Genomic DNA, 55,905 nt, shown 5'->3' with positions numbered 1-55,905 from the left:
GTTCCACGCCGAAGATCTCGAAAAAGCGTTTGGGTCGGCCGGTTTGTTTGTCGAAAAACTGATCGTAGCGGGCCTTCGCTTCCTGTAGGCGACATTCCGGTGCGCGAAAACCGTCGAATTCGATATTCTCGAATTTCCATTCGGTGAACGGCGCAAAGCTAGTAATGCGGGCCTGGTAGTCACGCGAGATTTTGGACATGTGCCACCTCCTCGTGACGAGCCAACCTCTGCGCGGCGGACACTGCGCGTGTGACTCATGAGGAATCGGTATCGCACGTGTAGCCGACTTCGACTTCGTTTTATCCGCCTCGAGACTATCCGGGTCTGACTGCGCCTTCTCGGCGAGCCCGCGAACGGCGCCTCCTATGGCGGTGAGCAATGCCAAGAGTGCAATGGCCGCTTCTTCGAGGCGGGAGCGACGTGTCGGTGCCATTATTCATTTCCCTCTAGTTCTTGAGACTTCTTGCGAAGCACATCGATTAAATCCGCAAAGCGATCATCGGGAGCGGCGCCTGGCTCACGTAGCCATTTTCGAATCACCGGCTTGCGATGGAAGCCCGGGGCTTGCATTTCGAGATATAGGAAATTTGCGAGTACCTCTTCTCGCCTGAGCCCCAAACGCCTAGCTTCGCTGTATGCACGGACAAGCTTGTCGAGCAATGCCGGATCGTTAGCGAGCCTCCTGTCAGCGCCACCAATGCTGTTTTGAACGGCCATCACGAACTTGCGTTCGTCCTCGGTCAAAAGGGCTGTTTGATGCTCGTGCATGTCATCGGATATGAAGTTAAATGGGAACCCTTGCCGGATGGAATCGATATGGAGACGGCACCCGAGCCAAAACGCGGACCGCTTCTTCCAACAACGCCAGTAGCTGCTGCGCTCCATACGGGTGTTGCGGCTCCGGTTATTTTGACTGGGTCGCACGGTTGAACCCTGCCATCGCGGAAAAATCGGACTAACGGAAGTGCATTGGACGAATCAATCGTCGATCTCGCGGCGTCACTCCTTGAAGCCACAAGGTTCGAGCTTCGAGCAGAGAAGTGCCGCATGCAGGGCTGGACCCGAAGCATGAAAACGGAGAGTGACGAATGATCTTCCGACCAATCATGAGCAGGAGCAGGGTAAGCGCGAATTTAAACGCACCTAGAATCGAACGCTGAACGCGTGCAGGCTTGCGTCCGCAATTACCACTTGCGGACGCAACCGATGACACAGAACAAAGTTGATTTCATTCTGCTGCCGGTGACCGGCGTGACTGCAGCGGGCAAGCGGAGGTTTGACGCCGAGGTTAAGCGTGTATCCGTCCGAGAGCCCTCGTTATTTAGCGAACGTCGTTGATAGCTGACGATTCTGCCATTGCGATGACGAGAGGATATTCATGCGGAAACGGAGAAGTTCGCTGGGGACGCGGCGGGTGTAAGTTCGCCGCCAGCGAGAAGGTGGCGCAATCTTGGCACACGCCCTTGGCGAGAGGGCCATGAGATTCGATGGGCAGCAGCAGTCGTTCAACGTTGAAGCTTCGTTATGAGTGGCGAAACGGTAACTACGCTCGAGGACCATAGGCGCCGGAGTATCGTGATCCGGAGGCTGGCTGGCGCAACGTGGAGCGGTCGTGGCCGCGCGTCGGCGTGGCTGGTAGGCGTTGAGGACCGAGCGTTATTCCTGCTCGAAAGAAAGACAGACGCAGCGCCTGCGGATTTCGTTCCATCCATACAACATCGCGATCTCGACAACGTGGATCGGAGGACCCGAGTTGAGTAAGAGGGAATAGGCCAACGTGTTCCATTCTGTTCCGACTTTTCTCCGGGGTAACTCTGGGGGTAACCACACTCATCGAATCCGAAATTCCTTGCCGGGTGGCCCTGAGCGGCCCGAATGCGAATCCCACCCGGCCCACCATTCGAAGAGTTCCAGTAAAGTCCAGAGTGTTCCGTTTGGGGCATCCTTGTGCCTGTACGGCGCGTATTGACGGGCTTCTCGGAGATTCCGAGGCGTGCTGTTCCATTCCGTTGACTTCCGCCGATTCGTGGGGGTAGTTTCTGGGGTAGGTCGCAGGCGGCGATGGGAGATACCCCCCGTGACACTCTCCGATACATTGATTCGCAAAGTGAAGCCAGGCGCAAAGCCGGTCAAGCTGTTCGATGGCGGCGGTCTCTATCTCCTTTTGACTCCGACCGGCTCGCGCTTGTGGCGGATGAAGTATCGCTTTGGCGGCAAGGAAAAGCTGCTCGCGCTCGGCGTGTATCCGGCGGTGTCGCTGAAGGGCGCGCGCGAGCTACGCGATGACGCCCGGCGTGAACTTGTTAAGGGCAACGACCCAGGGGAAATTCGGCGCGCCCGGAAGGCAGCCGCGAGAATGCAGGATGGGACCACCTCCGAGGTTGTGGCTCGCGAGTGGTTCGAACTGATGAGGGGCAAGTGGGAAGCAGAATACGCCGACCTCATCTTGCATCGGCTTGAACGCGATATGTTTTCGTCTCTAGGCAGGCGTCCGATTGCGGAAATCACGCCGCTGGAGTTACTGACTGCCTTGCGGAGGATCGAGCGACGAGGAGCGATCGACACGGCCCATCGCTCCCTGCAGAAGCCGTTTTGAAGGAGCTCCATTCGGTAACGGGGCATGGACGGTACGTCTTTCCCCGTGCCCAGTGTCAGGACCAGTGCTCGACCGATGAGCGAAAACACGGTCAACGCGGCACTGCGGAGACGTTGTTCAATGAACAGGGGTGGCCAGCCGATGCAATCGAGCGGCAGCTATCTCACGGCGAGCGGGATGAGGTGAGGGGGTAATCCCCCCGACGGACTGCAATCTATCTGTTGATGGCTTCCTGGAGCACCGCGATCTTCGCAAGTAGTTTGTCGAACGAAGGCGGGTTCTCGTCGAACATCATAGGCGCCATAGCCCGATAATCTGCGCGCAAGTCCTTGATCCGCGCTTCGTCCGGCATCAGCCGCAGGCTACCCGGTTTGGCGGTGTCATAGCTCGCCCAACCGGAGCGAAAGAACGCCGTCTTGTGCTGGGCCACCTGGGCGAGCAGATCAAAATCCGTCGCCGCGGCGTTGCCTTCGTCGGTGTCGAGCAGCATCGCGAGATCGTAGTAGTGTCGCGAAAAATATTGCGGTGTTTGCGACTCGGCCGGGCGATGCGCTTCCGCATGGAGCGCGGTTGCCTTCTCCCAAAAGGTGCGCCGCGCTGACAGGACGATCACGCTGGTGTCGGGATCCTCGAAGAAATCGGGATAGTCGTCGGCCGCGTAAGGGCGGATGATCTTCACCTCGGTTGGTCATGGATCTCCCCGCGCGCCCAGTATCTCCCCGCGCGCCCAGTTCGAGCTTCACGCGCGGCGTAATGTAAGCCATGCCCTCATATTCGGCTGCGGGCAGCGCCGTGGGATAGTGGAAGTTGACTGTCTGGGCGTCGCTAGCGTCGATCTCCAGCGACCACTCGCCGTTGACCGGCTCGCCGAGCTGTTCGACGATCGCGGCGCGCAGCGCCGGGACAAGCTTCTCAGCGATGTGGCGCGTGACGTCGCCGACCAACTCATCGATCAGGCGAGCCGCCTGCTTCTTGCTGATTGCTTCCTTCTCGGGATCGCGATCACCGGTATAGCCGAGTTCCGCGCGGTCGAACGAAAGGTCGATGTCCTCGGAGAAGCGGCGGATGGCACCGAACGCCTTGGAGAGTGATGTGCCGCCTTTGAAGACAAGGGTTGCAGTCGGCCCCTTCGGCAGACCGAAAAGGCGCTTCAGGCACCAACAGACCCAGAAGTCCTTTTCAATGATCGTGTCGGCGACACCCCGGCCGGCGCCTGTCTCTCCGAACAGGGCGGCGCGATCACCGGCGGGGAGGCGGGCAACCTTATCCATCGATATCCGCTACCGCTGCATTGGCGATCGAGACGAGTGTCGGCCTCATCCAGGCAGGAGCCTGAACGGCGGACGAGGCCAGGGTTTTCTTGTCGGTGGCCGAAAGCCGACGTGCGGCAACCTGCACGACGTCGGCCGCCCGCACGGGGCCGACATGGCGGAGAGCCTGCACGACCGTACCGGCGGCACTGCCGGGCGCGATCAAGTGCTTGGGCGAGGCGTGGCGAAGATCGACGACGCGCTTTCCCAACACAACGCGACGCGATGGGCCATCGGTCAGATAGGTACTTCTTGCGGGTACCTGCGTCGTGAGTCCGAGGGCGTTTGCGGCGCGAGCGCCGGAAATCTGAACGTGCGACCCGGTCTCACGCGCCAACGCCTGCGCGACGTCGTCTGGCGTCGGCGAAAGCGGGCCGAGCTTCGGATGGACCTTGGGGAAATCGTAAAGACCGTGAGCCAGACGGCGAAGCTTGCCGTTTTTGACCAGCCTGGAAAGCGCCTGATCGACCGCAGCACGGGCTGCCACGTCCAGGAAATCACGGGGCGTGAAGACGCCGCCGCGCCCGGCGCCGCGGGCGCGCCTCATGATTCGATCGGGGACAGATGGGATGGTCATCTTCATGTGTCAGAAAATAACACATGTTTTTCTGACGTTCAAGAGTCGGATGAGCGCCGGGCGCGGGGCGCTCAGAATGGTCCACTCGCACGAAACTTGGTGCGTTTCGAGCCGGCATCTCGTTTAGGTGACAGGCCTGTTACTGGGAGATAAAAATGCATTTCCGTCGGCGCTCGATACGGTGTGAACTGTTGAGCGAATCCGGTTGCGATGATCACCTGTTCGGCATTGGGGAGCCGGGGCGACCGGCCCTGGAACTCATCCGCGAGGCGGCGGATGCCGAAGCTGCAGTGCATAGCGCGCTGGGCGGAAGCCGAGCGGTGCCGTCGGCGCTGCTAATCGAGATGACGCCGGATCTGGCATTCGAGCGGCGACGACTAAGGGTCCCGTCGCCGCGGCCTGGTCTCCCAGATGTAGCTCGCTGAAGAATCACATCGCTTGTCGTACCGAAGCGGGGCGAATAGCGGCAGTAATCCGCGGCAAAAAAGCTAGCAATGCTAAACCACGTGCTCCCATGAAAATGAGCAGCGCGAGCCAGAGACCATGATTCCCCCAAATATCGACGAGCACCCAGGAGGCGCAGAGAAAAACCGCCCAGGAGATTGCCATGGTCTGCATGAGTTCGCGTGTCCGCGTGGCGCCTATGAATACGCCGTCCAGTAAAAATCCTCCCACCGAAGCGAGCGGCAAGATCGCCACCCAGGGCAAGAACGTATGTGCGGCGGCGCGCACGGCCGGTTGATCGGTCAGCGCGCTAATGATCCACGTACCTGCCCGTGCGCAAAAAAATGTCGCGGTTCATCCCCACGAGCTTCTTCAGCGCCATGGTGTCCGACACCGTGCGCCATGCCAGCGGAGGAAGCCCGCGCGGTCGCACATGCCAAAGCACCGCCATGCCGAATGCAAAGCCGATAGCATCGGCGGTGGCGGTTGCCGCGCCGATTCCCGCGAGACCCCAGCCAAACGCATAGACGTAGGTGACGACAGCCACTGCGTTGACGGCATTGATCAACACCTGAGTGAGCAGCGCGATGCGCGGGCGTTGCGCACCGAGGAGGTAGCCGAGCACGACGTAGTTCCCGAGAGCGAACGGCGCGGAAAGAATGCGCGCATGGCAATAGACACGTGCATTGTCTTGCACGGCATCACTGCCGCCGATGAGCTGGATCACATGCCGAATCAATGGCGCTTGTACGACGAGAATCACGCTGCCGATCGCAACTGCCAGCAGTAGTGCGCGTACGACATCGGCGCGCAACGCGTCCATGTTACGAGCGCCAAACGCTTGGGCGACAAGTCCTGTCGTTCCCATGCGCAAGAAGCCGAAACCCCAGAACACGAAATTGAAGAAGAGACCACCGAGGGCGACACCGCCTAGGTCGGCGGCGCTGCCCAAATGGCCTGCAACCGCCGTATCGACGGCGCCGAGGATGGGTTGGGTGAGATTCGCTAGAACGATCGGAATCGCCAGCATCAGCACGCGTCGATGCCAGCCGCCTTCAGGCGGAAGCGCTGATTCAATGCTCAACGTTGCTCCCTAGGACGCACCAGCTTTCGGATCGTCACACCGATCTCCTCATCATTTGTTCAACAAACGGCAAACGTCGCCATCGATGCACGATACCTGAGCCGTGGCATGTTAAAAAGATCCACGAAACTCGAAAACGATGGCGCCATACGTGGCGTGGGCGGACCGGACAGCTGCGCCGTAGCGTAGCCGTCGAACCGCTCCATGGATGGGACGTCGCGGGGTGTCCCTCTGCCGCGGAAGTTCACGGCACCGCGCTGCCGATGCCAAAGGTTGCGCCGGTGACGTCAAGGCGACCGCCAAGTTCGAACGTGCCTGCGCGATCTTGTTGGAGAAATCGTCGAGGTTTGGCCAGGCAGCCGTGACAGTTGATTGAGAGGTCGAATACGACGCTGTAGATTTGCCCTGGGTTGTCCAGTTGATACGGCGCAGGCAGGTCGATCTCGATGAATTGAAGCTGATAACTCGCGTTACCCGCTTGAGGGGGGATTGAGAACGACACCTGTGTCGGCGTACGTGTGATCTGATCGCCAGGGAGTTCAACAGTCTGCTCTTCCGGTTCCAGGCACGGCAGCATGAGAAACCCGCAACGGCTCCAGTGAGCCGTAACGCCTGGAATATTGCTCGACGGATAGTATGAGGCGCGCACACGCACTTTGGGCGAGCGCAACATCTCGCCCAATTGAACTGGCGTCAGGTCACCACCGATGTGCGTAACGTTTACCGTCACGTCGACGTTTTCTGTACGACCGGTTACCGCGCAGGACGTGAACAGAAGCGTCAGGATGGCGAGCACACCCTTTTTCAGCAATTGTCCATTTGGCCAGATGTCCATACATTTGCGAAATGTTTGGGAGTGCACTTTTCGAGGGTGTTAGGGACAACTTCCTTCAGCGCTGCTATATTGTCGTGCCGCGCGACAGTATAGCAGCGCTCTGTTCCGTATCGTCTCCTATACGTCGAGACACCTTGATTTTGGCTTGATTTTTCCATATGTCTTAGGCACCATTTCTGTCGCCTATGAGATGGGAAAAAGCGAAGAAAAGCGCATCCCGTTGCCCTTAAGCTGCCGGGCGCCGGTTGTCGGGGCCGGATAAAAGTAAATAGTCCGGTAGTGGTTCGCAACGGAATGTGGAAGATAGACGGGTGGGCGCTCGAATCAATCGATTTTCTTGTTGTTATTTGGCACTTCTCGTGGTGCTCACATCAGAACGGAAAATCAGAAAAATGAAAACTGGTCGCTCAAATGGGTCGCTTGGTGTGCTTTTGCTCGGTACGTTTTTGATCGCGGCCGCGACCAACGCGTTTCCGGCGGGACTAAATTGCGCTCGCGCTCAGCACTTGCCCGATACGGCGATCTGCGCGAATCGGGATCTTCTCGATCGGGATATCCGCATGTCCGCGGACTATCGCAGATTGCAGGCAGCATCGCCTGGCAAGCATGACGCGATCCGGCAGGCTCAAATGCAGTGGTTGCAGGCCCGTGATCACTGCGGTGCCGATGTCGATTGCCTGATGTCGGCGTACGACCAGCGCATTGCGGCGCTGCAATCGCAATTCCATGATCGGGTTGCCTATCAGCCCGACGATGTCGACCGGCAGGCGCTGGAAGATCTGCGGGAACGGGTGGATACGATGCGCAAGACCGATCCGGTGTTTCCGCTCGAGAAGGTCATCGATCGCTTGCGGATCAAGACGGGAATGACGACGTTCTCGAACGTGAAGGACGGAGACGGTCCGGAGGACATCGCGCATTTCCCGACCAAGCGGCCGTCGGGGGTGACAGCGGACGAATGGCGTGCGTTGCGGGCTTCGAATATCGAAGGGGGCGGCGATGAAGGGCACGCCTCTTACACATTGATGAAGATGGACGGGGATGCGCAGCGCGAGCTTGTCATCGACTCCTACATGGGTGGCACCGGGGACTTCACGTACACGAGCGTGTTGCGTCGACAAGGCGGCAAATTCGTTGGCCCCTACACGTCATTGCAGACTCCAGGGGACGTGCCGGCGTCTGAGATATCTACAGCCGCGGACGGCGATCCGGCCCAGTCGTACCTCTACTCGATCAACGGCCGCGGCGCCAACCAGTCCGGCGACTGGATCCAGTTGCGTGGGCGCGTGTACGCTGCATATCGTGTCAGCTATTACGGAGAGGACAACGTTTATCTGCTGAGGCCGTTGTCGATCGTGGGGCAGGCGCCCAAACTGACGGTTCGATATCGCTATCAGCTTTCCGTGCCCAAGACTCAGAAGAGCGACGACAGCGGTACGGACGAGGCGCTCGATCCGGCGATGCGTTCGGGCATCATGCAGGCGCTGGACAAGGTCGGCAGCGAGCCCACGAATGACACCGGGAACGAAACGAAGCCGCTATGTCCGATCCCCGATACGGTGAAGGGTGACGATCGGCAGGAGTATTACGCCATGGGCCCGGCGCAATACGTTGTTGAGGTCGTCGCGAACGTACCGGTCTGGGCTGGGCATCAATGCTATGTCGGGCAAGTGACGGATTCGTTCGGCGCATACGACTCCAAAGATGGGCTCTACGCTCAGATCAGGCTTCACAAGCCCGGTGCGCCAGAGATTCACCAACCTGGCGTGCCCGAGAACGGCGACCAGACGTATTCGATCGACGGAACCCGCACCGCCGTCGGGACCGAAACCACGATCTCGAAAGTCGAGGGAGACAACGGTGCATAGCCGCGCCTCCCTGATTCACCCAATTAGCCGGAACCGATCGAATGAATTCAAACAGGCTGCGCAACTGGTGGATGGTACTTGTTGGATGCGCCATGATCGGGTGTACCCAGCCGACAAAAGCGGAACTCACGCTTGACCTTTCGCTGGATCAACTGAGCGGTGATATCACAGCAGAGCAGCGAGCACAGCTGCTTCGATCACCCAAGACGCACGTTGAGGCCACTTACTGGCCCAAGGTGCAGATACCCGGAATCAACGCACATTTCGGCAAATGCGGTCTCCTGGCGATGCCGTGCGTAGAGCCCACGGAAGAAGTTGTGGTGACGCATCCCGCGCACATCGATGCGAATAAAGGAGACGTGTCGTTTTCCATCCCGTTGCGTTCACCGGAGCGGAAATTCCCTCTGCGGGCATTGAAGATCGTTTTGCCGTTTGACGAATTGTCAGATGCGCCGCGCGGCGAACAGGCCGGCGAATTTGGCTTGTCCGCGGTCGACTCGAAAGAGGCTCGACGCATCATGCCGGTCTGGCTGTCCTCGCCCTATCGGGCGCTGGGAGGCACGCTGGCTTTGAATGATGCCGGCGAGTTCGCGCCGAATGATGGATTACCCAATGAGCTGGCCAGCAACCGCTGGGATCCGCCCTATCTTTTCTACCCGCGAAACCGCTTTGCGGGTTATGGAGATCAAGCGGCTACGCCATTCCCCGTGTTGCAGACGCTACGGGCGCCGTATCCTCCCGAGCTGAATGGCATGAAAGAGGTTTATCACGCGGAAATCCGGGGTGGGTGGGTAGACGGGCACTGGCTGGAGAAAGTGGATGTGAGCGCTGAACGAAGAAAGGACGAGACATGCCCTGTTTCAGATCTCGAATATCAGATCCTCTGGGCCGACGGGAAGCTCATCCGTTACGCGGAGCACAATTCCGATCCTCGCGACGGTCAATGCCAGGGCTGGTACCGTCAGTTAGCGGTGGACGACGCTGGAAACGTGATTGCTTTCGATGATTCAATTGTTAATGTCGTGAACATGGGTACCAGCGTTACGGATCGAGCGTGGAACAGCACGTGTTCTACTGCCCCGCAACAGCCCGCATCCAACTGCTCCATCGCCGCGCCGGCCGCGGATCAGGTTTCCAGACTGCTTCAGACGGCGGGTAACGTACGTCAATGGTTCGATGCGTCGAAGCGGCTGCAGCAAGAGGCTAAACGTTCGATGCCGGCAGGAGAGCATGGCTGAATTCAATTCCGACGCTGAAGGGCTACCGATTAGGCCGCGATCTGCGCGCCGTTCGCCGTCGTTCGCCGTCACGCTACCCTGATCACTACTGCTCATGCGACTGATACTACCCGGCAGATTCTACTACTGGCCCCGCGCGGTTCTGTTTCTTGCCGTCGGGATCGGCGTGTTTTCGATGTCCATGCTCGGTCTTGATACGGCGATGATAAATCGCGTTGCCGAACGCTCCAGTCATCCGCGAAGCGTCGTGGCGAGTACTTACGAATGGAAAGGGGTGACCGGCGGCAAGACCAGTCCCCGTCGGACCTATATCGGAACGGGACTCATGTTTGCCAATGAGGACAATAGCGGCATCGAACGCGTACCCAACCCCGGTCACGGCCCCGGTCGCATTGCGACCTGTTTCGTTGATCACGTGGGCTGGCTTGGTGGTCACTGGATAAGTGACGTACACGACTGCGATGAACCGGTGGAACAAGCCCGGTAGGTATCGGGTGTATAAGGGCGGTACTTCATGTCGTCTCGTCGCGGGCGTCTTTCTCCTCGGCATGCGGTGCAAGTGTGCTTCTAATGTCCGGCCCCCACTTGAGCGTATGCTCCAGGTGGGAACGCGGAACCTGGAACCTATCCACCGAGACCAGCGGATCGCGGTCGGCGACTGCGATCATGTCCTCGATTCGGGCTCGCTGCGGCGGGACGTTCACTTTCCGGCCGATGCCGGTGAGCGATTGGTCATCCATGGAGTACAGCGCCCAGAATGCGTCTGTACGTATCTTGTAGAGCATGTTTTCGCGCCGGTCGAAAATCATCGTTCCATCGCCGTACCTGATGACCGATACGATATAGCGTCCCTCCGGAGACACCAGCAACCGGGACGAGGCGGAACAGCCGGGTAGCAGGATCCGATTGTCGATCAGGTAATCGATGTCCCTCGGTGGGCCGAAGCGCTCCTCGACGACATCGATAACCTTGACGCGTATGTGCCCGCCAAGGGTGAATCGATCCCCAGGTTGCAGGGCGGGCGTGTTGTATGACCGTTTGAGCATAGGTAGCGCCTCCAAAGGGAAGTCGTACTTGCTCTCGTTATTCACGGCATTTTTATCGTTAGGTTCTTCGGAGGACTTCTTCTGTGAGCGGGGCATGCCCAGCGTCTTTCTGAGCCATTCATTCAACGCGAAGGCTGCAATCAAGGCAGCGGCCACACCTGGCCAGCGAAACCCGCTATCGGGCAGGACGCGCGCGGCTGCAATCGCGATCGACAGGTTGGCGGCGAACATCCACATATCCGTGAAGGTGATCTTGCCACGCCGGGAAAATTCGATTCTCTGGGATATCAGAGAGAGCAGCCAATACAGCGGTGAGGCCCAGGGAGGAAGGAGGACGGCCAGCATAAGGGGCACGGCGATTTGGAGCCCGGCCGTTAGAATCCCGCCGAGTAGTTTCCAGAACGTGAGGGTGAGAAACACGCGCCAGTTGATTCGATCAGACATGTTGTCGGCAGGTTTATGATGAAACAAACGCACGCTATCGCATTCCCGCCAAAAGTTACAGTGTTGACGGGGCACGTTGAGAATCTGCGCAGGGGTGTCCCTGCGAAAGACCATCTTGCACGGTTCCGAATCGCCGGTACGACAGTGCAGGTGCGACTCGACGAGCTTCCCGGGAGCTTCGATGCGTTGAGCGAAGCAATGAAAACAGGTGAAGAGGTGGCGGTCGAAATGGTGCTCGCGCGGGACCGAGGCGCGCAGTTCTATTGGTTGCTAAGCCCTCGTCGCGAAATTATGTCGCATTCCTGGCACGACCGGATTCGTGATGTATTACGGCCGCTACGGGTTTGGTCGGGCGCGGGTTCGGTGGCAGCGCTGGTTGCGATCACAACGATGTTCAAGACGATTCATGCCGGTGCCCCTGCTGGCTGGATCGTCGCATCGATAGCCGCGCTCATCGTCGCGAGCCTGATGCTCTGCATATTTTCATTCCATCTCGTGGGTGCCGTGGTCGTTCTTCGCCAAAGAGCGTCGTCATTGCAGTTGGAGCGACTGATGACGCAGCAGCGACAGGCCCTCGGGAACGAGTCCCCGTTACAGGGAGGGTAGTCATGCATACGGATGACGGAGTACCGGAAGTCGAGGTTTTGACCGGGCAACTGCATCAATTGCGCATGGATACGTCACAGAACACGGAAGGCAATCGTACACGGATTTTCCGTTTTACTACGGGTGGGCGCCATTGCGTTTTCTATGCGGCAACGTTTCTCGGCAGCCGAAATGCATTCCTAGCGGAGGGCGACCGTGTCGAACTCGCTGTACAAAGTCCGGTCGACGGCAAACAGGAGGAGATTCCTGTCTACGCGATTCGCAATCTGGAGGATGGTGATGTCTATGTCAGCCACTCGATGTCGCAGTGGCGCCCGGACCGCAAGGGCTTACCACGACTATCATTGCGCCAGCAACGGAGCCTGCTGATGCAGTTCGGCGCCGTGGTAGTGATAGTCTGGTTGATCTTCGGCGTAGCGTGGCGTGCATTCGACGCCGACGGCGCCGTCGGGCGCCAGATTTTCTATGTCGCATCGGCGGTCTTGCCGGCGGCGTGGCTCACGCCGGCCGTGACAATGTGCGGGTACCGGTTGCGCTGGAGTCTCGGAATGCCGACTGACCGTCAGTGCCTTCAGGAAAAGGTTTATGCGGCACTTTCGCTGAGTTCGCCGCTAAGTGTGCCTTCCCGTGTTTACGACGTGTAGCGCAAGTGACCGCGCCTGCTCTATGAGTGCATTGACCCGCGCGCGCGGTATTCCTGCAGATACCGCTCCACCAGCCTCGCCCAGAACGCAGCGCCGACGATCAGGTTCTCGTCATTGAAGTCATACGTTGCGCTATGGAGCGACCGTCCGCCTTCATGCGGACCATTGCCGATTCGCAAGAATGTGCCGGGGCAAGCCTGCAGCATGTAAGCGAAGTCCTCGCTGCCCATCAATTGCTCCATGTTTTCGGTGACATTCGCGTCGCCCACCAGTTCCTTCGCGACCTGTATCGCAAGATCGGTTTCCGCGGCCGCGTTCGTCACGACCGGATAGCCCTCCGCGTAGTCGATGTGCGCGGTCACGCCAAAGCTGTCTGCCTGCGCATGAACAAGTTTCGTGATCCGCTCTTTCAGCAGGCGCCGAACGTCTTCATCGAAGGAGCGCACGCTGATGCTCAATTCGACTTCGCCGGGGATGATGTTGGGTGCGGTGCCGCCCGCGATTTTGCCGATCGTGACGACCGCGGGCTTGGCAGGATCGACGTTGCGGGAGACAACGGTCTGCAATGCCATCACGATGCTGCTTGCCGCCACGATCGGATCGCAGGTCAAGTGCGGGCGGGCTGCATGTCCGCCCTTTCCGATGATCCTGATGAATACCCGGTCGCCTGCGGCGAGGAATGGGCCCTTGCGAAACATGAAAGTACCCGCGGGGCGGCCAGGGTGGTTATGCATCGCGAACACCGCATCGCACGGGAAGCGCGTGAATAGCCCTTGTTCGACCATTCGCTTCGCACCGCTGTCGAAGCCCTTTTCCTCGGCAGGCTGGAAAATCAGATGCAATGTGCCGTCGAAGCGCCGTCGTTCCGCAAGATGGCGAGCCGCGCCGAGCAGCATGGCGGTATGGCCGTCATGACCGCATGCGTGCATCCTTCCGGAAAACCGGCTCTTGTGGTCGAATGTGTTGAGTTCGTCGATCGGCAGCCCATCCATGTCTGCACGAATGCCGATGCGACGCGCACCGCTGCCGAGCCGCAACGTTCCGACCACGCCTGTCCCGGCGATGCCCGTTTCGACGACGTAGCCATACTCCCTTAACCGGCTTGCCACCATCGCCGCGGTCTGGGTCTCTTCGAATGCAAGCTCGGGACAGCAGTGCAGCGCATAGCGCAACTGGCGAAGATCGCTTTCGAGCGGCGCGATGTCGGCGATGGAACTCAGATCGGGAAGTAGCATGGCAGCATGAGAAAAGATGCAAGAAAGATCGGTTAAAAGGGGCCCCAGTGGATCGCAACTCCGATCGCAATGGCGACGACGCAGATCACGAACCACACGAGCAAAAGCGGCGCCACGAAGCGCACCCAGCGCGAGTAGGGGATACCGGCGGTTGCGAGAACGGCCATCAAGACGCCGGAGGTCGGGTTAAAGCAATTGACGAAGCCTTCGCCGAGCAAAACAGCTTGGACCGAGACTTGCCGGGTCAGGTGCAATGCGTCGCCGAGTGGTGCGAAGATGGGGACCAGTACGGCGGACTCGCCGGATCCCGATGAAATCCCGACGTGCATCAATGCGGCGCTGACAAACATGCCGATCGCAGCGAACGTCGGGCTGAGCGGGGCGAGCATTCCGGCGAGCGCATTGATGACGGGGTCGATGATCTTGCCGCTGCTAAGGACGATCGAAACGGCCTGTGCTGCGCCCACGATCAGCGCGCCGTGAATCAACCGCGCGCAGCCCGACAAGAACGTATCCGCCAGCTTGCTGGGTGCAATCCCTCCGACGATGCCGGAAGCGACTGCAACAACCAGAAACGTTGCGATCATTTCCGTCTCGGCCCAATGACTCGACGACGCTCCATAGACGAAAACCGACAAGCAAACAAGCAGGATGCCGACGACCAGCAGGTGACGAACGCTAAGCCGCTCGGACGAGGACGGCGCTGCCTCGTCAATCCGATGTCGGCCGATCTGTGCTTCGCCGGACACGCGGTATGCCCGCGTTCGGATGGCAAGGAACACCGCTGTCGCGAGCGCGAAGACGAGATATACCGCGATCCGAAATGACATCCCCGAGAACATCGGAAGGCCCGCCAGACGCTGCGAGAGGCCGGTCGTCACCGGATTGAGGATTGCCGTGTTGAAGCCGGAATACGTGCCCAGATAGATCACGCCTGCGCCGATCTCCCGTGACAGCCCCATCGATTCGGCAAGCAGCAGCCCGATGGGAACGAAGGCGACGACGGAGTTGTTCACCACGCCAAGCGTGCCGAGAAACGAGAATACCGCGCAGACGATGACGATCGTGGTGATTCTGCTGGAAAGGTCGCGCTTGACGATCGCGTTCAGTGTGCACCGGATTGCGCCGGTTGCCTCGATGACCGCGAGCGCTCCGCCCGTGAACAGGATGAGAAAGATGATCGGCGCTGATTTGATCATGCCCCGAGCGAGGGCGACGAACACGAAGCCCGGCAACACGCCGCGCTGCGGCATCCCTTTCAGGCTGTTGGGGACGACAAAGCTGACGCCGTTCGCGATGGTGCGAGTGAACTCGCCGGCCGGCGCCAACCACGTTGCCACGGCCGCCGCGATCAGCATGAAAAAGAGCAGGACATACGGATTGATCGAGTCTCTCGTGGTGCTCGCTGGTGTCGATCGGTGCTCTCCGATCGAGCCTGGCTCGGCTTTTGCCGCTGCCAACTTCTGGTCATTCATGTCCGCTCCTCACACCGTGTTCACGGTTTGTCTCCACGCTGTCTGGCTTAGGTCGTCCGCCGGCCGTATCCAGTATGGGGCGCAGTATCGGCGAATTTCCCGATGGAAAGTTGCTACCTGAATGACGAAAATGTTGCATCAAAGGCAACGATGGAAGATTCGCGATGAAACCGGTCGAGCGAGAGTTGTCGGAGCGCGTACTTCAATATCTCGTCGCCATCTCGACGTATGGTGGTATGCGACAGGCGGCGGTGGGTCTTGGCGTCAACGTCTCTACGATCAGCCGTCAGGTTTCCCATGCGGAGCGCGAGTTGCGGTTGTCGCTCGTGTCACGGCGGGGCCGCAAGATGGAGCTGACCGAAGCCGGTCAGATGGCAGTCGAGTATTTCCGAGAGCGGGACCGGCAGGCGCGGCGATTTCGCGCTCAACTGGACGAGTACCGCAGTCTGCGCCGAGGTCAGGTCACGCTTGCCGTTGGGGAAGGCATCGTGACCAACCTGGTCTCCGTGGTCCTCAAGCAATTCCACGACAAATATCCGAATATCGTGGTGGAGTTGCGCACTGGCCGCTTGCCCGAACTGCTCTCGATGGTACGCGAGGACGAGGTCGACATCGGCGTATCCATCGGTGCCGCGAACGATCCCACGCTGAATTCGAGGCTATTCCAGAGCGAGCCGCTGTGCGCGATCGTCTCCGTCGATCATCGAATGTCGGGGCGCAAATCCGTGTCGATGGAAGAGTTGCGCGACGAGCGTCTGGTGTTCATGCCGCCGGACTTTGGACTGCAGACGTACATCGACGCGATCCTTGCCGATCTCGCACTCACGTATGTGCCGGCGTTCCGGTGCGATCTGTTCTCGACTGCGTCGGCGTTGGCGGCGCAGAACCTGGCGGTGGCGTTCATGACACGCCGAGCAGCGCAGGAACGCATTACGGCGGGGCAGGTCAAGGCCGTGCCGATCGATCATCCCATCGCCCGCACTTTCGATCGCTACGTCACGACACGGGTCGGCAGGCGACTCGGACCGGCTGCGAACTATCTTCTTCGTGAGATCGTTAGGCTGATGTCGACGCAGCGGTGAGGGGCGGCCGTCGTTGTAGCAGTGCGTGCGCCAGCGGGTGCGTCGGGCGTGTTTCAAGCAGGGTGTTGGGCACGACGCCGCTGTGCGACGCGCGACTACGCGAAAAAGTCCTTTGAAGTTAGCCCCTTTGGTGCTAATCTGCCTCCCAGAGGTAGCGCACTCTGCGCAGCCCGCACCCGCAAGGAAGATCGAAATGGACAAAACCTTGGACATCGTCAAAACGGAAGCGGAAATCGCCAAGTTGATGGCCGAGACTGCGAAGCTGAATTTGGAGTCGCGATGGATGCCCTTCGTGTGGGCCAGCGGTTTGATCCTAGCGGTTATGACGATAACGAAATTTTTCTTCGAGTAGTTCCAAGGGCCGCCACTTGGCGGCTTTCTTATATGAAATATACGGCCCCCACAGCCGAAGACTTCCAGCGCCTCAAGAACGAACTCGGCCACACCGGCGAGCAGATGGCCGAGCTTTTTGCCGTCGCCGGCGGCCAGCAGTGGCGCAAATACACCGGAGGCGTCACCCCGCGCGAGATGAGCCCGCAGATGCTTTTCTTCGGCGCGGCGCGGCTCGTGTTGTCGGATGATGAGCTCAAGCGAGTGCTCGCGAAGATGCGTGAGATCGGCGCGCAGATCGAGATCGATTGAAGGTCGACGTGCTCTTTCAAGCGGCCTCCGCGGAGGGGGTGGACCGCACGCTGTTACCCGCCACATACTTCGACGCGTTGAACTCCATCAACATGCTCGCCTCCGCTACCGAGGTAAAAGGTCTTGGTCTGCCAACCGGATTTCGATCGCGTTGGCGATCTTCACGTGATCCGGATTCTCAACAGAGAAAACGCGATCGAAGACGCTGACGATGATGGTTCCTTTCTGTCTATCGTCCGCCATGACAGGCACGAGTTCCGCCGCCTCGGGTAACTCCTTGCTTGAGATTACCGTCGGAAGATAGAGCATCCAGCCGGCGCCTGGTCGCCTCGGGAAGACCTGATGTGTGGTGCAGTACCTGAACGGGCCGACTTGGATGTCGGCGGCGAGAGGGCATATGTCTAGCAAGCCGAGCATGAACTGCTGCATGTTCCGAGTGTCTGGATCTCTAGCGTCGCGGTGGGTCGCACGGCTGATTCGCTCGCCACGAAAAATAAGACCAACGGAAGTCCATTGGATGGGAAGAAGGAAACGTCGGACTTCGTCTGAAAAAAAACGGGCATGGCCGGAAGACGGCATTCCAACGCTAGTATCGGCCGATCATTGTCTACCGCTACCGCAGGAGATCACTCAATGGTTTGCAGCATACCCATGACTGAAATGATGGCGATTCCAGATATTCGCCACCGACTGAGAGGTGCCGACGCCGAGCTACCGCGTCCGCCGTTTGACAACAAGGGTGGCGGCGATGATGGCGGCATGGAAGCCAGAATCTCTGTGCTCGAGGCCGCCAACATCGAAACGCGCGATAGACTCGCGCGGATCGAAACGCGTCTGGATTCCGTTGCGACCAAGGCTGATTTGCTGAACGTGAGGGCGGCGCTTCATCAGGAAATGAACGCCCAGACCTGGAAGCTCGTCACGTTCGTATGCGGCTTCGGTACCGCGCTGGTCGCTGCCACTTACTTCGTGGCCAAGCACGTTTACTAAATCTGCCTTTCTCACGGCACTAGCATCTTCGCGCTAAGCGCCGCGTCGTTGACGCTCGGTGAGCAGGCGCACAGCTTGGCATGCACGGTCGAGCCGTTCAAGCTGCGCGCCGGTCAATTCCCTATCAGGGCTTGACCGACGCGCGGTCGACAGACGTTACTTGGTTACGAGCGCGCCTTCCATCGCGCTCGAGCTTTCCACCGACTGCCTGACAATGGCCGCGATCATATCGGCAGTCACCGCCGACAGTGTCCAACCCAAGTGTCCATGTCCGGTGTTATAGAAAACGTTGGCCGCGTGTCCGCGTCCGACGCGCGGCATCATGTTCGGCATCATAGGGCGCAAACCTGCCCACGGCACGACGCTGCGTGTACTGACACCGGGGAAGCATTGGCGGACCCAGTCGACCAACGGCCGAATGCGATCGGCCCGGATATCGCGATCGATGCCATTGAACTCCGCCGTGCCGGCTACTCGGAATCGGTCGATGCCCAGACGACTCGTCACTAGCTTGGTTTCATCATCGAGCAGGCTAACCGTCGGCGCGGATGCCTGACTTTCCTCATCAAGCAGATTGACGGTGATCGAATAGCCCTTTACCGGATAGATGTTCACACGGTCACCAAGCTGGCTTGCGAAGTGTCGGCTGGCCACTCCGGCACATACGACGATGCCGTCGAACTCCTGCGTCGAGCGCTGCCCATCCTCATTCGCGGTGATCGTCACCGAGCGCCCGTTTGTCGATACCGACTTTACGTCTTGGTTGTAGAGCGTTTTTACGCCTAGTCGCGGCAATGCCGCGGCCAACCCCGAGGTGAACTTGTGAATATCGCCGGTCGCATCGCTCTCCGTGTAGTACCCGCCGTAGTACCGGCCGGCCAATGTCGGTTCGATCGCGCGCATTTCTGCCGGCGTCACGGCATGACGTTCGAGGCCGCCTTCGGCAAGCAGCGCCGATACGCGCCCCGCATGATCGAAGCCCGCCTTGTCGCGATAGATGTGAAGGATGCCGCGGCGCTTGAGGTCGAAGTCGATACCCTCGGCATTCGCCCAGGCAAAAAGGTGCTGGCGTGCCGCGATGGCAAGCCGCGTCGTCTCCACCGTGTTGCGCCGATAGTGCGGAATCGACGCAATGAATTCCGCGAACCAGCTTAGCTTGTGCCATGTCGGGCTAGGGCTCACGAGCAGCGGGGCATCATTGCGCAGCATCCACTTCATGCCTTTTATCAGCGTGGACCAGTGCGTCCAAACTTCGGCATTCGATGCTGAAAGCTGTCCGCCATTCGCGAACGATGTTTCCATGGCCGCATAGCGGTGCCGCTCGAAGAGCGTGACCGAGAAACCACGTTTGGCCAACGCATAGGCCGTTGTAACGCCGGTAATACCGCCGCCGATTACTGCGATGGATCTCATGAGAAGGTCTTCCAGGACGTCAAGGGGAATGGCAGCCCGATGCACACCATGTGCAAAGCGGACGCCCCCTCTGTCCTCGACCTGAGAGATTCGCCGCGCACGGTAACAGCGCGCGGCTTGCTCCTTCGGTACCGCCGGCGGACGTATGCGCCGCGGTTCTTCAGAGTGCAAACGAGATATCGGTCCTTCTGCCTGAGAGTTTCCGGGGCGGTTGCTCCTTCGGCGCTGTGGCTGCCGGGCGGCGGGCACAGGCTCTCCCGATATCGCGGAGATATAACGGTGACAACTATGCCACAGAAGTTGACGGCTGCGCCACCCATGAGAACGTATGCACGTCGCGCTATCGGCCTTGCTCCGTGGAAATATTCGCGGGAGCCCTACCTGTATCGCTTCTCGGATCCCGCGCCCTACAGCGTCAACTCGCTGATTTCGCACTTGCCGCCCACGACGCCGGCGGCGGGGTGCCGGCGTGGCCTCGATATAACGGACAGACCTGCTATACGGAGTTCCCTTCAAGCCCGGCAAGAAGTGCATCGACCGCCTTATAAACTTGGTCTACGACACCCTGCCCGACTTGAGATTCGAGTTCCGCGTATCGTGCTTCGAGGTCACCGCTCAATGTGGCGACGAGTTCGGTGCTCGTCGGTGTCAGCGACACGAGCACCCGGCGCTGATCGTCGGGAAATCTTTCTTTGGTGATGAATTCCAATGCTTCCATCCGTGCCAGCACGCCTGCCATGCTGGGGCTGGAAATCGTACATAGGTCCGAGATCTGGCGGGGCTCCATCGGCCCGTGTTCGTGAAGCGCCCGGATCACGCGCCATTGCTGTTCCGTTAGTCCATGCGCGGTAATGAGAGGGCGGAAACGCTCCATCATTTTCTCCCGTGCCCGGAGCAGCAGCATCGGCAGATTGCGGCGCGACACCGCCTGTTTCGTGTTGGCCTTCATAGATGTGAAAAAAACAATCTTCCGATTGAGGCGATTGGGGGAAACCCTCAATCAGCATGTGCGTCCTTGACGACAGATCATAGCAAGCGAAATAATACTAACATGTGAGTGAATGTAGGAGGCAAGGCCGATGTATGCACCCGCCGATCACCTGCTGCATCTGCAGTGGGAACCGTTCGCGCGTGACGTCGACGTGCGCGAGGCGCGAGAACTGCTCGCGGATGGCGCGGCGTGTCGTCCGCCCGTGTCCGGAACCGTCTATGGCACGCTGCTGAACGATGCCGCGGCGTTGGAGGCGATGGGCGACGCGGTTCACGCCGCGCCTTACAAGGCGCCGCCGAAGGCCCCGATTCTCTATGTCAAGCCGCGCAATACGCTCGCTGGGCATCGTGCGCAGGTTGCCGTGCCCGATGACGACGCGGGCATTGAGGCCGGTGGCTCGCTCGGTGTCGTGATTGGCCGCACGGCTTCGCGGGTGACGTCGGATCGGGCGCTCGAGTTCGTCGCAGGCTATACGATCGTCGCGGACCTCTGCGTTCCGCACCAGAGCGTCTACCGGCCTTCGGTCCGCTTTCGTGCACGTGACGGGTTCTGCGTGATCGGACCGACGGTCGTGGCGCGCCGCCATGTTGCCGATCCCGATGCGTTGCCCATTGCGATCGATATAGAGGGAAAGGGGACGTTCCGTGCGAGCACAGGAACGACGATACGCAAGGTTGCACAACTGATCGCGGATGTGACCGACTTCATGACACTTTCCGCGGGAGACGTGCTGACATTAGGGGTGCCGCACGGCGCACCGATCGCTCGTGCGGGCGACAACGTGCGGATTGCCATCGGCGATTGGCCGCCGCTGAGTTTTTCGACGATTGCACAAGGAGGCGCGCGATGATGCGAGGCCGTGTTGCCTATGCGGGAGCGATTCATGAAGCCTATCCCCACGAGCGGGGCGTAGCGCTTGCGGATGGCCGAATCTGCCGAGAGGACGAAGTCGTATGGCTCGCGCCGATCGAGCCGGGTACGATCTTCGCGCTCGGGCTGAATTACGCGGAACATGCGAAGGAGCTGCAATTCTCGAAGCAGGAGGAGCCGCTCGTCTTCTTGAAGGGACCGGGCTCGGTCATCGGCCATCGCGGCGCGACGCGTCGCCCGTCCGGTGTCACGTTCATGCATTACGAGTGCGAGCTTGCCGTCGTGATCGGTAGGCCGTGCAAGGAAGCGAAGCGTGATGTGGCAATGGGCTATGTTGCCGGCTACATGATCGCCAACGACTATGCGATCCGAGATTACTTGGAGAACTACTACCGTCCCAATCTGCGCGTGAAGAACCGCGATGGGGGGACCGTGCTGGGCCCATGGTTCGTCGACGCGGCCGACGTTGCCGATGTAAAGCAACTGGAATTGCGTACCTATGTGAACGGCACGCTGCAACAGAAGGGCAGCACGCGTGACCTCGTGACCGATGTTCCCGCATTGATCGAGTACTTGAGCGGCTTCATGACCCTCGCGCCGGGCGACATCATTCTGACCGGCACGCCGGACGGCGTCGTCAATGTGAACGCCGGTGATGAAGTCGCCTGCGAAATCGACGGGCTCGGCCGTCTCGTCAATGTCATCGCTTCCGATGCGGACTTCAACCGCAATTGATCGATCAAGCGCCCGTTTACCCATGGAATGCATATGCGAATCGAACATCTGATCAACGGCAAATCCACGCCGGCACGCGACTACTTCGAAACCGTCAACCCCGCCACGCAGGAGGTGTTGGCCGAGGTCGCGAGCGGCACGGCGCAGGACGTCGACGCGGCCGTTAGCGCCGCGAAGGACGCTTTCCCGGCGTGGGCCGCGAAGCCCGCGACCGAGCGCGCAAAGCTCATTCGTAAGCTTGGCGAATTGATCACTAAGAACGTGCCCGAGCTTTCGGAAACGGAGACGCGCGATACCGGGCAGACGATTTCGCAAACGCGAAAACAGCTTGTCCCGCGCGCGGCCGACAACTTTACGTACTTCGCCGAGATGTGCACGCGCGTGGACGGTCACACCTATCCGACCGATTCGCACCTGAACTACACGCTGTTTCATCCGGTTGGCGTATGCGCGCTGATCTCGCCGTGGAATGTGCCGTTCATGACGGCGACATGGAAGATCGCACCCTGTCTCGCGTTCGGCAACACGGCCGTGCTGAAGATGAGCGAGCTTTCCCCGTTGACCGCGTCGATGCTTGGACAGCTTGCGCTCGAAGCGGGCATTCCCGCCGGCGTACTGAACGTTGTGCACGGTTATGGCAAGGATGCGGGCGAGCCGCTCGTTGCACATCCCGACGTGCGAGCCGTTTCGTTTACCGGATCGACTGCGACAGGCAATCGAATCGTGCAGGCGGCCGGGCTCAAGAAGTTCTCGATGGAGCTAGGTGGTAAGTCGCCGTTCGTGATCTTCGACGATGCGGATTTCGAGCGCGCACTGGATGCCGCCGTCTTCATGATCTTCTCGAACAACGGGGAGCGTTGCACCGCGGGTTCGCGAATTCTCGTGCAGAAGTCGATCTACGCGAAATTCGCCGAGCGGTTCGTCGAGCGCGCAAAGCGGCTGACGGTGGGCGATCCGCTCAGCGAGAGCACGATCGTAGGCCCGATGATCAGCCAGGGCCATTTGGCGAAGGTGCGCAGCTACATCGAACTCGGGCCGAAGGAAGGGGCGACGCTCGCTTGCGGGGGGCTCGATGCCCCATCGTTGCCCGATGCGGTGAAGAACGGCAACTTCGTGACGCCGACGGTTTTTGTCGATGTCGACAATCGCATGCGTATTGCGCAGGAGGAAATCTTCGGGCCTGTCGCGTGCCTGATCCCCTTCGACGACGAAGCCGAGGCGATCCGCCTTGTCAACGACATTTCCTATGGTCTCTCCAGCTACGTATGGACCGAAAATGCCGGGCGCGCGCATCGCGTGGCCGCTGCCGTCGAGGCAGGCATGTGCTTCGTGAACAGCCAGAATGTGCGTGACTTACGGCAGCCCTTCGGCGGCACGAAGGCGTCGGGCGTGGGCCGTGAAGGCGGAACGTGGAGTTACGAGGTATTTCTCGAGCCTAAGAATGTGTGCGTGTCGCTCGGTTCGCATCATATTCCGCGGTGGGGCGTTTGAACGGGCGGAAAGCATCATGACCCCTCTCCAAGACTCAACACTGATCCACTGACCAGGTAAACCGCCATGGGCAAACTCGCACTGGCTGCCAAGATCACCCACGTTCCGTCGCTGTACTTGTCGGAGCTCGACGGTCCCCATAAAGGCTGTCGTCAGGCCGCGATCGACGGGCACCATGAAATCGGCCGGCGCTGCCGCGAGCTGGGCGTCGATACGGTCGTCGTATTCGACGTGCATTGGCTCGTCAACAGCGAATATCACATCAATTGCGCGCCGCGGTTCGAGGGCATCTATACGAGCAACGAGCTACCGCATTTCATCAACAACATGCGGTACGCGTATCCCGGCAATGTCGAACTCGGCAAATTGATCGCCGACGTTGCCAACGAGATGGGCGTCAAGACGCGAGCACACAGCGAAACGTCGCTCGACCTCGAGTATGGAACGCTGGTTCCGATGCGCTACATGAATTCGGATCAGCATTTCAAGACCGTATCGATCTCGGGATGGTGTATGTGGCACGACTTGCAGACGAGCGCGCGCTTCGGCCTCGCGGTCCGCAAGGCCATCGAAGGGCGATACGACGGCACGGTTGCGATCCTCGCCAGCGGCTCGCTCAGCCACCACTTCGCGAACAACGGCACGGCCGAGCAGTTCATGCATAAGGTCTGGGATCCGTTTCTCGAGCAGGTCGACCGATCGGTCGTCGCGCTCTGGGAAAAAGGCGATTGGAAGACGTTCTGCGCGATGCTGCCGATGTACAACGAAAAATGCTGGGGCGAGGGTGGCATGCATGACACGGCCATGCTGCTCGGCGCGCTTGGGTGGGATCGATACGAAGGCAAGGCCGAGGTCATCACGCCGTATTTCGGTAGTTCGGGCACAGGGCAGATCAACGCTGTGCTGCCCGTGACGCCGTTGCCTGCCTGAGATCGTTCGAGGAGCGATATCGATGCCACATCTAACGCTTGAATATAGCGCGGGCCTGGCCGACGAAGGCAGCATGGACAGCCTTTGCCGCAAGCTCGCCCGCTGCCTGCAGGAACAGAAGGAGGGCGACCGGCCCGTCTATCCGCTCGGCGGCATTCGCGTTCGCGCGTTGCGGTGCGAAACCTATTGCATTGCGGATGGCGCGCCGGACGCCGCATTTCTGCATGGCAGCTTGAAGATCGGCGCCGGGCGGTCCGAACCGGTCAAGCAAGCAACGGGCGATGCATTGTTCGAGATCATCAAGCAGCATTTCGCCGAAATCTTCGACAAGCAGGGACTCGCGCTTTCGTTGGAGATCAGCGAATTCAGCGAAGCGGGCACCTGGAAGCACAACAATCTGCACGCGCGTCTCAAGCGCTGAATACGACGGGAACGTTAATCATGCTAGACCAGACGACGATCCGGGAACTCGCGGCGAAACTCGATCATGCCGAGAAAACGCGAACGCAGCTACGCCACTTTTCGGCCGCTTATCCGTCGATGACGATCGAGGATGGTTACGCGATCCAGCGTGAATGGGTCAAGATCAAGCTGTCCGAGGGGCATGTCATCAAGGGCCGCAAGATTGGTCTGACTTCGCGCGCCATGCAGCGCTCGTCGCAGATCACCGAGCCCGACTACGCGCCGCTGCTCGACAGCATGTTCATCGAGAGCGGGCAAGACATCCCCGTGAATCGCTTTATCGCGCCGCGCGTAGAGGTGGAACTTGCCTTCATTCTCAGCAAGCCGTTGAAAGGGCCGGGGGTGACGCTGTTCGACGTCCTCGATGCGACGGCCTACGTGACGCCGGCAGTCGAGATCATCGACGCGCGCATCGAGCAGTTCGATCGGGAAACGAAGGCGCCACGCAAGGTGTTCGATACGATTTCGGATTTTGCGGCAAATGCCGCAATCGTGATGGGTGGGCGCCCTGTGCGGCCGATGGATGTCGATTTGCGTTGGGTCGGCGCACTGCTGTACAAGAACGGCGCGGTGGAAGAGAGCGGGCTTGCGGCCGCGGTGCTCAATCACCCTGCGACGGGTGTCGCGTGGCTCGCCAACAAGATCGCCCCCTATGACGAAGCATTGAACGCGAACGACGTGATACTGAGCGGCTCGTTCACTGCGCCGATTTCTGCTCGCGCGGGCGATACATTCCATGTCGATTACGGCCCCTTGGGCGGCATCGCACTCAATTTCGTTTGACTCATCCAATGAATCCGATCGAGAACCGTTTCAAACGCGACCTCGCTAAAGGCGAGCCGCAATTCGGTTTATGGGCGGCGCTCGCCGACGCTTACGTCACGGAAGTGTTGGCCACCGCGGGCTTCGACTGGCTCCTCATCGACAACGAGCATGCGCCGAACGACGTGCGCAGTACCTTGGCGCAGTTGCAGGCCATGTCCGCCTATGCGTCGCATCCCGTCGTGCGCCCAGTCAAAAGCGATACGGCAATCATCAAGCAGTTGCTCGACATTGGCGTGCAGACCTTGCTGCTGCCGATGATCGATACCGCGGAGGATGCGCGCGAAGCCGTCGCGGCGACACGTTATCCGCCGGAAGGCGTGCGCGGCGTCGGCAGCGCGCTTGCGCGCGCCTCGCGGTGGAATCGCGTGCCTGGCTATCTGAACACCGCCGCGAACGAGCTATGCGTGCTGGTGCAAGTGGAGACGGTCAAAGGCTTGGCCAACCTTCGGTCTATTGCCGACGTCGACGGCGTGGATGGGGTGTTTTTCGGGCCGGCGGATCTGAGCGCGTCGATGGGATTGCTCGGCAAGCCGGGCGCGCCTGAAGTGCGTGAGGCTATCCGCAAAGGTATCCAGATCGTTCGTCAACGCGGCAAGGCCGCGGGCGTGCTCGCCGCCGATCGAGAATTCGCTCAGGAGTACATCGAGGCGGGAGCGACCTTCGTTGCTGTCGGGACCGATACCGGACTCCTGAGTGCGGCTGCGTCGCAACTCGCTGCCTCATACAAAGGTTCGGACACTGTCGCCAATTCGGAGCGCGGTGGCTATTGATTCGGGGCTAGCGCAATGGCCCGCAGCGGATAGCGGATGTATTCAGCGCAGCCCGATCGCTCTGACGCGTAGCAGCGCAACGATGCTGGCTGCCGCCGCCACCATGATGTAGAAGCTTGGCGCCAACGTGCTGCCGCTCGCACTGATGAGCCAGGTGATGATAAACGGCGAAAATCCTCCGAATACGGTCACCGACAAGTTGTAGGCAATTGACATGCCGGTCGTGCGGGTTTGCGTTGGGAAAAGCTCGCTGAGCAATGCGGGCAACGGGCCGAAGTACGCGATCATAATTACCCCAATGAACAGCTGGATGCCGATCATCGCGCCAAACGTTGGATGCGCCGCCAAATATGCGAAAGCGGGCCACGCCAGCAACAGGAACAGCACCGCCGCACCGAGCATTATCCTTGTGCGTCCATGCAGGTCGGACCAATGGCCCGCCAGTGGTGCACCGATCATCTGCACCACGCCAGTCACGACGATCGCGGAAAACGCGGAAGACGACGGAATACCCAGTTGCTTGACCGCATAGGTCGGCATAAACAGAATCAGGTAGGACGAGACCGTTCCGAGCACGACGACGCTCATCGCGAGCAGAAGGCGCTCCTTCTGGTTTGCTAGCGTGTCGGTGAGGGGGCGCTCGGCGCGCTCCGTGGCGGTGAATTCCGGCGTTTCGTCAATCTGTGTGCGAATGTAGTAGGCGACCGGACCGATCAGTAGGCCGAACAGGAACGGAATCCGCCAGCCCCAGCTCTGCATCTGAGCGTCGCTCAGCGTGCTGCTCAGAATTGAGCCGAAGCCGGCTGCGATCAGGGTCGTAAGCCCCTGGCTCGCTGCCTGCCAGCTCGCGAAGAAGCCGCGCCGTGTCGGCGCGTACTCGGCAAGGAACGCCGTGGCGCTGCCGAATTCTCCTCCAGCCGAGAAGCCTTGTATCATGCGCGCGAGCACCATTCCGACCGGTGCGACGAGTCCAATCGATGTGTAGGTCGGCATCACGGCGATCAGCAGCGTACCCGTCATCATCAGCAAGATCGAGAGCGTCAGCGCTGCCTTGCGGCCCGCCTTGTCTGCGTACACGCCCAGCACGACCGCGCCGAGCGGTCGCATGAAGAACGACACGCCGAAGGTGCCGAGCGTGAGCATCAGGGATACCGACGCGCTCCCGGCCGGGAAAAAGAGCCGGGAAATCGTGATCGCGAAAAAGCCGTACGCGACAAGGTCAAACCATTCGAGCGCATTGCCGATCGACGCGGATGCGATGATGCGCCAAGACGATGCGGTGACGGGTCGGTCGATTGGAAGGGCGGCGGATATGTCGTTCATTGGTCTCCTCGTCGAATAGTGCCGCTACCCGGGCCGATGCAGGCTGCGTGTGCCAAACCCAGCAAACTATCGATGTAGCGTTGCATGGGCAGGCATCGTACCTAGGCCGTCATATACGCAAAAGATACGATTTTCGAGCGAGATATCAATTTTTCTTATCGCGTGCTCGCATCGCGAAGGCATTCGATGAAGCAGCGTGCCGCAGGCGTTGGGCGCCCGTTGTCGCGGGTGACGAGCGAGACTCGTGCAGCCGGCAACGGCTCGGCGGTCGTAATTGCGCTGAACGCACCGGTTCTACGCAGAGTACCTAAGATGGCCTCCGAGAACATCCCAAGCGCGTCCGAATTCTCGACGATGCTGAGCGCGGTCACTAGCGACGAGCATGCGATCACGTCCTGCGGCGCCGTGTAGCCGTTCTCGCGAAACATGCGCTCGAGAAAATCCGTCGATGCATAGCCGAAGCCCGGCATCAGCCATAGCGTGTCACGCAATTCTGCGATCGATACTGCGTGACGCAGTGGGTGGCCCTTCCGGCCCACAATGATCAGTTGTGTCGAAAACAGGATCTGTCGGTTGAAGCCGTCTGCGGGATGGTCGTCGAGCTCATTCACGATCGCGAAATCGAGCTGCCCTGATGCAAGCTGGTCCTGCGTGCTCGGCGGCGACGATTCGGCAATCGACAGCTCGACCCTCGGCATCCGTTGCCGGAAGGTCCTCAACGCACGCGGGAATATCGACAGAGCGGCTGTCGACGAAATAGCGATGTCGAGCGTGCCACCCGCACCGTCCTGCATCTGGTCCAGTTCGTCCTGCGCGCTGCGCACCTCTTCGAGGATCAGGTGTGCGCGCTTCAGCAGCGCGTGGCCGAACTCGGTCAATTCGATGCCCTGACTGCTGCGATGGAGTAGCACGGCGCCGACGCTCTTCTCGAGTTCGCGCATCAAGCGTGTGACCGCCGGCTGGGATAGTCCAAGAATCGGTGCCGCTCCGCGGATGCTCTGCTGTTGAGCGACCACGGAGAATGCTCGGAGTTGCTGCAGATTCATGCTCATGTCGTAACCCTGCAAGTGGTGGTCACGGACGAGCAACTGCGATTTCGCAACCCGTCATGGCCCGATATCAGCAAATGATATCGCGGGCTGCCGATGTAACCGCCAACCGCGTCACTCAAGATCTTCGCGGGTAATGTCGCGCTCGCCAGGACTTCACTTGCCAAAAAGCTGCACAAACAACCCGCGCAACCAAACTCCCGCTGGGTCACCGTGGAAGCGCCGGTGCCATACCATAGAGACACCAAAGCTGGGAAAGCGCACGGGTGGCGCGATAAGCTGAAGCCCCACATGTTCCGAGACGAGCGCCGCGAGATTGCTCGGCACGACTGCCACGAGGTCGCTGCTGGCGACGATCGGCGCAATACTCAAGAAGCTTCCGACTCTCATCGCAACGACTGCGCGCACTCTCGGCCCCATTAGCACCTTTTCGACCGCTGCCGCGTGGCGCGTGCCATGTGGACTTCCGACGACATGGGGCAGCTCGCGCAGTTGGCTCACAGTCAACTGACCGTCGACGCGCGGATGACCTAGGCGCGCGATGTAGACGAACCTCTCCTCGAACAGACGCTTTTCGTGTACCTGCTTGCCGAGCCCCGGCAAAAAGCCGACCGCAAGGTCGATCTCGCCAGCATCTAGCCCGGCCAGCAGTTCAGCGCGCGACACCGACACGGTATCGATGCTGACGTTCGGCGCCTGTTCCGCGAGCCATAAGGCCAGGCGGGGGAAGAAGTAGCGCTCGCCAATGTCGCTCAGCGCGATACGGAACCGCCGGCTGTCTTCCTCCGGTGAGAAGTGCGGCTTTTCGATTGTTCTACGCACGATCGTCAGCGCGGTCGCTATCGGGTCGGCCAGGGTTTGCGCGAACGCGGTTGGCTCCACTCCGCGTCGATGCCGTACGAATAGTTCATCGTCGTACGTTTCCCGCAAGCGAGCCAGACCACGACTGACTGCCGGTTGCGAGAGGCCCAGCCGTTCGCCCGCAGCCGTCAGGTTGCGCGTGCGCCAAATGCATTCGAACAATTCGAGCAGATTGAGATCCAGATGCGGTGCACTTCGCCCGCTGTCATCACGCATTCGCATATCACAATTCCAGTTTGTTCATTTCACGGATATCACGCACAAGCCTACATTATCGACATCTCAGCATGACTTCGTTTTTAAGGGCTGCCCTGTGATCGACCTTCACGACATCCGCTACGTCAGGCTAGGCACGCGAAACCTCGCTGCCGCCGACGAGTATGCGCTCAAAATCCTCGGCCTCGAACTAGGTCGGGCCGATGCAGGTGCGCACTATTACCGCAGCGACAATCGCGATCACACGCTCGTGTACTTCGAGGGCGATCCGCGCGAGCACGTCGTTGGATTCGAGTTGCGGACAGCCGACGAACTCGACCGGGCCGCGTCTGAACTGAGCAATTCTGGCATCGACGTGCGGGCTGGAAGCGCGGAGCAGTGCGAGCAGCGCCATGTCGAGGTGTTCGTCAATTTCCGCGATCCGAGCGGCAACAGCATCGATCTCGTCGTGAGGCCGCATCACAGCGGGCGCCGCTATTTTCCGTCGCGCGACGCCGGCATCACTGGATTCAGTCACGTTGGCCTATGCACGACCAACGCCGCGCGCGATGAAAGATTCTGGACTCAGATCCTCGGTGCGCAAGTGAGCGACCGTATCGGAGACGCACCGCTGCTGCGCATCGACGAAATCCACCACAAGGTCGCACTGTTCCCCGCGGCGCACCATGGCGTGCAACACATCAATCATCAGGTGGAAACGATCGACGATCTGATGCGCGCTTGGTATCTGCTGCAGCGCCATGGCGTACGCATCGTCTTCGGACCTGGCCGGCATCCGACGTCCGGTGCGGTTTTTCTGTACTTCGAAGGGCCGGATGGAATGGTCTATGAGTATTCCACGGGCGTGCGCCACATAACGGCCGCCGACGAACCGTTTTATCAGCCACGTCAATTTCCGAGAGCGACGAGTTCCTACTGCATGTGGGGTGCCGTGCCGGACATCGCCGAATTTAGGACGTAAAGATGGATGCACAAACCGTGCTTCGAGTTGCCGCGCGTGCACTCGCTCGCCATGGGCTCGTCCATGCGTATGGGCACGTGAGCATGCGCCTCGATTCCGAACGCTTCCTCGTGTGCGCCGCGCGGCCGATGGCGTTGATCGGTTTGGGCGACGACGGAACCGTGGTTCCTGTGACCGGCGCACTTCCGGATGGTGTGCTCGGGGAGGTCAAGATTCACCAGCAGATTTACGCACTCCGCCCCGATGTGAACGCGGTGGCTCGAACGATGCCCCCGGCGCTGATGACATTGGGCACGGCGCGCCTGACTCCGCTGCCTCGCCACGGCTTTGGTGCGTACTTCGGGCGAGGTGTGCCGCTGTGGGATGACCCGCAATTGCTGCGAGACGACACGGCAGCGAAAGCGTTAGCCGAAACGCTCGGCGATGAACCGGCCGTCGTCATGCGAGGCAACGGAACGGTGGTCGCGGCCGATTCGCTGATGAAGGCCGTGGTGCTCACTTGGTACTTGGAGGACGCGGCCAGGCTGGAGCTCGCGATTCTCAGCGCCGGTCTAGCACAGGAGTCGGCGATCCTCACCGATGCCGAATGCAGCCGCCGCGCGACTTCCGCTGGCCAGATCTTTGAACGCATGTGGGACTACCTGACGGCAGGCGACCCAGAACGCTAAAAGGAAGACGTAATGATCCTGAATTTCATCAACGGTACCTATCGCGAAGGACGGGGCAGTAAGTGCTTCCCCGACGTTGACCCCTGTACGGGGCAACTCATCGCGCAGGTGAGCGAGGCGAGCAAGCAAGACGTCGACGACGCGGTGCAAGCGGCTCGCGCCGCACTCGACGGGCCGTGGAGCAAGCTCACGCTCGCGCAGCGCTGCGATTTGCTGTACGCCGTCGCTGACGAGATCGACCGCCGCAAGGACGATTTCGTTGCCGCGGAAGTGGCCGATACCGGCAAGCCTCGCGCCCTCGCATCACACCTCGACATCCCGCGCGGTGCAGCGAATTTTCGTGTCTTCGCGGATGCCGTGCGCAACGTCCATACCGAATGCTTCACGGGCACTGCGCCCGACGGCAAGCCCGCGCTGAACTATGCGCTGCGCCGGCCGAAGGGCGTGATCGCCGTGGTATGCCCGTGGAATCTGCCTCTATTGTTGATGACGTGGAAGGTCGGGCCCGCGCTCGCGTGCGGCAATACGGTTGTGGTCAAGCCTTCCGAAGAGACGCCTGCCACCGCGGCGTTGCTCGGCGAGGTGATGAACGAGGTCGGGGTGCCGGCGGGTGTCTACAACGTCGTGCACGGGTTTGGTCCTGGTTCGGCGGGCGAGTTTCTGACGTGCCATTCCGATGTCGATGCGATCACCTTCACAGGCGAGACGCGCACGGGCGCCGCGATCATGAAGGCTAGCGCCGACGGTATCAAACCTGTTTCGATGGAATTGGGCGGCAAGAATCCGGCGCTCGTGTTTGCCGATGCCGATATCGATGCGGTAATAGCCGGTCTAAAGCGGTCGGTATTCGAAAACACCGGACAGGTTTGCTTGGGCACCGAGCGCGTTTATGTCGAGCGGCCCCTGTTCGATAAGGTCGTGGAGGCGCTGACCGGCGTCGCGCGCTCGCTTCGGCCGGGTGTTCCCGAAGATGCGAACGCCAACTTCGGTCCGCTCATTTCCGAAGAGCATCAGCGCAAGGTTCTGAGCTACTACGCCCTTGCTCGCGATGAGGGCGCGACCGTGCACCACGGCGGCGGCGTGCCCGAGATGCCGGCCCACTTGCGCGAAGGCGCATGGATCGAGCCGACGATTTGGACGGGCTTGTCGCGTGACTCGCGCGTGCTGACCGAGGAAATCTTCGGGCCCTGTTGCCATATCGAACCTTTCGATTCCGAGGAGGAAGCCGTTCGCCTGGCCAACTCGACGCCGTATGGCTTGGCGGCATCGGTCTACACACGCGACGTCAACCGGGCGCATCGAGTAAGCGCGAAGCTCAAGGTCGGCATCGTGTGGGTCAATACCTGGTTCCTTCGCGATTTGCGTACCGCGTTCGGCGGCTCGGGGAAATCGGGTATCGGCCGTGAAGGGGGCGTGCATTCGCTCGAGTTCTACACGGAACTGTCCAACGTCTGCCTCAAGCTGGAGCCGCAAGCATGAATGTGCAACACCAATTGGCCGCAGCCGACGCGTTGCTGCAGGCGGCCCGTACCGGTCAGCCGGTTGCGCCGCTGCGTGAAACGTATCCGGATTTCGGCGGCGACGATGCCTATGCGGTGCAAGAGATCAATACGCAGCGTCAACTCGAGAGCGGGGCGCGGCTCATCGGCAGGAAGATCGGTTTGACCGCGCGCGCCGTGCAACAGCAGCTCGGTGTGGATCAACCCGACTTCGGCATGCTGTTCGACCATATGGCCTTCCAAGATGGCGAGCCGATCGGCTGGTCGCATCTGATGCAGCCGAAAGTCGAGGCCGAAGTGGCGCTCGTGCTCGAGCGCGATTTGCTCGAGCCCGGCGTCACTGTCGCCGAAATGCTGCGAGCAACGGCTTTCGCATTGCCGGCCATCGAAATCGTCGGCAGCCGCATTGCCGATTGGAATATTCGCTTCGTCGATACGGTAGCCGACAACGCATCGAGTTCGGCGTTCGTGCTCGGCAACACGCCGGTTTCGCTGACGGGACTCGATTTGCGGCTGGCCGGCATGGTCATGGAGCGCCGTGGCGAGCAGGTATCGCTCGGTGCCGGCGCGGCTTGCCTTGGTCATCCGATGAACGCCGCCGTATGGCTTGCCAACACAATGGCGTTGCGCGGGCATTCGTTGAAGGCCGGGGACGTCGTCCTCACGGGTGCGCTGGGACCCATGGTTGCCGTTCGCCCCGGTGACGTATTCGAAGCGCGCATCGAAGGCCTGGGCGCCGTGCGCGCCGTGTTTGGAGAGAAGGAATGAACGATCGCTTCGCAATGCTTGCGCAACGCGTAGACGACGCGGCGTGCAAAGCCCGCGCCATCGCGCAGTTTGGCGAGGCCGAGCAGCTCACGACATCGGACGCGTATGCGATCCAGGCTGCTTCGATAGCTCGGCGGCTCGAACGCGGTGAACGCCGCAGCGGTGTCAAGATGGGTTTCACGAGCCGAGCCAAGATGGTCCAGATGGGCGTACACGACGTGATCTGGGGGCGCTTGACGGAGGAGATGGCACTTGAAGAAGGCGCCGCCGTTCAGCTCTCACGCTATGTGCACCCGCGCGTCGAGCCTGAGCTCGCGTTTCTGTTGGCTAAGCCGCTCCCGGCTCGCGTCAGTTTGGTTCAGGCGTTGGAGGCGGTTGCCGCCATCGCGCCCGCGCTCGAGGTGATCGACTCGCGCTACGAAAACTTTAAATTCTCTCTGACCGACGTGATTGCCGACAACGCATCGTCGTCGGGTTACGTGATCGGTTCGTGGTCGGATCCGCGACGCGACTTCTCGAACCTTGGTCTCGTTCTGAGCATCGATGGTCGAGCCAAGCAGATCGGAAGTACCGCGGGGATTCTCGGCCATCCGCTGCGCTCGCTCGTCGCGGCCGCGAGGCTCGCAGCGGAAGCGGGCGAGCCCTTGCAAGCCGGTGCGATCGTAATGGCGGGCGGAGCGACCGCTGCGGAGGCCCTTGAACCCGGTATGCACGTGCGCTGCGAAATGCAGGGCCTCGGTTCGGTCGAATTCAACGCAGTCGAATAGGGGACAAGCGATGCCGCTCATACAAGTCACGCTGATCGAAGGGCGTTCCATGGACGCAAAGGCGAAGTTGATTTGCCATCTGACGGAGGCGACAACCGCCGCAATCGGCGCGCCGCGCGAATCGGTGCGCGTGATCATCCAGGAAGTGCCCGCGGCCCATTGGGGTGTCGGCGGTGTGCCGAAATCAATCTCGGAGTCGAAGGAGCCCGCGCGTGAGTCGAAAGCTTAAAGTTGCGATTATCGGATCGGGAAACATCGGTACCGACTTGATGATCAAGGTGATGCGCCACGGCCGGCACATCGAAATGGGCGCGATGGTGGGCATCGATCCCGCTTCGGAGGGATTGGGGCGGGCAGCACGGCTCGGGGTGCCGACGACGGCGGATGGACTCGAAGGGCTGCTAGGCATGCCGGGGTTCGAGGAAATCGGCCTGGTGTTCGACGCGACTTCGGCTGGCGCGCACCACAAGCATGCTTCCCGCTTGACCGAGTTCGGCGTGCCGATGATCGATCTAACACCTGCCGCTATCGGGCCGTATGTGGTTCCCGTGGTCAACGGCGATGCCTATCGCGGTGCGAAGAACATCAATATGGTCACGTGTGGCGGGCAGGCGACGATCCCCATCGTGGCCGCGGTATCGCAGGTGGCGCGCGTGCACTACGCTGAGATCGTTGCGTCGATCGCGAGCCGCTCTGCCGGGCCGGGAACGCGCGCCAATATCGACGAGTTCACTGAAACGACGTCGCGTGCGATCGAAGTCGTGGGCCGCGCCGAGCGAGGCAAGGCCATCATCATTCTCAATCCGGCGGAGCCGCCGCTAATGATGCGCGACACGGTATTCACGTTCAGTGAAGTTGTCGATGAAAAGCGAGTGGCGGAAAGCATCGAGACGATGGTTGCCAAAGTGCAGGCCTACGTGCCCGGCTACCGCCTTAAGCAACAGGTGCAGTTCGAGCAAGCCGAAATCTCACTGCCGGGCGCGGGCCCTATCCGCGGATTGAAGACCACCGTGCTGCTGGAGGTGCGCGGGGCGGCGCACTATCTGCCTGAATACGCGGGCAATCTGGACATCATGACCTCGGCCGCGTTGGCCTGCGCGGAGTCGCAGGCGGCGGCACTCGTCGCGGCGTGAAGGAGCGAATGTGAACAAGAAATTGTATATCTCCGATGTCACCCTGCGCGACGGCAGCCACGCCGTGCGGCATCAATATAGCGTGGCGCAAGCGGTGCAGATTGCCAAGGCGTTGGATGCGGCGCGTGTCGATTCGATCGAGGTTGCCCACGGCGACGGCTTGGCCGGTTCCAGCTTCAACTACGGCTTCGGCGCGCATACCGACCTCGAGTGGATTGCCGCGGTGGCTGAAGTCGTTACGCATGCGCAAGTAGCGACGCTGCTGCTGCCCGGCATCGGCACCGTGCACGATCTGTGCAATGCCTACGCGGCAGGTGCTCGAATCGTGCGCGTTGCGACGCATTGCACCGAGGCCGACGTCTCGCGCCAGCACATCGAGACGGCGCGCTCGCTCGGCATGGACACGGTCGGCTTCCTGATGATGAGCCATATGACGACACCGGACCGATTGGCCCAAGAAGCGCTGAAGATGGAATCGTATGGCGCGACTTGCATCTACGTCGTCGATTCGGGCGGCGCATTGACCATGAGCGACGTGCGTGACCGCTTTCGAGCGCTGAAACAGGTGTTGAAGCCGGAGACGCAAACGGGGATGCACGCACATCACAATTTGAGCTTGGGCGTCGCGAACTCAATTGTCGCGGTGGAAGAGGGGTGCGATCGCGTTGATGCGTCGCTCGCCGGGATGGGGGCGGGCGCCGGCAATGCGCCACTGGAGGTTTTTATTGCCGCCGCGGAGCGTCTTGGCTGGGTTCACGACTGCGATCTGATGGCGCTGATGGATGCGGCGGACGATATCGTGCGCCCGTTACAGGACCGTCCCGTGCGCGTCGATCGCGAAACGCTCGCGCTCGGATACGCCGGCGTTTATTCGAGTTTCCTGCGGCATGCTGAGATCGCTGCAAAGCGCTATGACCTCAAGGCGGTGGATATCTTGGTCGAGCTGGGTCGCCGGAAGATGGTCGGCGGGCAGGAAGACATGATCGTCGACGTCGCACTCGATCTCTTGGGGAATCAAGCCGCGTAAAACGCTGATAGGCCATCGCCGCATTGAGCGATGGGGAGCAGATGGAATAGAAATCGACATATTAATAAGTAGTCCTAAATAAATAGGAGGAGACGATGAAAGCAAAATATCTGGCCGCGACTGCTCTGGCCGTAACGAGTTCGTATGCCGCGGCACAAAGCGTTACGTTGTATGGGGTTGTCGACATGGGCGTCGAATACATTTCGCATGCGGGAACCAGCGGAAAATCGCTGGTCCGGATGCCGTCCAACACGGATGAACTTCCGTCGCGCTGGGGCCTGCATGGTGACGAGGACCTTGGCGGCGGCATGCATGCGATCTTCACGTTGGAGAGCGGCTTCATCGTGAACCAAGGCTCGATGGGTCAGGGTGGGCGCCTGTTCGGCCGGCAGGCATGGGTGGGAGTCAGCGGTCCATTCGGTGCCGTGACGTTGGGACGGCAGTACAACATGCTGTATTGGGCGATGGCCGATGCCGACATGATCGGCCCCGATCTCTACAGCATGGGTTCGCTCGACAATTACATCCCCAATATGCGCAGCGACAATACGGTCGCCTACAAGGGTTCGTACCGCGGCTTGACCATCGGGGCGACCTATTCGTTCGGCCGTGACGCGGCGGGGACCGGCAACTCGCCCGGGCAGGGCACTTGCGTGGGGTCGGTGCCGGGGGCGGCTTCCGCATGCCGCGAATGGTCGGCGATGCTCAAGTACGACACGCCTTGGTTCGGTGCCTCGGCATCCTACGACGAGCAGCGTGGCGGAGCGGGCGCGGCAGCCAGCTTCTTCGACGGGGCGGCCGCCATCCCGTTGACCGATCCCGCGGACAAAGACGCGCGCGTTCAACTGAACGGGTACGCGAAGTTCGGGAACTTACGTTTGGGCGGAGGCTGGATCGGGCGGCGCGTCGAGACGAACAATGTCACGTCGCCCGATGCGCGTTCGAATCTGTTCTTCGCGGGTGCTTCTTATCAACTGACACCCTTCGTCTTGCTGGATGGCGAGGCTTATCGGATCGTCAATGCCCAGCAGGATGCACGGGCCACACTCGGTACGTTGCGCTTCACTTATTTGCTTTCCAAACGGACGGCGGTCTATGCACAAACGGCCTATCTCGCGAATAGCGCACACGCCCAGTATGCAATCAGCTTGGGTGGAGCCGGAGCCACGCCGCCTGCAGGGATGGGGCAGCTTGGCGTGAACGTTGGGATTCGCCATTCGTTCTAGCAGATGAGCGGCGGTTGCCCAGCGATCGCCATCTTCGAAGGTGCGCAGAGGTGAAAAAATGAACGGTCTCACCGCCGACATCGGCGCAATCATTGACAACGGAAAGCTGTCACGCTTTCAGATCGTTGTCTTGATCATGTGTTTTCTGGTCGTCCTTGTAGATGGATTCGATACCGCGGTGATCGGCTATATCGCGCCGGCGCTGAGGAAGGAGTGGGCGCTCGATGCGAGTCAACTGGCGCCCGCGTTCGGCGCGGGCTTGTTTGGCCTGATGTGCGGCAGCTTCTTGCTGGGGCCGGTAGCCGATACGATCGGCCGCAAGAAGGTGCTTCTGATTTCCGTGCTCGTGTTCAGTCTCGGCACGTTTGCATCGGCACAGTCTCAATCCATCGGCATGTTGACTGCGTTGCGTTTCCTCACCGGGATCGGTCTGGGTGGCGCCATGCCGACCTGTATCACGCTGAGCTCGGAATACTCGCCGGCCCGTCATCGCATGTTGATGGTCACGCTCAGTTTCAGCGGCTTCACGACAGGGCTCGCATTGGGCGGTGAGTTGGCGAGCCATGTCATTCCTTTGTTCGGATGGCGTGGGTTGCTCGTCGTCGGCGGGGCGATGCCGCTCGTCCTGTTGCCTGCGATCGCTCTGTTGCTTCCGGAGTCGGTTCGCTTCATGGCTGCCGGCGCACGTCATAGGGCCGCGCTAGTGAAAGTCGTCGAAAAAATGACGGGAACGAAGGGCTGGGATGACGTGACCTTCGTCGAACCGGAACAGTCGCTCGCAGGAAAGTCGCCGATGAGGCAACTTTTTGCCGAGGGGCGCGCGGCACGCACGCTGTTGCTTTGGGGCGCGTTTTTTTGCTCGCTCTTCGTCTTCTATCTGCTGACAAGCTGGCTGCCCAGCATTCTCAAAGACGCGGGCTATAACATCGCAAGCGCTGCCCGTATCGGTGCCATGGTGCCATTGGGCGGCACGTTCGGGGCGATCGTCGTTTCGCTGCTGATGGACCGGATGAACGCCTATCGAGTCCTTGCGGTCACGTACTTCGGTGCTGCCGCGGCGATAGCGGTGACCGGCTTCTTGCTGAACGACGTCGTTTGGTTAGGATGCACGGTCTTCTTGGTTGGCTTCGGCGTCGCGGGTGCGCAGAATGGATTGAATCTGCTGTCGGCCAGCATTTATCCGACTACGGCGCGCGCCACGGGCGTCAGCTGGGCGATGGCCAACGGCAGGATCGGTTCGATCATCGGATCCATGGCCGGTGCCCCGCTCATGGCGCAGTTCGGGCAGGGCCAGATTCTGTTCACCTCGATTGCCGCACCTGCACTGATGGGCTCGTTGGCGATTTTTTTACTTGGGTGGCTGACTGCGCGTACGGACTCGATCAGCCGAAGCAACGTCCCAGCGGCGGGTTGAATAGCCTCGGATTCCTGCAGTCAAGACCTTTATTTTGCGGTGAAAGAAATGATTTCCGATCGACTTAAAGTAAAGATCCGGCGGCGCGTGCACGAAGCTGAGGGGATTATTGCTCTCGAACTCGTCGACCCCAGCGGGGGCGAGCTGCCGCCGTTCGATGCGGGCGCCCATGTGGAAGTCGACGTTGGGAACGGCTTGACGCGCCATTATTCGCTTTGCAACTCGCCGCAAGAGCGCGATCGCTATGTACTCGGTGTCTTGCGTGAGCCGTCTTCGCGCGGTGGGTCGGCATCGATACATGAGGGCTTTCACGAAGGCACCTGCATCGAAGTCAGCCCACCGCGCAATCATTTCGCACTCGACGAATCGGCCGGGCACAGTGTTCTCGTAGCGGGAGGGATCGGTATTACGCCGCTGCTCGCGATGGCGTGGCGACTGCACGCGCTAGGCGCTTCGTTCGAGCTGCACTACTGCGTTCGAAACCGCGCGCGGGCAGCTTTCATCGATTTGCTGAGGCAATCGCCGTTTGCCGAACGCGTGACGGTTCATTGCGACGACGACGGCGATGCCGCTCGCCTCAACATGCGTGCAATGCTGCAAAACCCGCGGCCTGATACGCACGTTTATGTCTGCGGTCCAGGCGGGTTCATCAATGCGCTGATCTATGTCGCCCGAGACTGCGCTTGGAACGAGGCGAACGTGCACTACGAGTTCTTCGCTGCTTCGGTTTGCGCGTCGGGGGCGGGAAGCGGATTCGTCGTCCATGCGGCCCGCTCGGGGCTGCGCGTTGACGTTCCCGCGGGCAAGAGCGTTGCCCAGGCACTGCTGGAGGCGGGCATCGATGTCCCGCTTTCGTGTGAACAGGGCGTTTGCGGTACCTGCCTGACACGGGTGCTCGAAGGCGTGCCCGAGCACCGAGATGTTTTTCTTACGCCGGAGGAAAGGGCGGCAAACGATCGGATGCTGTTGTGCTGCTCGCGCGCCCATTCACCGCTGCTGCGCCTCGATATTTGAATGTGTTATTTGGATGTTTGCCCCAGCCGAAGGAAAAACCATGAGCTTCTTCTTACGCAATTGCTGGTACGTCGCCGGATGGGCTGATGAGTTCGCGGAGGGGCGGATGACGCCGCGAACGTTTCTCAACGAGCAGATCGTCATTTTTCGCGACAGCAAGGGCGCACTCCAGGCCCTGCGGGATCGCTGCCCGCATAGGTTCGTGCCGCTTCATCTCGGCCGTCTGAAGAATGACGAAATACAGTGCGCGTATCACGGACTGAGTTTCGATTGCACTGGGGCGTGCGTGCACAATCCGCACGGCAGCGGAGCAATTCCCCGTGCGGCGCGCGTGCGCGCGTATCCGATCGAGGAGCGATACGGTTTTGCGTGGATTTGGATGGGTGAGCCAGAAAGCGCCGACCCATCGAAGATCTGCGACTTCAGTGCTTTGGATCCGGACTTCTTCTACGTCGGAAAGAGCTATCTGAACGTGAAGGCCAACTATCAGTTGGAGACCGATAACATTCTGGACTTGAGCCATATCGAGTTTTTGCATCAAAGCTCGTTGGGTAGCGACGGTGTCGCGCAAGGCGCGACTGAAGTGGTGCAAGACGGTGCAACGGTCTATTCGAAACGCTCGACCCACGGCGAGCGACTGACGCCCGATCTCGAGCGGCTACGCGGCGTGCCGGCGGGCCAGCTAGTCGATCGCTGGCTCGACGTTCGTTGGAATGCGCCGGCGCTCATGTTGCTCGAAACGGGTTTGACACCTGCCGGTCAGCCGAGGTCGGGAGGCCGCGCGGTGCACGTGGCACACGTGTTTACACCGGAAACCGATGCCACGACGCATTATTGGTTTGGTATCGCCTTCCCGCGCACTTTGGGCGAGGAAGGCGAACGGCTCGCCCGAGAAAACATCGAATGGCTCAGCCATCCGTTTACGACGGAAGACATGCCGATGCTCGAAGCGCAACAGGCGGCGATCGGCGATAGCGATTTCTGGTCGCTCAAACCAGTGCTGCTTGCGAGCGACGCGGCGGCAGTGAGAGTGCGGCGAACGCTGGACGAAATGATCAAGCAGGAGCAGGCGTTCAGTGGGGAGCGCCAGTCATCGTGATGAAACGGCGAGGCGTGGTACTTACTATCAGGTTCAAGCTCGCCGTAGCCTTCGGTACGTGCATGACGCTCAGTCTTTTGAGCGCAGCGGCTGGGGCGATCCATCTCTTTCGTGCCGATTTCGAGGAGACGGCGTCCGGCCGGTGGCTGTCGATCGGGGCAGTCGTCTTGGCGTTGATTGAATTCGCGATTGCGGCTTGGTTTGGCATTCATTTGGTCAGACTGATTTGCGGGGGCCTCGATCGCATGGGTAGGAAATTCGAAGAGATCGCGAAGTCGCTGGATCTGTCGAAGCGATCGGCTGCGCCGCGCATGGACGAGTTCGGTCGATCGGCCGTGGCGTTCGATCGGTTGATGCAGCGGATCGAACATGCCGTTTCGGAAGTGCGTTCGTGTTCAGAAAACGTGACGACCGCGACGCGCGAGATTGCTGCCGGAAACCTCGATCTTTCCGTGCGTACGGAAGAGCAAGCAACATCGCTGGAAGAAACGGCGGCCAGCATGGCGCAGATGATCGAGACCGTCAAACGTAATGCAGACAATGCACGACGTGCGCGCGAGTGCGCCGAGAGTGCGACGCACGTGACGGACGACGGGACGGATCTCGTGGAAGCGATGGTGGAGGCGATCGGGCAGATTAGCAACAGCTCGGCCCGGATCTCCGAGATCACCGGAATGATCGAGGGCATCGCGTTTCAGACGAATATCCTCGCATTGAACGCTGCGGTCGAAGCCGCACGCGCCGGCGCTCAGGGGCGCGGATTCGCCGTTGTCGCTAGCGAAGTGCGTAGCCTCGCGGGGCGATCGGCATCCGCAACGAAAGAAATCAATGAACTGATTGCGTCGTCGCTCGAAACGATCAGAGCGGGCTCGCAGCAGGCAAGCCGAGCGCGCGCTGCCATGGGTGAGATCCGAACCGCTATCGGACGCGTCGCGGGCATCGTCGGCGAAATCGCGCAAGCTTCGGATGAGCAGTCGCGTGGCGTTGAGCAGATCGGACAGGCGGTCAGTCAGATCGACGACGTGACGCAGCACAACGCTGCGCTGGTCGAGCAGGCCGCGGCAGCGACCCAGTCTCTGGACGAGCAGGCGGAGCGACTCAACGGCGCCGTGGCGTCGTTCAAGTTGTCCTCCGCGATATCGACGTAATAGTAGAAGTAGACGGCGCGATGGCTAGTGTCGTCGGTAATTCGCGTTGCGGCTATTCGAGCGGTTCTGCGTTGTCATATAGCTGGACGAGCAGCCTTCGCAAGATGTCGATCTCTTCCCATGTGAACTGGGTCAAGGCGACCCTTTCATAGTGCTTCGCTAGCGGCGCGATCTCGCGTGTGAGTGAAGCGCCTTCAGGCGTCAGGGATAGAGAGATCGCCCTGCCATCGTGCTCGCTTTTGGCACGACGGACGAGCCCTTGCTGCACCAGACGGTCGACGATCCGCGATAGTGCAGACATGTCGACGGACGCATGCAAGACAAGCTCCGATAGCGTTTGTCGGGGCTTGTAGCCGAGCGAGGCGCACACGCGCCATTCGCTGAGACTAAGCCCATAGGGCTTGAGGGCTTTGGAGAACGCATTGCCCATACGCGCGCCCGCGCGGGTGACGAGATAAGGAATCGCCTTTTCGAGGTTGTGGTCGACCTCGATTGAGCTGTCATTGATAGGGGTTTTCACAGATGTTTGCTTGAAAATTCAAGTATAAACTTTGACCTCAATGCTTGAATTATCAACTAAATGCGCGGTGGCGCCAAGGGAAACGACTCATGAACGACAAGATCGCTCTCGAAGAGCATTTCGCGATCGAGGAAACGTTGGCGGATTCGCAGGTGTATGCGCGCCCGGAAGTGTGGGAGACCCTGCGGAGCAATCTGATCGACTTCGAACAGCAGCGTCTCGAACAGATGGATCGTTGGGGCACGGCCTATTCGGTCCTCTCGCTGAATTCGCCGGCGGTGCAGGGCATTCCGGATCGGGCACGAGCCGTCGAGGTATCAAAGCGCGCTAACGATGTTCTTGCCGAGCAGGTCCAGCGGCACCCGAGTCGCTTCGGTGGATTTGCCGCGTTGCCGATGCAGGACCCGGATGCCGCTGCACGCGAGCTCGAGCGATGTGTCCGCGAACTCGGTTTTCATGGCTTTCTCGTCAACGGGTTTTCGCAAGTTGGCGATGCTGAAACGGTGATGTATTACGACGCCCCCCAGTTCGACGACTTCTGGGCGGCCGCGGCAAGCTTGCAAAAGCCGTTCTATATGCATCCGCGCGACCCGTTGCTGAGTCGTGAGCCGATCTATCAGGACAATCCGTGGCTCACCGGCCCGACATGGGCCTTTGCCGCCGAGACGAGCATGCATGCTTTGCGGCTGATGTCGAATGGCCTGTTCGATCGTCATCCCAAACTGCAAATGATCCTCGGGCACTTCGGCGAAGGGCTGCCTTTCAATATCTGGCGCATCGACCACATCTTGCGCAAAGGGCGCCGCGGCATGCGGTGCGAAAAGGAAGTCGGCGACTACTTGCGCAATAACACCTACATCACGACGAGCGGCAACTTTCGTACGCCGACGTTGCTGTCGACGATGCTCGAAGTGGGCAGCGATCGCATCCTGTATTCGGTCGACTATCCGTTTGAGAAACACGAGGATGCCGCTGGGTGGTTCGACCGCTGCGAGATCAGCGAAAGCGATCGTCGCAAGATTGGGCGCGACAACGCGCGCCGGCTGTTCGGACTCGAATGAGTAGGGAGACCGGTGCGATGAACGGGAAAAGCTTTAGCTGCGATATGAACGCGGTGCATGTGTGCTTCGGCGCGGGCGCGCTCGCGTATGTCGCGAGCGCGCTCGATGCGATGGGCGGCGCGCGGGCGTTGGTACTGTGCACGCCACCGCAGCGCGCGCTTGCGGAACGCGTCGCGGATTTGCTCGGCACGCGCAGCGTCGGCGTGTTCGACCAAGCCGTGATGCATGTGCCAACCGATGTCGTGAGTGCCGCTTGCGAGGCAGCTTCCACGCTCAAAGCGGACTGTACCGTCGCGGTGGGTGGGGGATCCACGATTGGCCTGGCTAAAGGGATCGCACTGAAGGCGGGATTGCCGATCCTGGCCGTGCCCACCACGTACGCGGGATCGGAAATGACGCCCATCTATGGGCTGACGGAAGGGAGATTGAAGAAGACGGGGCGCGATAAAAGCGTATTGCCGCGATCGGTCATCTATGACCCTGACCTTACGCTGGGCTTGCCGCGTGCGGTGAGCGCCACGAGCGGAATGAATGCCATCGCGCATGCGGCCGAGGGACTCTACGCCCCGGACGGCAATCCGCTGATGACGCTTGTCGCCGGCTCCGGCATCGCCGCGCTCGCCCGCGCCATTCCACTGATTGCCGGTTCGGCGGACGAGCAATCTGTGCCGTCCGAAGCTCGGCAGGATGCGCTTTACGGGGCCTGGCTGTGCGGCATGGTGCTCGGCAATGTGCGGATGGGTTTGCATCACAAGCTTTGCCATACGTTGGGCGGCACATTCAATTTGCCGCACGCGGAAACGCACACCGTGGTGTTGCCGCATGCGTTGGCCTACAACGCGAATCATGCGCCTCAGGCGATGACGGCGATCTGCGCTGCGCTCGGGGCCGGGCCTGGAGTGAGCGCGGCCCGCGCCTGCTTCGATCTTGCTCAAGCGAGCGGAGCGCCCACGTCGCTGCGAGCGCTCGGCTTGCGTGCCGAGGACCTCGAACGCGCGTTGTCGCTTGCATTGCAGGATCAGTACCCGAACCCGCGCCCCCTGGAGGCGGAGCCGCTGCATATCCTGTTGCGCAATGCGCTCGACGGTGTGCGGCCACATTGAGGAGACCTCATGCGCAATCTCGATCAACACACGATCACGCAGGAAGTGATCGACCGGTTCGCCGACACGCCGGACCCGCGGCTTAAAGAAATCATCAATTGCCTCGTTCGCCATCTGCACGATTTCGCGCGGGATGTTCGCCTGACCGAAGACGAGTGGACGAACGGCATCGCGTTTCTGACGGGCACCGGTCAAAAGTGCGACGACAAGCGACAGGAATTCATTCTGCTCAGCGACGTCCTGGGCTTGTCGATGCTGACGGTGGCGATGAATCACGCGAAGCCCGCGGAGTGCACCGAGGCGACTGTGTTCGGTCCGTTCTACGTCGAAGGCGCGCCTCACTATGACAATGGGGGCGACGTGGCGAATGGCGCTGCCGGCGAGCCTTGTGATGTCGGCGGCACGGTTCGGGATATCGCGGGCCATCCCATCGCAGGCGCGAGAATCGACGTGTGGCAAGCGGATTCGGAGGGCATGTACGACGTGCAGCGCAGCGAACTCGATCAACTGCAAGGTCGCGGAGTGCTGCGTTCCGATGAAGAGGGGGCTTACCGTTTTCATTCGGTATTGCCGGTTGCCTATCCGATCCCGACCGACGGCCCGGTCGGTGCGTTACTGCAGGCGACTCGGCGGCACCCTTGGCGTCCCGCGCACCTGCATTTTCGTATCGAGGCGCCGGGATACGAGACGCTGGTCACGCATGTTTTTCGCGAGGGCGATCCGTGGCTCGATTCGGACGCCGTGTTCGGCGTGCGGCAGTCGCTGATCGCACCCTGGGTTCGACGCGAGGACGGCGGCTACGCACTGCATTACGACTTCGTCCTCAATCGCATAGGCGCGCCCCGCACATGAACACCTCACTTCGCGATGTCGTCGCGCCGACGGGCGCGCCGATCGACATCCCCGCTTTGATCGATGCTCGCACGATTAGCCGCTTCCAACTTGGCGTGTTCGTGCTGCTTGGCGCGGCGTTGATCATGGACGGCTTCGACATCCAATCCATGGGCTTCGTCGCGCCCGAGATCATCAGGGTATGGGGCATTTCGAAAGCCGCGCTGGGACCTGTTTTTTCTGCGAGTCTGCTCGGCATGCTGCTCGGCTCGCTCGGACTCAGCGTCTTGGCAGACCGCATCGGCCGACGCCCGGTCCTGATCGGTTCGATGGCGTTCATTGGCGTCTGCATGCTGGCGACGGTGTTTGCGACGAACTTGCCGCAACTGCTTGTGGCTCGCTTCGTGACAGGTATCGGCATCGGCGGAATCATGGGCAACGCGATGGCGCTGGCGGGTGAGTACAGTCCAGCCCGTAAACGGGTGTCTACGATGATGATCGTGTCGTGCGGATTTACCGGCGGCGCGGCGTTGGGCGGCACCGTTGCCGCGTTGCTGATCCCGATTGGCGGCTGGCGGGCGGTGTTCATTTTCGGTGCTGCGCTGTCGTTGCTCATTGCAGCGATGATGGCCCTTTACGTTCCCGAATCGCTTCAGTTTTTAGTGTTGCGTGGAAGGCGTCTCGAGCGAGTCGGGCAGTGGCTGACGCGTATTGCGCCGCAAGCGGCATCAACAGGCGGGCCAGTGCATTACGTTGTGCACGAGCCACCCACCAAAGGCATGCCCGTCGGCGAACTCTTTCGTGCGGGGCGAGCTGTGCCTACGCTGCTGTTGTGGGGCATCAATTTCGCGAATCTGCTGAACTTGTTTTTCTTGTCGAACTGGCTGCCGACGATCATTTCCGGTGCCGGATACGGTAGGGGCATTGGGATAGCGCTCGGCATCATGCTGCAAGTCGGTGGGGTAGCCGGGACCGTGGGCATGGGTTTCCTGATCGATCGCCTGGGCTTCTATCGCATATTGGTTCCGGCACTTTTGCTGGCGGCGCTGTCGATCGCGATGATTGGCCATTCCGGCATGCCTGTCGTGCTGCTGGCCACGGCCGTGATGGTCAGCGGGTTCTGCATCGTCGGCGCTCAGCCCGCCATCAACGCGTTAGCCGCGACGATCTATCCGACAAGCGTGCGGGCAACGGGTGTCGGTTGGAGTCTCGGCATAGGACGCGCCGGCTCCATCGTCGGTCCTGTCGTCGCCGGATATTTCGTTTCCCAGGGATGGTCCATCAGCGCGATCTTCGGGGCGGCTGGCGTGCCGGCCGTTTTATCCGCTGCGATGGTGCTGTGCATCTGTTTGTTCTGCGATTTCTCGCCGTCGACGTCGCTAAGTAATCCGAGTGGGCACTGATACCTGCTCGCATCTAATTCCCTTCTGTTCCCATTTGTCCTTTAAGGAAAATTCATGAATCAGGATTGCCGTTTCGTCGACGTTGGCGCGCGTGTTCTCATGGCGTCCCTCTTTCTCGTTGCGGGTATCCGCAAGGTGCTGACATGGAAGATGATGCTCGGGTATTTTGCGGGTCTCGGCATCCCGTTGCCTGAGATCGTATTGCCGTTGACGGTCACGGTCGAGATCGGCGGGGGACTGGCCTTGATCGCAGGTTGGCGGTTGCGCGAGGTCGCGCTTGTCATGGCCGGCTTCACACTGTTCACGGCATTCATCGCCCATCGCTTCTGGATGGCCGATGGCGCGCAATTCAATAACCAGCTCAATCATTTCTTCAAGAACGTGGCGATCACGGGCGGCTTTCTTGTGTTGTTCGCCGGCGCATTGCGCGGCTCGGCGAGCGGGCAATCGAGCGCTAGGGAAAACGCAGTAGCGGCGCGATAAACGACGCAGGCGCAGCAGCGAGCGTGCTCGACGGCACGCTCGTGCGTGTGCCGCTCCTCCAGCTGTTCGGGCTGGATGGCGCTAGCATGACTCGATGGCTTTTCCGCCCAGGTCTAAACCGCTGCTCCCGCAAGATGATTCACGAACAGTCTGGCCGGCTTCGGCAGCGCATTCAGATCTCGCGCACAAATGAGCAACTCTCGGTGCGACCAATCGTCGGATAAGGCAATTTCCCGTAGGCCCATCGATCGCAGGTGCGGGCGCACGGCCGCCGCCGGCAGCACGGCTACGCCAAGATTGGCCGCGACCATCATGCACATGGCGTCGAAGCTGCGTACTCGGATGCGGACTTTCAGCCGCTTTCCGAGCGATGTCGCCGCGGTGTCGAGCAGCCCAGCCAGCGAGGTCGTCTGCGAAAGGCTGACGAAGTCGTAGTCGATCGCTTCGCCCAGCGAAATCGACCGCCGCTTGGCGAGCGGATGACGCTCGGGTACGACGAGTACCAATCGATCGCGCCGGTACGGCATCGTCTGCAAGCCCAGCACGGGCGTGCCGCCCGCCAGAATGCCGAAGTCGGCGCGACCGTCGACGACGGCAAGGGCGATCTGATCGCTGTTCTGCTCTTCGAGCTCGATGCGAATCTGCGGGTTCTCGGCTGCGAACGCCGCGATTTCGGTGGGTAGGAACTGCGTGATCGCCGACGTATTGGCGGCCAGCCGCACGACGCCGACCACGCCGGCCGCATAGTCGGATAGATCGGCGCTCAGTACGTCCACGTCTTTCAAGATGCGCTGCGCGTGTTGGAGCAGGGCGCTGCCGGCGGCGGTCAGCACGATACCGCGCGAATGCCGCTCGAACAGGGCGACGCCGACGGCCGCCTCCAAATCCGCGATCCGCTTGCTTGCGGCGCCTACCGCGAGATGGGCCAGTGCGGCCCCTTTGCTGATGCTGCCGCTTCGCGCTATCAGACTAAACAGCGAAAGCGAGACGAGTTCGAGACGGTGCACGTTCATGGTCGGCGCCCACGGCGGACGTATGCGGTGCCTGCACTATGCGGTCGCCGGGGCGCGCGATCACTAAGGGAAGACCCGAACGCTGCTTTCGCGTTTCGCGAAAGCTCGCTGCACCACTTTCGAATTCCGAGTCATTCGATGGCCACTGATAATCGGTTCAACCGAGCGCAGCGCGTACGCGGTGCTCGAAGCCCTATCGATGGCACACGTGCCCGCAGACAACGACTGCTCGAACAAGCCGGTGCCAACCCTATCCGGAGGAGACGTGGAGACTGATTCGAACTACCGAGCGGCGGGCGCCGATGCGTCCGCCCCGCACATCGACCCATCCGAGAGCCGAGCGGATCGCGTGCGCGTCGCGACCGAGCAAGCCGTGCGATTGCCCGCGGCGATCAACTCGCACAAATCGGCGGAATTCGCCGCACGATTCGACCGCCTGCCGCCGTCGCGCACCGTGTGGACGATGGTGATCCTACTGTCGCTCGGCGGCGTTTTCGAGTTCTACGATTTGTTCTTCACCGGCTACGTGGCACCGGGGATGATCCATTCCGGCCTGTTCACGGCTGCATCGCTCGGATTCTTTTCTTCGCTGGGGCTGCTCAACGTAGCGGGATTCGGCACGTTCGTTTTCTCCACGTTCGCCGGTCTCTGGGTAGGCACGATTGCGTTCGGACAGATTGCGGACCGCTATGGACGCCGGCCCGTCTTCACCTGGTCGTTGATTTGGTACGTGCTTTGCACGACGATCATGGCGTTTCAGACGACCGGCTTGGGCCTGAACTTCTGGCGGTTCGCGGCAGGCATTGGCATCGGCATCGAACTCGTGACGATCGACACGTATATCTCGGAGCTGATTCCGAGTGGCGAGCGCGGACGCGCGTATGCGGTCAACCAGGTCATCACGTTTTCCGCCGTGCCCGTGGTTGCGTTTCTCGCCTACATCCTGAAGGACACTCAGCCGCTCGGGCTCGACTACTGGCGCGTGGTCATTCTGATCGGATCGAGCGCGGCCGTCGTCGTGTGGTTCCTGCGCCGCAGTATCCCGGAGAGCCCGCGCTGGCTCGCCCGGCACGGACGGATCGAGGAAGCCGAGCGGATCCTTGCCGACATCGAGCGGCGCGTGACGATCGAGAAGGGCGCCGCGCTGCCGGCGCCGCGACCGCTGCAACCGGAGAAGGAAGGACGAGGCTCGCTCGCGGAGGTGCTGCGTCCCCCCTATCTGAAGCGCACGGTCGCCATGTCGATCTTCAATATGGCGCAAGTCATCGGCTTCTACGGGTTCGCCGCGTGGGTGCCGACGCTGCTCGTGAGCCGCGGCGTGCACGTGACCTCGAGTCTTGCCTATGCGTTCGTCATCGCGCTGGCCAATCCGTTCGGGCCGCTATTGGGCGTATGGTTTGCCGACAAGGTGGAGCGCAAGACGCAAATCGTCTTGAGCCTGATGACGATGGGCATCGTGATCGTGCTGTTTTCGCAAGCGTCGTCGACAGCCCTGCTGATTGCGCTTGGAATCATCTTCACGCTGGCGTCGAACATCATGTCGTTCGCCTATCACGGCTACCAGGCCGAACTGTATCCGACTCGCGTTCGTGCTCGGGCCGTCGGCTTCGTCTATTCGTGGAGCCGCCTTTCCGCGGCATTCGCGGGGCTCGCGATCGGCGTTCTCTTGCATGGCTATGGGGTGCCGGGTGTCGCGGCATTCATCGGCGTATCGATGCTGGTGGCGATCGCGATGATTCTGATGGGGCCGCGCACTCGAGGTCTTGCATTGGAAAACATCAGCCACTGAAGCAGGAGCGGCCGCCTCGATGCAGATTCGAAGATTCGCGAGCGTATGAAACTCTCTCTCGTTCAAAAGCTTTGGCTCCCGCTCATTCTCAGTTTGATTTCTCTGGCCGGTATATCGATTTACGATGCTTACACGGTCAGGGAAATGCGGCTGCAGGAGCGCAAGGCCGATTTGGAGCACGCGTCGGAAGTGGCCTTGAGCGTGGTCAAGACGCTGGGTGACGCGGCCAGTGCGGGCACGATGCCGGAGGCGGCAGCGAAAAGCGGCGCGATGAACGCGGTGCGCAACATGCGATACGGCGGTAGCGGCTATTTCACGATCTTGAATTCCGAGCCGCGCGTGCTCATGCATCCGATTCATCCCGAGATGGACGGCAAAGACGTCGCCGATTTCAAGGATGCGAATGGCGTCCATCTGTTCGAAGACATCGTCGCGTTGATCAAGCGCGACGGCAAAGGATTCAACGCGTTTTCGTTTCCGAAGCCGGGCGCTACCGCACCTGCGCCGAAGATCGCCTACAACGTCGTTTATCCGCGATGGGACTGGATTCTGAGCACGGGCGTCTACGTCGACGACATCAACGCGGCGTTTCGCGCCACTTTGTTCAGGGATCTTGGGATCCTGGCGATGTTGGCGAGCGTGTTGCTGTCGGTCGTGGCGGTGCTCAATCGCGGCATATTGCGCTCGCTCGGCGGCGAACCGGCCTATGCGGCGCAGATCGCCACGCGCATCGCGCAGAACGATCTGACGTCGAACGTTGAAACGGCTCGCCGTCATCGCGGCAGTCTGCTCGGCTCGATGCAGCGCATGCAGGAACAACTTGCCGCCACGATTCGCTCGATCCGCCAATCGGCGGATTCGGTGGCCGTCATTTCACGCGAGATCGCGGGCGGCAATGCGGCTTTGTCGAGCCGTACCGAAGAGCAGGCGGCGTCGCTCGAGGAAACCGCGGCGAGCATGACGGGGCTGACCGAGACCGTGAAGCAGACCGCGGACAATGCGCGCCAAGCGAACGAGCTTGCCATGCGCGCGACCGGCATCGCGGACGCAGGACACCGCGTGGTCGACGACATGATCGGGACCATCGAACGAATCAGCGAAAGCTCCGTGCGAATTTCGGAGATCACGGGGATGATCGAGGGCATCGCCTTCCAGACGAATATCCTCGCGCTGAATGCGGCCGTCGAGGCGGCGCGTGCCGGCGATCACGGGCGCGGCTTCGCCGTGGTCGCGGCGGAAGTGCGTGGTCTCGCGCAGCGAGCCGCGTCTGCCGCGCGCGAAATCAAAGGGTTGATCGAGACGTCCTCGGCGTTGGTCGGAGACGGCTCCTGCAAGGCGCACAACGTTGGCGCGACGATGGGCGACGTGAGGCAAGCCATCGCGCAAACCGCCGATATCGTGGGCGAAATCGCGGCCGCCTCGGCGGAGCAGAGCCGCAGCATCGAACAAGTCAAACGCGCAGTCCTGCAAATGGACGCGGTCACTCAGCGCAACGCGGCGCTGGTCGAGCAAGCCGGCGCGGCGGCACATTCTCTCGAAGCACAGGCCGGCGAACTGACGGCGGCGGTGTCGTTGTTCAAGCTCGTCGAGGCGGCATAGGTACTGACGTGCGATTGTCCGCCTTCATGCGGAGCGAACGCTCGCAATAGCCCCGGCGCAACGCGTCCGTGCGACGCCGACGGCTCGAGGTCCGAGCCGTCATTTCACGCTTCCGTAGTTATTCCATCTCCCCATCATCGCGTGCCGCAAACGGCGCTATCCGCGGGTTTGTCCTATCTCCTCTCTAGTTGACGATTTCATCAAAACAACTAGAATGCAGAAATGACAAATATGTCAATACACGGAAAACGCCCCCCGATTGTCCTGACTAAAGGCTGATCGTCGAAGATCGGGTCCTGTTGTACGTCAGCGGGAAGTACCACGCATTCTTCACGGAGCATGGCGCGAAGACGCTTGTCGCGCGCCCCGGCCATTGGCGCAAATTCGGCTTATCGCTCAACTCCAAGAACTCAATTTTTTATTTAGGAGTACTAAATGAATAAAGCAGTCGCGTGCCTTGCTTCACCCTTTATCCTCGCTTCCGCCGCGCACGCGCAGAGCAGCGTCACGTTGTACGGTCTGCTGGACGTTGGCCTCAGTTATGTCTCCAACGAAGTAGGAGGTCACGCTTTTAACGCGGAAGACTCCATCTGGACGCCGAGTCTCTGGGGCGTTCGCGGGGCCGAGGATTTGGGCGGCGGCTACAAAACCGTGTTCGATCTGTCGTCGCAATTCGCGGTGAACACGGGAGCCGGCATCCCCGGACCCGGTGCGAATTTCAACCGCCAGGCACTCGTCGGACTGGAAAAGGATGGCGTGGGCCGCATCACGTTCGGACAGCAGTACAACCTGATGGCCGACTTCCTCTTCTTCCCGCCGGCGAAGCTCGACGGTTCGTTCATGTACGGTGGGCTGTACAACATGCGTCAGGGGCCGTTTGCCGCCCTCGGCATTCCGCAGAACCCCACGGGTTCGTTCGACTTCGACCAAACGGGCGGCACCTCTCGCGTATCGAATTCGGTCAAGGTCACGAGCGCCACCTTCGACGGACTGCGTTTGGGGGCGCTGTATGGCTTCGGCAATACGGCCGGTTCGGTTTCGGCCAACAACACAGTCGGCTTCGGGGTGAACTATGCGATCGGCGGTTTCGGCCTCGGCGCCGCGTACAACGAAACCCGCTATGCCGCTTTGAACAATGGCCAGGACGGCATCCGCAACTTCGGCGGCGGCGTTAGCCAGGCGATCGGCAACCTCTACCTCAATGCGCTCTACACCAATACGAAGAACACGCTGACGGGCGGCACGGTGCAGGCCCTGCAGGTCGGCGGCCTATACGCCTTCAACCCGTTCTGGCGGCTGGGCGCGAACTACCAGTACATGAAGGGCAACGCACAGCTCGAAAACAATCGTGCGCAGCAGGTGACCACGGCGCTCCAGTATTCGCTTTCCAAGCGCACGACGGTGTATGCCGAAGGCGTCTTCCAGTGGACGGGCGGGGATGTGCCGGGCGGACACAACGCATGGATCACCGGCGAGGGCCCCTCGAACGGCGACCATCAATTCATTGGCCGCATCGGCATGCAGACGTCTTTCTGAAGCCCGAATTCGCGGGACGCTGCCTTCAGCAGTCAGTAGAAGAATATTTTTCGGAGACACGGACATGGATCGTTTTACCTCTTCCCGCTGGGACACCGCTTACGAATGGAAAGCGGTGGTCCTCCTTTCGCTGGCATTCGGGCTGGTGGGCATCGACCGCTTCATGATCATGCCGCTCTTCCCGGTCATGATGAAGGACCTTCATTTGGACTACCAGGACCTCGGGTACATCACCGGGGCGCTGTCCGTTGCCTGGGGTTTTTCCGCGATGTTCATGGGCAATCTGTCGGATCGCATCGGCCATCGGAAGGTGCTGATTCCAGCGATCGTGATGTTCTCGCTACTTGCGGGGTTGAGTGGACTGGCCACCGGCTTGGGCACGCTGATCCTGATCCGTGCGGTGATGGGATTCGCCGAAGGCGCGTTCACGCCGGCCAGCATCATTGCGACATTGGATGCGTCGAAACCCAGCCGCCACGGCCGCAACGTCGGCATCCAGCAGATGGCGTTGCCTTTGTTCGGCCTGGGGCTCGCGCCGATTCTCGTCACGCAGTTGCTGAAGTTCATGCCTTGGCATTCGATTTTCGCGATCGTGTCGATACCGGGCCTGGCCGTGGCGCTGCTGCTGTGGAAAGTGCTGCGCAATACCAGAGCCGCGAGCGCCGCTGTCCACACCATGACGCACGACGCGACCGAGCATAAGTGGAGCGATGTTTTTCGCTACCGCAACATCCGGCTGAACATCGTCGGCATGCTGTGCTGGCTGACGTGCCTGGTGGTGTTGACCGCGCTGCTGCCGAACTATCTCGTGGACTATCTGCATCTGAATATGCAGCAGATGGGCTACGTGCTGTCGGCCATCGGCTTCGGCGGGATGCTAGGCACCGTGACGATGCCCGCATTGTCGGACCGGCTCGGGCGCAAGCCGGTCATGGTCCTATCGGTGATCGGCGCCGCCGTTTTCCTGACGCTGCTGACGCGAACGGGCGCGAATCCTACTGCGCTGTTCGTCTATCTGATGCTGACGCTGCTGTTCGTCTTCAGCATGATCACGCTGACGGTCGGGCCGCTGAGCGCCGAGTCGGTGCCGGCGAAGCTGATGTCGACGGCGTCGGGCCTCGTCGTGGGAGTGGGGGAGGTGTTCGGGGGCGGCATTGCGCCGGCGATCGCCGGATATGTGGCGAAGCACTTCGGCATTCAGTACATCATGATGCTCGGCTTCGTCGCGCTTGCCGTCGGCTTTGTCGTCGCCATTAGCCTGAAGGAAACGGCGCCCTCGCGCGTTGCTCGGGAAGAGGCCGTCACGGCTCAATGACACTGAGCGCTAAGTCTGCCCCAAAAGCTTGAGTCCGGCCGGCAACGACTCGCCGAACACGCGGCCGGTATCGGCCTCGTCGAGTGCGACGACCTCGCGCACCATGCGAATCCAGCTGGGCGCAGCGCCTAGCGTCTCGAGCCGGCGAATGACAGCATCGCGCGCCTCTTCCGGCAAGTCACGCGATCGATCGCCTGTCAGCCGCGACAATTGCACCGCGGCGAACGCTGCCGGCTCCACTTTCTTCCAGTCGAGTGCGAGCACGGCATCGAGCCACTGCGCGGCCACCTCGGGCGGCACGACGCCGTGCGTGCTGCCGTAAAACGGGAGACGCGCACCGATCCGGCCGATCGCCCACCAGGTCTGCGGATTTTCCGAAGGCTTGCGCAACCGTTCGAACAACTGCTCCGCCAGTTGAATCTTGCGCTCGGCCGCAATGCGCTCGAGCGAAGCCTGCACGCGGATCATGTCGGCAT

At 60.7% G+C, this 55,905-nt stretch carries 55 protein-coding genes, 2 pseudogenes and 1 riboswitch (2 of these 58 cut by a window edge); of the genes and pseudogenes, 38 read left to right on the top strand and 19 right to left on the bottom strand.

Features of this window, described 5'->3' with window-relative positions:
- Together DWV00_RS11670 and DWV00_RS11665 are read right to left on the bottom strand one after the other, a co-directional pair.
- Positions 1-433, bottom strand: partial view of a restriction endonuclease fold toxin 5 domain-containing protein gene (locus DWV00_RS11670; RefSeq protein WP_115533723.1) — the 5' portion only. The gene continues 155 nt to the left of window position 1, outside the view; the window shows 433 of its 588 coding nt (coding positions 1-433); its start codon is at positions 431-433; the stop codon falls past the left edge of the window.
- Positions 433-885, bottom strand: coding sequence for a hypothetical protein (locus DWV00_RS11665; RefSeq protein ID WP_115533722.1), 453 nt, complete (start codon positions 883-885; stop codon positions 433-435). The genes DWV00_RS11670 and DWV00_RS11665 overlap by 1 nt, the downstream gene beginning before the upstream one ends.
- 1,192 nt (positions 886-2,077) lie before the next feature.
- Between DWV00_RS11665 and DWV00_RS11660 the strand changes: the two genes are divergently transcribed.
- Positions 2,078-2,596: a tyrosine-type recombinase/integrase gene (locus DWV00_RS11660; protein ID WP_181885431.1), complete on the top strand. Its 519-nt coding sequence runs from the start codon at positions 2,078-2,080 to the stop codon at positions 2,594-2,596.
- A 214-nt stretch (positions 2,597-2,810) separates the two neighbouring features.
- Here the strand turns inward: DWV00_RS11660 and DWV00_RS34885 are convergent, their stop codons facing one another.
- From DWV00_RS34885 to DWV00_RS11635, 5 genes and pseudogenes are all read right to left on the bottom strand, one after another.
- A complete protein-coding gene (locus tag DWV00_RS34885) occupies positions 2,811-3,275 on the bottom strand; it encodes a nucleotidyl transferase AbiEii/AbiGii toxin family protein (RefSeq protein ID WP_281272625.1) in 465 nt (154 codons plus the stop codon).
- Positions 3,276-3,369: 94 nt separating this feature from the next.
- Positions 3,370-3,867, bottom strand: a pseudogene (locus DWV00_RS34880) (nucleotidyl transferase AbiEii/AbiGii toxin family protein); the annotation flags it as partial.
- A complete protein-coding gene (locus DWV00_RS11645; protein WP_115533719.1) occupies positions 3,860-4,453 on the bottom strand; it encodes a DUF6088 family protein in 594 nt (197 codons plus the stop codon). The pseudogene DWV00_RS34880 and the gene DWV00_RS11645, both read right to left, overlap by 8 nt.
- A 459-nt stretch (positions 4,454-4,912) precedes the next feature.
- A pseudogene (locus tag DWV00_RS11640) lies at positions 4,913-5,957 on the bottom strand (MATE family efflux transporter).
- Between the two features lie 298 nt (positions 5,958-6,255).
- Complete coding sequence (locus tag DWV00_RS11635; protein WP_115533718.1) at positions 6,256-6,846, bottom strand: hypothetical protein; 591 nt, start codon at positions 6,844-6,846, stop codon at positions 6,256-6,258.
- Positions 6,847-7,406: 560 nt separating this feature from the next.
- On the opposite strand from DWV00_RS11635, the gene DWV00_RS11630 reads away from it, so the two are divergent.
- The 3 genes from DWV00_RS11630 (at position 7,407) to DWV00_RS11620 (ending at position 10,439) form a co-directional block, all read left to right on the top strand.
- Positions 7,407-8,714, top strand: a complete 1,308-nt coding sequence (locus tag DWV00_RS11630) for a lysozyme inhibitor LprI family protein (RefSeq protein ID WP_245964831.1) — start codon at positions 7,407-7,409, stop codon at positions 8,712-8,714.
- A gap of 41 nt (positions 8,715-8,755) precedes the next feature.
- Positions 8,756-9,952, top strand: a complete 1,197-nt coding sequence (locus DWV00_RS11625) for a hypothetical protein (RefSeq protein ID WP_147297880.1) — start codon at positions 8,756-8,758, stop codon at positions 9,950-9,952.
- A 175-nt stretch (positions 9,953-10,127) separates the two neighbouring features.
- The gene (locus DWV00_RS11620; RefSeq protein ID WP_147297879.1) at positions 10,128-10,439 is read left to right on the top strand and encodes a hypothetical protein; all 312 of its coding nucleotides are present in this window, start codon (positions 10,128-10,130) and stop codon (positions 10,437-10,439) included.
- A 25-nt stretch (positions 10,440-10,464) separates the two neighbouring features.
- On the opposite strand, the gene DWV00_RS11615 is transcribed toward DWV00_RS11620, so the two are convergent.
- Positions 10,465-11,442: a hypothetical protein gene (locus tag DWV00_RS11615; protein WP_147297878.1), complete on the bottom strand. Its 978-nt coding sequence runs from the start codon at positions 11,440-11,442 to the stop codon at positions 10,465-10,467.
- Between the two features lie 15 nt (positions 11,443-11,457).
- Here DWV00_RS11615 and DWV00_RS11610 point away from each other — a divergent pair, with 15 nt between their 5' ends.
- The gene (locus DWV00_RS11610) at positions 11,458-12,048 is read left to right on the top strand and encodes a hypothetical protein (RefSeq protein ID WP_115533714.1); all 591 of its coding nucleotides are present in this window, start codon (positions 11,458-11,460) and stop codon (positions 12,046-12,048) included.
- A gap of 2 nt (positions 12,049-12,050) precedes the next feature.
- Complete coding sequence (locus DWV00_RS11605) at positions 12,051-12,692, top strand: hypothetical protein (RefSeq protein ID WP_115533713.1); 642 nt, start codon at positions 12,051-12,053, stop codon at positions 12,690-12,692.
- 20 nt (positions 12,693-12,712) lie between these two features.
- Here the strand turns inward: DWV00_RS11605 and DWV00_RS11600 are convergent, their stop codons facing one another.
- Entirely contained in the window at positions 12,713-13,927 is a 1,215-nt protein-coding gene (locus DWV00_RS11600) for a M20 aminoacylase family protein (RefSeq protein ID WP_115533712.1), read from the bottom strand.
- Positions 13,928-13,959: 32 nt separating this feature from the next.
- Complete coding sequence (locus DWV00_RS11595) at positions 13,960-15,402, bottom strand: YfcC family protein (RefSeq protein ID WP_115533711.1); 1,443 nt, start codon at positions 15,400-15,402, stop codon at positions 13,960-13,962.
- Between the two features lie 164 nt (positions 15,403-15,566).
- On the opposite strand from DWV00_RS11595, the gene DWV00_RS11590 reads away from it, so the two are divergent.
- Both DWV00_RS11590 and DWV00_RS11585 read left to right on the top strand, forming a co-directional pair.
- Positions 15,567-16,484, top strand: coding sequence for a LysR family transcriptional regulator (locus DWV00_RS11590; protein ID WP_115533710.1), 918 nt, complete (start codon positions 15,567-15,569; stop codon positions 16,482-16,484).
- Positions 16,485-16,763: 279 nt separating this feature from the next.
- Positions 16,764-17,126, top strand: coding sequence for an XRE family transcriptional regulator (locus DWV00_RS11585; protein WP_342766971.1), 363 nt, complete (start codon positions 16,764-16,766; stop codon positions 17,124-17,126).
- Positions 17,127-17,231: 105 nt separating this feature from the next.
- Here the strand turns inward: DWV00_RS11585 and DWV00_RS11580 are convergent, their stop codons facing one another.
- On the bottom strand, positions 17,232-17,555 hold the full coding sequence (locus DWV00_RS11580; protein ID WP_245964830.1) for an Imm52 family immunity protein: 324 nt from the start codon (positions 17,553-17,555) through the stop codon (positions 17,232-17,234).
- 222 nt (positions 17,556-17,777) lie between these two features.
- On the opposite strand from DWV00_RS11580, the gene DWV00_RS11575 reads away from it, so the two are divergent.
- Positions 17,778-18,116, top strand: coding sequence for a hypothetical protein (locus DWV00_RS11575; protein ID WP_147297877.1), 339 nt, complete (start codon positions 17,778-17,780; stop codon positions 18,114-18,116).
- A gap of 156 nt (positions 18,117-18,272) precedes the next feature.
- Here DWV00_RS11575 and DWV00_RS11570 read toward each other — a convergent pair whose 3' ends face one another.
- Positions 18,273-19,529 carry a D-amino acid dehydrogenase gene (locus DWV00_RS11570; RefSeq protein ID WP_115533706.1) on the bottom strand — a complete coding sequence of 419 codons (1,257 nt, stop codon included), beginning with the start codon at positions 19,527-19,529 and terminating at the stop codon, positions 18,273-18,275.
- 170 nt (positions 19,530-19,699) lie between these two features.
- Positions 19,700-19,799, bottom strand: a riboswitch (glycine riboswitch).
- 226 nt (positions 19,800-20,025) lie between these two features.
- Positions 20,026-20,433 (bottom strand): homoprotocatechuate degradation operon regulator HpaR, encoded by a 408-nt coding sequence (hpaR, locus tag DWV00_RS11565; protein ID WP_115533896.1) that lies wholly within the window; start codon positions 20,431-20,433, stop codon positions 20,026-20,028.
- Positions 20,434-20,608: 175 nt separating this feature from the next.
- Here hpaR and DWV00_RS11560 point away from each other — a divergent pair, with 175 nt between their 5' ends.
- The 7 genes from DWV00_RS11560 (at position 20,609) to hpaI (ending at position 26,603) form a co-directional block, all read left to right on the top strand.
- On the top strand, positions 20,609-21,370 hold the full coding sequence (locus DWV00_RS11560; protein WP_115533705.1) for a fumarylacetoacetate hydrolase family protein: 762 nt from the start codon (positions 20,609-20,611) through the stop codon (positions 21,368-21,370).
- Positions 21,367-22,125 carry a fumarylacetoacetate hydrolase family protein gene (locus DWV00_RS11555; RefSeq protein ID WP_115533704.1) on the top strand — a complete coding sequence of 253 codons (759 nt, stop codon included), beginning with the start codon at positions 21,367-21,369 and terminating at the stop codon, positions 22,123-22,125. The genes DWV00_RS11560 and DWV00_RS11555 overlap by 4 nt, the downstream gene beginning before the upstream one ends.
- Before the next feature lie 33 nt (positions 22,126-22,158).
- Complete coding sequence (gene hpaE / locus DWV00_RS11550) at positions 22,159-23,616, top strand: 5-carboxymethyl-2-hydroxymuconate semialdehyde dehydrogenase (RefSeq protein WP_115533895.1); 1,458 nt, start codon at positions 22,159-22,161, stop codon at positions 23,614-23,616.
- 66 nt (positions 23,617-23,682) lie between these two features.
- Positions 23,683-24,546 carry a 3,4-dihydroxyphenylacetate 2,3-dioxygenase gene (gene hpaD, locus DWV00_RS11545; protein ID WP_115533703.1) on the top strand — a complete coding sequence of 288 codons (864 nt, stop codon included), beginning with the start codon at positions 23,683-23,685 and terminating at the stop codon, positions 24,544-24,546.
- A gap of 22 nt (positions 24,547-24,568) precedes the next feature.
- Positions 24,569-24,967 (top strand): 5-carboxymethyl-2-hydroxymuconate Delta-isomerase, encoded by a 399-nt coding sequence (locus tag DWV00_RS11540; protein WP_115533702.1) that lies wholly within the window; start codon positions 24,569-24,571, stop codon positions 24,965-24,967.
- A 20-nt stretch (positions 24,968-24,987) separates the two neighbouring features.
- The gene (hpaH, locus tag DWV00_RS11535; RefSeq protein ID WP_115533701.1) at positions 24,988-25,791 is read left to right on the top strand and encodes a 2-oxo-hept-4-ene-1,7-dioate hydratase; all 804 of its coding nucleotides are present in this window, start codon (positions 24,988-24,990) and stop codon (positions 25,789-25,791) included.
- Between the two features lie 8 nt (positions 25,792-25,799).
- On the top strand, positions 25,800-26,603 hold the full coding sequence (gene hpaI, locus DWV00_RS11530; protein ID WP_115533700.1) for a 4-hydroxy-2-oxoheptanedioate aldolase: 804 nt from the start codon (positions 25,800-25,802) through the stop codon (positions 26,601-26,603).
- Between the two features lie 42 nt (positions 26,604-26,645).
- Here hpaI and DWV00_RS11525 read toward each other — a convergent pair whose 3' ends face one another.
- From DWV00_RS11525 to DWV00_RS11515, 3 genes are all read right to left on the bottom strand, one after another.
- On the bottom strand, positions 26,646-27,926 hold the full coding sequence (locus DWV00_RS11525) for an MFS transporter (RefSeq protein ID WP_115533699.1): 1,281 nt from the start codon (positions 27,924-27,926) through the stop codon (positions 26,646-26,648).
- A gap of 155 nt (positions 27,927-28,081) precedes the next feature.
- A complete protein-coding gene (locus DWV00_RS11520) occupies positions 28,082-28,972 on the bottom strand; it encodes a LysR family transcriptional regulator (protein WP_115533894.1) in 891 nt (296 codons plus the stop codon).
- Between the two features lie 159 nt (positions 28,973-29,131).
- On the bottom strand, positions 29,132-30,052 hold the full coding sequence (locus tag DWV00_RS11515; protein WP_245964829.1) for a LysR family transcriptional regulator: 921 nt from the start codon (positions 30,050-30,052) through the stop codon (positions 29,132-29,134).
- 97 nt (positions 30,053-30,149) lie between these two features.
- Between DWV00_RS11515 and DWV00_RS11510 the strand changes: the two genes are divergently transcribed.
- From DWV00_RS11510 to DWV00_RS11450, 13 genes are all read left to right on the top strand, one after another.
- Complete coding sequence (locus DWV00_RS11510) at positions 30,150-31,013, top strand: VOC family protein (RefSeq protein WP_115533697.1); 864 nt, start codon at positions 30,150-30,152, stop codon at positions 31,011-31,013.
- Between the two features lie 2 nt (positions 31,014-31,015).
- Complete coding sequence (locus tag DWV00_RS11505; protein ID WP_115533696.1) at positions 31,016-31,681, top strand: class II aldolase/adducin family protein; 666 nt, start codon at positions 31,016-31,018, stop codon at positions 31,679-31,681.
- Between the two features lie 12 nt (positions 31,682-31,693).
- Positions 31,694-33,160 (top strand): 2-hydroxymuconic semialdehyde dehydrogenase, encoded by a 1,467-nt coding sequence (locus DWV00_RS11500; protein ID WP_115533695.1) that lies wholly within the window; start codon positions 31,694-31,696, stop codon positions 33,158-33,160.
- Positions 33,157-33,948, top strand: coding sequence for a 2-keto-4-pentenoate hydratase (locus DWV00_RS11495; RefSeq protein WP_115533694.1), 792 nt, complete (start codon positions 33,157-33,159; stop codon positions 33,946-33,948). Before DWV00_RS11500 ends, DWV00_RS11495 begins: the two co-directional genes overlap by 4 nt.
- Entirely contained in the window at positions 33,945-34,715 is a 771-nt protein-coding gene (locus tag DWV00_RS11490) for a 2-keto-4-pentenoate hydratase (RefSeq protein WP_115533693.1), read from the top strand. Before DWV00_RS11495 ends, DWV00_RS11490 begins: the two co-directional genes overlap by 4 nt.
- A 10-nt stretch (positions 34,716-34,725) precedes the next feature.
- Complete coding sequence (locus tag DWV00_RS11485; protein ID WP_115533692.1) at positions 34,726-34,944, top strand: 4-oxalocrotonate tautomerase; 219 nt, start codon at positions 34,726-34,728, stop codon at positions 34,942-34,944.
- On the top strand, positions 34,928-35,848 hold the full coding sequence (locus tag DWV00_RS11480; RefSeq protein ID WP_115533691.1) for an acetaldehyde dehydrogenase (acetylating): 921 nt from the start codon (positions 34,928-34,930) through the stop codon (positions 35,846-35,848). The genes DWV00_RS11485 and DWV00_RS11480 overlap by 17 nt, the downstream gene beginning before the upstream one ends.
- Positions 35,849-35,858: 10 nt before the next feature.
- Positions 35,859-36,875 carry a 4-hydroxy-2-oxovalerate aldolase gene (gene dmpG, locus DWV00_RS11475; RefSeq protein WP_115533690.1) on the top strand — a complete coding sequence of 339 codons (1,017 nt, stop codon included), beginning with the start codon at positions 35,859-35,861 and terminating at the stop codon, positions 36,873-36,875.
- 95 nt (positions 36,876-36,970) lie between these two features.
- Positions 36,971-38,101, top strand: coding sequence for a porin (locus DWV00_RS11470; protein ID WP_115533689.1), 1,131 nt, complete (start codon positions 36,971-36,973; stop codon positions 38,099-38,101).
- 58 nt (positions 38,102-38,159) lie between these two features.
- A complete protein-coding gene (locus DWV00_RS11465; protein WP_115533688.1) occupies positions 38,160-39,515 on the top strand; it encodes an MFS transporter in 1,356 nt (451 codons plus the stop codon).
- 48 nt (positions 39,516-39,563) lie between these two features.
- A complete protein-coding gene (locus tag DWV00_RS11460) occupies positions 39,564-40,529 on the top strand; it encodes a PDR/VanB family oxidoreductase (RefSeq protein ID WP_115533687.1) in 966 nt (321 codons plus the stop codon).
- Between the two features lie 40 nt (positions 40,530-40,569).
- Positions 40,570-41,628, top strand: a complete 1,059-nt coding sequence (locus DWV00_RS11455) for an aromatic ring-hydroxylating dioxygenase subunit alpha (RefSeq protein ID WP_115533686.1) — start codon at positions 40,570-40,572, stop codon at positions 41,626-41,628.
- Positions 41,629-41,690: 62 nt separating this feature from the next.
- Positions 41,691-42,776: a methyl-accepting chemotaxis protein gene (locus DWV00_RS11450; RefSeq protein WP_245964828.1), complete on the top strand. Its 1,086-nt coding sequence runs from the start codon at positions 41,691-41,693 to the stop codon at positions 42,774-42,776.
- A 52-nt stretch (positions 42,777-42,828) separates the two neighbouring features.
- On the opposite strand, the gene DWV00_RS11445 is transcribed toward DWV00_RS11450, so the two are convergent.
- Positions 42,829-43,284, bottom strand: coding sequence for a MarR family winged helix-turn-helix transcriptional regulator (locus DWV00_RS11445; RefSeq protein ID WP_115533893.1), 456 nt, complete (start codon positions 43,282-43,284; stop codon positions 42,829-42,831).
- A 101-nt stretch (positions 43,285-43,385) separates the two neighbouring features.
- On the opposite strand from DWV00_RS11445, the gene DWV00_RS11440 reads away from it, so the two are divergent.
- The 5 genes from DWV00_RS11440 (at position 43,386) to DWV00_RS11420 (ending at position 48,177) form a co-directional block, all read left to right on the top strand.
- Complete coding sequence (locus tag DWV00_RS11440) at positions 43,386-44,357, top strand: amidohydrolase family protein (RefSeq protein ID WP_115533684.1); 972 nt, start codon at positions 43,386-43,388, stop codon at positions 44,355-44,357.
- Between the two features lie 17 nt (positions 44,358-44,374).
- Complete coding sequence (locus tag DWV00_RS11435) at positions 44,375-45,460, top strand: maleylacetate reductase (RefSeq protein ID WP_115533683.1); 1,086 nt, start codon at positions 44,375-44,377, stop codon at positions 45,458-45,460.
- A 9-nt stretch (positions 45,461-45,469) separates the two neighbouring features.
- Entirely contained in the window at positions 45,470-46,312 is an 843-nt protein-coding gene (locus DWV00_RS11430) for an intradiol ring-cleavage dioxygenase (RefSeq protein WP_115533682.1), read from the top strand.
- 125 nt (positions 46,313-46,437) lie between these two features.
- A complete protein-coding gene (locus DWV00_RS11425; protein WP_245964827.1) occupies positions 46,438-47,694 on the top strand; it encodes an MFS transporter in 1,257 nt (418 codons plus the stop codon).
- A 54-nt stretch (positions 47,695-47,748) separates the two neighbouring features.
- Positions 47,749-48,177 carry a DoxX family protein gene (locus DWV00_RS11420; protein WP_115533680.1) on the top strand — a complete coding sequence of 143 codons (429 nt, stop codon included), beginning with the start codon at positions 47,749-47,751 and terminating at the stop codon, positions 48,175-48,177.
- Positions 48,178-48,290: 113 nt separating this feature from the next.
- Here the strand turns inward: DWV00_RS11420 and DWV00_RS11415 are convergent, their stop codons facing one another.
- Positions 48,291-49,190, bottom strand: a complete 900-nt coding sequence (locus DWV00_RS11415; RefSeq protein WP_115533679.1) for a LysR family transcriptional regulator — start codon at positions 49,188-49,190, stop codon at positions 48,291-48,293.
- Positions 49,191-49,653: 463 nt separating this feature from the next.
- Between DWV00_RS11415 and DWV00_RS11410 the strand changes: the two genes are divergently transcribed.
- The 4 genes from DWV00_RS11410 to DWV00_RS11395 all read left to right on the top strand — a co-directional run bounded on the left by DWV00_RS11410 (position 49,654) and on the right by DWV00_RS11395 (position 55,429).
- Positions 49,654-50,979 carry an MFS transporter gene (locus tag DWV00_RS11410; protein ID WP_115533892.1) on the top strand — a complete coding sequence of 442 codons (1,326 nt, stop codon included), beginning with the start codon at positions 49,654-49,656 and terminating at the stop codon, positions 50,977-50,979.
- A gap of 45 nt (positions 50,980-51,024) precedes the next feature.
- Positions 51,025-52,578, top strand: coding sequence for a methyl-accepting chemotaxis protein (locus DWV00_RS11405; protein ID WP_115533678.1), 1,554 nt, complete (start codon positions 51,025-51,027; stop codon positions 52,576-52,578).
- A gap of 435 nt (positions 52,579-53,013) precedes the next feature.
- Positions 53,014-54,114 (top strand): porin, encoded by a 1,101-nt coding sequence (locus DWV00_RS11400; protein ID WP_115533677.1) that lies wholly within the window; start codon positions 53,014-53,016, stop codon positions 54,112-54,114.
- Positions 54,115-54,178: 64 nt separating this feature from the next.
- A complete protein-coding gene (locus tag DWV00_RS11395) occupies positions 54,179-55,429 on the top strand; it encodes an MFS transporter (RefSeq protein WP_115533676.1) in 1,251 nt (416 codons plus the stop codon).
- Between the two features lie 9 nt (positions 55,430-55,438).
- Here DWV00_RS11395 and DWV00_RS11390 read toward each other — a convergent pair whose 3' ends face one another.
- A protein-coding gene (locus DWV00_RS11390) for an Hsp70 family protein (protein WP_115533675.1) crosses the window boundary here: on the bottom strand, positions 55,439-55,905 show its 3' portion. 2,365 nt of this gene lie beyond the right edge of the window; 467 of the gene's 2,832 nt are visible here — the last part of the coding sequence; its start codon lies off the right edge, out of view; it ends in the stop codon at positions 55,439-55,441.

Origin of the sequence: Trinickia dinghuensis (assembly GCF_003367175.1) — a bacterium.
Taxonomy (GTDB): domain Bacteria; phylum Pseudomonadota; class Gammaproteobacteria; order Burkholderiales; family Burkholderiaceae; genus Trinickia; species Trinickia dinghuensis.
Note: the sequence above shows the minus strand (reverse complement) of the source record. Positions and strands in the feature narration are given on the sequence as shown.

Bases quoted from the DNA above. Each gene is read 5' to 3' on its own strand.
- DWV00_RS11665 (WP_115533722.1), bottom strand. From the start codon at position 885: ATGGAGCGCAGCAGCTACTGGCGTTGTTGGAAGAAGCGGTCCGCGTTT.
- DWV00_RS11645 (WP_115533719.1), bottom strand. From the start codon at position 4,453: ATGAGGCGCGCCCGCGGCGCCGGGCGCGGCGGCGTCTTCACGCCCCGT.
- DWV00_RS11635 (WP_115533718.1), bottom strand. From the start codon at position 6,846: ATGGACATCTGGCCAAATGGACAATTGCTGAAAAAGGGTGTGCTCGCC.
- DWV00_RS11630 (WP_245964831.1), top strand. From the start codon at position 7,407: ATGTCCGCGGACTATCGCAGATTGCAGGCAGCATCGCCTGGCAAGCAT.
- DWV00_RS11625 (WP_147297880.1), top strand. From the start codon at position 8,756: ATGAATTCAAACAGGCTGCGCAACTGGTGGATGGTACTTGTTGGATGC.
- DWV00_RS11620 (WP_147297879.1), top strand. From the start codon at position 10,128: ATGTCCATGCTCGGTCTTGATACGGCGATGATAAATCGCGTTGCCGAA.
- DWV00_RS11615 (WP_147297878.1), bottom strand. From the start codon at position 11,442: ATGTCTGATCGAATCAACTGGCGCGTGTTTCTCACCCTCACGTTCTGG.
- DWV00_RS11610 (WP_115533714.1), top strand. From the start codon at position 11,458: ATGATGAAACAAACGCACGCTATCGCATTCCCGCCAAAAGTTACAGTG.
- DWV00_RS11605 (WP_115533713.1), top strand. From the start codon at position 12,051: ATGCATACGGATGACGGAGTACCGGAAGTCGAGGTTTTGACCGGGCAA.
- DWV00_RS11600 (WP_115533712.1), bottom strand. From the start codon at position 13,927: ATGCTACTTCCCGATCTGAGTTCCATCGCCGACATCGCGCCGCTCGAA.
- DWV00_RS11595 (WP_115533711.1), bottom strand. From the start codon at position 15,402: ATGAATGACCAGAAGTTGGCAGCGGCAAAAGCCGAGCCAGGCTCGATC.
- DWV00_RS11590 (WP_115533710.1), top strand. From the start codon at position 15,567: ATGAAACCGGTCGAGCGAGAGTTGTCGGAGCGCGTACTTCAATATCTC.
- DWV00_RS11585 (WP_342766971.1), top strand. From the start codon at position 16,764: ATGGATGCCCTTCGTGTGGGCCAGCGGTTTGATCCTAGCGGTTATGAC.
- DWV00_RS11580 (WP_245964830.1), bottom strand. From the start codon at position 17,555: ATGCAGCAGTTCATGCTCGGCTTGCTAGACATATGCCCTCTCGCCGCC.
- DWV00_RS11575 (WP_147297877.1), top strand. From the start codon at position 17,778: ATGACTGAAATGATGGCGATTCCAGATATTCGCCACCGACTGAGAGGT.
- DWV00_RS11570 (WP_115533706.1), bottom strand. From the start codon at position 19,529: ATGAGATCCATCGCAGTAATCGGCGGCGGTATTACCGGCGTTACAACG.
- hpaR (WP_115533896.1), bottom strand. From the start codon at position 20,433: ATGCTGCTGCTCCGGGCACGGGAGAAAATGATGGAGCGTTTCCGCCCT.
- DWV00_RS11560 (WP_115533705.1), top strand. From the start codon at position 20,609: ATGTATGCACCCGCCGATCACCTGCTGCATCTGCAGTGGGAACCGTTC.
- DWV00_RS11555 (WP_115533704.1), top strand. From the start codon at position 21,367: ATGATGCGAGGCCGTGTTGCCTATGCGGGAGCGATTCATGAAGCCTAT.
- hpaE (WP_115533895.1), top strand. From the start codon at position 22,159: ATGCGAATCGAACATCTGATCAACGGCAAATCCACGCCGGCACGCGAC.
- hpaD (WP_115533703.1), top strand. From the start codon at position 23,683: ATGGGCAAACTCGCACTGGCTGCCAAGATCACCCACGTTCCGTCGCTG.
- DWV00_RS11540 (WP_115533702.1), top strand. From the start codon at position 24,569: ATGCCACATCTAACGCTTGAATATAGCGCGGGCCTGGCCGACGAAGGC.
- hpaH (WP_115533701.1), top strand. From the start codon at position 24,988: ATGCTAGACCAGACGACGATCCGGGAACTCGCGGCGAAACTCGATCAT.
- hpaI (WP_115533700.1), top strand. From the start codon at position 25,800: ATGAATCCGATCGAGAACCGTTTCAAACGCGACCTCGCTAAAGGCGAG.
- DWV00_RS11525 (WP_115533699.1), bottom strand. From the start codon at position 27,926: ATGAACGACATATCCGCCGCCCTTCCAATCGACCGACCCGTCACCGCA.
- DWV00_RS11520 (WP_115533894.1), bottom strand. From the start codon at position 28,972: ATGAATCTGCAGCAACTCCGAGCATTCTCCGTGGTCGCTCAACAGCAG.
- DWV00_RS11515 (WP_245964829.1), bottom strand. From the start codon at position 30,052: ATGCGTGATGACAGCGGGCGAAGTGCACCGCATCTGGATCTCAATCTG.
- DWV00_RS11505 (WP_115533696.1), top strand. From the start codon at position 31,016: ATGGATGCACAAACCGTGCTTCGAGTTGCCGCGCGTGCACTCGCTCGC.
- DWV00_RS11500 (WP_115533695.1), top strand. From the start codon at position 31,694: ATGATCCTGAATTTCATCAACGGTACCTATCGCGAAGGACGGGGCAGT.
- DWV00_RS11495 (WP_115533694.1), top strand. From the start codon at position 33,157: ATGAATGTGCAACACCAATTGGCCGCAGCCGACGCGTTGCTGCAGGCG.
- DWV00_RS11490 (WP_115533693.1), top strand. From the start codon at position 33,945: ATGAACGATCGCTTCGCAATGCTTGCGCAACGCGTAGACGACGCGGCG.
- DWV00_RS11485 (WP_115533692.1), top strand. From the start codon at position 34,726: ATGCCGCTCATACAAGTCACGCTGATCGAAGGGCGTTCCATGGACGCA.
- DWV00_RS11470 (WP_115533689.1), top strand. From the start codon at position 36,971: ATGAAAGCAAAATATCTGGCCGCGACTGCTCTGGCCGTAACGAGTTCG.
- DWV00_RS11465 (WP_115533688.1), top strand. From the start codon at position 38,160: ATGAACGGTCTCACCGCCGACATCGGCGCAATCATTGACAACGGAAAG.
- DWV00_RS11460 (WP_115533687.1), top strand. From the start codon at position 39,564: ATGATTTCCGATCGACTTAAAGTAAAGATCCGGCGGCGCGTGCACGAA.
- DWV00_RS11455 (WP_115533686.1), top strand. From the start codon at position 40,570: ATGAGCTTCTTCTTACGCAATTGCTGGTACGTCGCCGGATGGGCTGAT.
- DWV00_RS11450 (WP_245964828.1), top strand. From the start codon at position 41,691: ATGACGCTCAGTCTTTTGAGCGCAGCGGCTGGGGCGATCCATCTCTTT.
- DWV00_RS11440 (WP_115533684.1), top strand. From the start codon at position 43,386: ATGAACGACAAGATCGCTCTCGAAGAGCATTTCGCGATCGAGGAAACG.
- DWV00_RS11435 (WP_115533683.1), top strand. From the start codon at position 44,375: ATGAACGGGAAAAGCTTTAGCTGCGATATGAACGCGGTGCATGTGTGC.
- DWV00_RS11430 (WP_115533682.1), top strand. From the start codon at position 45,470: ATGCGCAATCTCGATCAACACACGATCACGCAGGAAGTGATCGACCGG.
- DWV00_RS11425 (WP_245964827.1), top strand. From the start codon at position 46,438: ATGGACGGCTTCGACATCCAATCCATGGGCTTCGTCGCGCCCGAGATC.
- DWV00_RS11420 (WP_115533680.1), top strand. From the start codon at position 47,749: ATGAATCAGGATTGCCGTTTCGTCGACGTTGGCGCGCGTGTTCTCATG.
- DWV00_RS11415 (WP_115533679.1), bottom strand. From the start codon at position 49,190: ATGAACGTGCACCGTCTCGAACTCGTCTCGCTTTCGCTGTTTAGTCTG.
- DWV00_RS11410 (WP_115533892.1), top strand. From the start codon at position 49,654: ATGGTGATCCTACTGTCGCTCGGCGGCGTTTTCGAGTTCTACGATTTG.
- DWV00_RS11405 (WP_115533678.1), top strand. From the start codon at position 51,025: ATGAAACTCTCTCTCGTTCAAAAGCTTTGGCTCCCGCTCATTCTCAGT.
- DWV00_RS11400 (WP_115533677.1), top strand. From the start codon at position 53,014: ATGAATAAAGCAGTCGCGTGCCTTGCTTCACCCTTTATCCTCGCTTCC.
- DWV00_RS11395 (WP_115533676.1), top strand. From the start codon at position 54,179: ATGGATCGTTTTACCTCTTCCCGCTGGGACACCGCTTACGAATGGAAA.